Genomic DNA, 52,058 nt, shown 5'->3' on the forward strand with positions numbered 1-52,058 from the left:
CGGCCGTGGCGAGGGCAAACAGGCAAGTGAGCCCGGCCGCCGGCTTCAGGAGACTCCTCATTGCGCATGCACCCGCTCTCGTGATTTCTGTCTCAGGGTGGAAAACAAAGTGCGTTTCCGAAGTGGAAATGTCTCACATGCGGACGGTTCACGCGGGACGGGCGAACGTGCGGGCAGGCGAGGGACGTACGTGCATGAAAGGGGTCAAGTTTGGCCCCAAAGTGGACGATTCTCCCTCTCGCGCGGCAGGGCGAGCCCGCAGGAAGTCCCCGGATCTCTCAGGCAGGCCACAGGTTGGGCCGTTTCTCATGGCCGCTTCACATGAAGCGCAGAGTTTGTGGCACATAAAGGCTGCCTATTGTCTGGGGAATGCATTCCGAGCCTGTCACCGAAAGCCGCGCGGCCGCTCGCGGTCGCCGTCGCAAACGCGGCAACGACTCCGCCGAAGGGCCCGTGTTCGTCGACAACTCCGGCCGCAGGTCCAAGCTGCTGCGCCGGATCGGCCTCCTCCTCGGCGTCGGCTGCCTCGCCTACGCGGCCGTCCTCGGCGCCGCCTTCATGGGCTGGGGCACCTCGCTGACCCCGTCCTCGCTGCTGCCGTTCGGCGCCGACGGCCAGGGCGTCCAGGGCGGACAGGGTCCCGGCGGCGTCCGTCCGGACGGCGGCATGGGCGACCAGGTCGGCCTGCCGGGCGGCACACCGCCCTCCGGCACCGCCTCCCCGACCCCGTCCGCCTCGGCGACCGCCAACTGACGCCCCTCGACCGGAACGCAGCCACCCACATGACGACGACTCCCTCCCGCGGCCGGCGCCGCGCCCCCTCCCGCATCGAGCGGGCGGCGGGCAAGGCCGCGGCGCTGCAGAAACCGCGTGTCATCCTCGCCCTGCTGCTCCTGCTCGCGCTGACCAGCGTGATGCTGCTGGACGGCTACCTGCGCGCCGAGGTCGGCGGCGACCAGCGCGTGCGCACCGGGGCCAGCGCCAGCAAGGTGCCCGACGACGTCCTCGAGGGCGGTCCGATCCTCACCTTCCGGGGCGGGCAGGCCACCACGGTCTCGGTGCCGGACAAGACGATCGCGCTCACCTTCGACGACGGTCCCAACCCGACCTGGACGCCGCAGGTGCTGCAGATCCTCGAGGAGTACGACGTGCCCGCCACGTTCTTCGTGGTCGGCTCGATGGTCTCGCGCTACCCGGGCATCGTGAAGGACATGGTCGAGCAGGGCAACGAGGTGGGCATCCACACCTTCACCCACGTCGACCTCTCCTACCAGAGCGACGCCCGCGTCGACCGCGAGATGCAGCAGACCCAGCTCGCGCTGGCGGGCGCGGCCGGCATCACCACCACGCTGTTCCGCGCGCCGTACTCCTCGGAGACGGACGCCATCGACAACTACAGCTGGCCCGTCTACCAGAGGCTCGGCGAGGACGGCTACACCAGCGTCTTCATCGACACCGACAGCGACGACTGGAAGCGGCCGGGCGTCTCGAAGATCATCAAGTGGGCCACGCCGGAGGACGGCGAGGGCGCGTCGGTGCTCTTCCACGACGCGGGCGGCGAGCGTTCGCAGACCATCAAGGCGCTGCCCACCTACATCGAGAAGATGAAGGCGGCCGGGTACACCTTCACCACCATCAGCGGGGTGATGCAGGAGGAGAACCCGGCTGCCGGCGCCGCGCCGTCCGGCCAGGAGCAGCCGGCGGGCGTCGCCGAGACGGGAGTCGCCGGAACGACCGGCGAACAGCCCGGCACCGCGTCGAACGACCAGGGTGACGCCGCCAGCGGTACCGGCGACCGGCTCCAGGCCGCGCACCGCGAGGCCACCGGGGTGACCCTGTACGAGGGCAAGGCCCTGGTCGCGGCGGTGGCCGTCGCGGAGTGGACGGTCCCGACGCTCTCGGTCGGGCTCATGATCGTGGGCGTGGCCGTCATGGGCCGTTTCGGGATGATGCTGGTCCTCGCCCGCCGCCACTACCGCAAGCGCAACAAACGGCGCTTCAGCTGGGGACCGACCGTCACCCGGCCGGTGAGCGTGATCGTCCCGGCGTACAACGAGAAGGAGTGCATCGCCAACACCCTGGAGTCGCTGTCGAAGAGCACCCACCCGATCGAGGTCATCGTGGTGGACGACGGCTCGACGGACGGGACGTCGGAGATCGCCCGCGCCGCGGCCGACAAGCTCGGCATGAGGCACGTGCGCGTCGTCCGCCAGGAGAACGCCGGCAAACCCGCCGCCCTCAACAACGGCGTGCGCAGCGCCGGTCACGACATCGTCGTGATGATGGACGGCGACACCGTCTTCGAGCCCGAGACGGTACGGCACCTGGTGCAGCCCTTCGCCGATCCGAAGGTCGGCGCGGTCGCCGGCAACGCCAAGGTCGGCAACCGCAACACGATCATCGGTGCCTGGCAGCACATCGAGTACGTGATGGGCTTCAACCTCGACCGCCGTATGTACGACCTGCTGCGCTGCATGCCGACCATCCCGGGGGCCATCGGCGCCTTCCGCAGGGACGCCGTCCTGGAGGTCGGCGGCATGAGCGAGGACACGCTCGCCGAGGACACCGACATCACCATCGCCATGCACCGGGCGGGCTGGCAGGTCGTCTACCAGGAGCACGCCAAGGCCTGGACGGAGGCGCCGGGCTCCCTGAAGCAGCTGTGGTCCCAGCGCTACCGCTGGTCCTACGGCACCATGCAGGCGCTGTGGAAGCACCGAAAGTCCCTCACGGACAAGGGTCCTTCGGGCCGCTTCGGCCGCGTCGGCATGCCGCTGGTCGTCCTCTTCCAGATCGTCACGCCGGTCTTCGCCCCGCTCATCGACGTGTTCACCGCCTACTCGATGATCTTCATCGACTTCACGGCGGCCCTGCTGGCGTGGCTGGCGGTGCTCGGAGTCCAGCTCGTCTGCGCGGCGTACGCCTTCCGCCTCGACCGCGAGAAGTACCGCTACCTGCTGATGATGCCGCTCCAGCAGCTCGCCTACCGGCAGATGATGTACCTCGTCCTCATCCACTCCTGCATCACCGCCCTCACCGGCGGCCGCCTCCGCTGGCAGAAGCTGAAGCGGACCGGCGAGGTGGGCACTCCGGCCGGGGTGGGGTGATGGGGGCGCACAGCAAGGGGGCGGTGCGGCCGCCCGCCCGGGCGGGCCGGGCCGCCGCCCCGGCCGCCCCCTCGGACACGGCCCCGCTGCCGCAGGTGCGACCCGCGGCGCGCGACCGCTACTTCGACACGCTCCGCGCCCTCGCGCTGGTCCGCGTCGTCGCCTACCACACCTTCGGCTGGGCCTGGGCCGGGCTCGTCTTCCCCTCCATGGGGATCATGTTCGGCCTGGCCGGCACCCTGATGGCGAAGTCCCTGGAGCGCCCCGCGCTCGGGGTGGTGAGGAGCAGGCTCCGCCGGCTCCTGCCCCCGTTCTGGTTCTGGGGCGTCTTCGTGGTCGTGGCGATGCTGATCCACGACTGGATGCCGGGCTGGCAGATCGTGTACTGGATCGTCCCGCTGGGCGACCCCCCGGGCAACGCCTGGGGCCAGGAGGCCTGGGAGATCCTCTGGTACCTGCGCACGTACCTCTGGTTCGTCCTGCTCTCCCCGCTCCTGCTGCGGGTGTTCCGCCTCGCCCCCGTCCCCGTGCTCCTCCTCACCCTCGCCCCGATCCTGGTCCTCACCTTCGCGTGGGCCGGCCCGGACAACCGCTTCGGCGTCGCCCTGTGGGACCTGTCGACGTACCTCTTCTGCTGGATGCTCGGCTTCGCCCACCGCGACGGCGTCCTCCAGCGGATGAAGCCGGCCCCGGTGGTCGTCCTCTCGCTCGCCGCGATGGCCTACGGCGGCTGGTACGCCCTCGCCCACCAGGCCGAGTTCGGCACCTACGACCTGGACGAGGACCCCCTCGCGCAGGCCTTCTGGTCGGCCGGCTTCGTGCTGCTGCTGATGTGGGCGAAGGCGTACTTCCGGATCGACTTCGCCTGGCTCACCCGCTTCCGGCGCGCCGACCGGATCGTCACCGTCTTCAACGCGCGCGCGGTGACGATCTACCTCTGGCACGAGATCGCCCTGATCCTGGCGATCCCGCTGATCGACCGCCTCTGGGACGTGCCCGCGTTCGAGAGGTACCTGCCACTGGAGAGCCAGTGGTTCATGTTCGGCGTCGGCTGGCTGCTGATCGCGGTGTTCGTTCTGCTGTGCGGCTGGGTCGAGGACGTGGCGGCACGGAAGAGGCCGAGGCTCCTGCCGTGAGCCGGTGAGGCGCGGGCTGCCACAATGGTCGGGTGACCCGCGCTTCCCTGAACAAGCAGCCGCACGAAGTCGCCTCGATGTTCGACGACGTGGCGGAACGGTACGACCTGACGAACGACGTCCTCTCGCTCGGCCAGGACCGGAGGTGGCGCAAGGAGGTCGCCCGGGCGGTCGACGCCCGTCCCGCGCAGAAGGTCCTGGACCTGGCGGCCGGTACGGCCACCTCCTCGCTGCCCTTCGCGCAGACCGGCGCCTACGTCGTCCCCTGCGACTTCTCGCTCGGCATGCTCCAGGTCGGCAAGCGGAAGCACACCTGGCTGCCGTTCACCGCGGGCGACGCGACGCGGCTGCCGTTCAAGGACGACACCTTCGACGCCGTCACCATCTCCTTCGGCCTGCGCAACGTGCAGGACTTCGACGCGGCCCTGCGCGAGATGCACCGGGTGACGCGGCCCGGCGGACGGGTCGTGATCTGCGAGTTCTCGCACCCGACCTGGGCGCCCTTCCGCACCGTCTACACCGAGTACCTGATGCGTGCCCTGCCGCCGGTCGCGCGCGCGGTGTCCTCGAACCCCGACGCGTACGTCTACCTCGCCGAGTCCATCCGCGCCTGGCCCGACCAGCCCGCCCTGGCCGAGCACCTGCGCAAGGCCGGCTGGTCGAAGGTCGCCTGGCGCAACCTCACCGGCGGTGTCGTGGCCCTGCACCGGGCGTTCAAGGAGAGCTGAGCGGCCGGGCCCTGCACCGGGCTTTTCAAGGAGAGCTGAGCAGCCGGGCCCTGCACCGGGCTTCAAGAGAGCTGAGCGGCCGGCCCTCCGCGCCCGCACGGGGGTGGGCGGCGGCTAGCCGGTCATCGTCTCGAAGGCGTCGCCCGGCCGGTCCAGCTCGCGCTCCAGCCCGCCGCCGCCCGGTCTCGGCACGCGCGGCTCGCGTACGCCCGCGCCTCCGCCGCCCTCGCCCTCGGCGAAGTCGAACCACACGGTGACGACCGCGCCGCGCGGCACCTCGGCACCGGGCGGCGGGTACTGCCGTACGACGTAGTCGACGACGGTGCGGTGGAAGTCGGGCCGGTCGGGTGCGGCCAGCAGCACTCCTTCTGCCGTGGCCGTGTCGCGCGCGTCCATGGCCATGAGGCCGACGAGTTTCGGCACGCGCACTTCGGGTGTTTTTGGCCGTATGAGCACAGATGTCACCCCCAGCGGTACCGGAAGGGTAACCGCCCGGGGGTGGCGTCCGGAAGCGTCCGGTGTCTATCCGTGACAATCGGCCTGCTGCCGACTACGCGGCGTCACCGATCTGGAGGTCGAGGCGGTAACAGTGGCCTTCCCGCCGGGACTCGGGCGTCGTGAAGACCTCGGCCAGCCGCATGCCCAGCCGCCGGGTGACCGCGATGGAGCGGGCGTTGCGCGCGTCGACCATCGCCACCACGCCCGGCACTCCGGCCGCCCGGACCCGCTCCACCGTCATCCGCGCCGCCGCCGTGACGTACCCCTGGCCCCAGTGCTCCCGGCCCAGCCGCCAGCCGATCTCGATCTCGCCGGTCGGACCCCAGTCCCGCTCCCACGGCTGGGCGCCCGTGAACCCGATGACCCGCCCCGACTCGTCGAGCATGGTCCACAGGCAGAAGCCGCGCTCCGCGTCGTGCCGGCGCTGGCGGGCGGTGAGTTCCTCGTAGACGGACAGTCCCGCGGACCTGCCGCCGTGGAACTCCATGACGTCCGGGTGGTCGAACACCCGGTGCCACGCGACCGCGTCCTCGTCCGTGGGGACGCGCAGCCGTACTACGGGGAGTACTCGGTTCACGGGGGCAGCCCTTCAGCCGGGTGATCAATTCTGCTGAATAGACTGCCCATGTCCAGTGCCGGTCGGCACGCAGATGTCGAACTTGGGGAGATCCCGCCGTGACCGTCGTGACTGAGCCCCCCTCCGAGAACACCGCCGATGTGATCGTCGTCGGGGCGGGGCCGGCCGGCTCCACGACGGCGTACCACCTCGCCAAGGCCGGACTCGACGTACTCCTGCTCGAGAAGACCGAGTTCCCGCGCGAGAAGGTCTGCGGCGACGGCCTCACCCCGCGCGCGGTCAAGCAGCTCGTCGCGATGGGCATCGACATCTCCGAGGAGGCCGGCTGGCTGCGCAACAAGGGCCTGCGCATCATCGGCGGCGGCGTCCGCCTCCAGCTGGACTGGCCGGATCTCGCCTCCTTCCCCGACTACGGACTCGTCCGCAAGCGCGACGACTTCGACGAGCAGCTGGCGCGCCAGGCGCAGAAGGCGGGCGCCCGGCTCCACGAGCGCTGCAACGTCGGCGCCCCGATCATCGACGACCGCACCGGCCGCATCACCGGCGTGCACGCCAAACTGGGCGAGGAGAAGCGCGAGGTCACCTTCCACGCCCCGCTCGTGGTCGCCGCCGACGGCAACTCCACCCGGCTGTCCCTGGCGATGGGCCTGCACCGCCGCGAGGACCGCCCGATGGGCGTCGCGGTGCGCACCTACTTCACCTCCCCGCGCCACGAGGACGACTACCTGGAGTCCTGGCTGGAGCTCTGGGACCGGCGTGGCCCCGGCGAGGACCGCCTGCTGCCCGGCTACGGCTGGATCTTCGGCATGGGCGACGGCACCTCCAACGTCGGCCTGGGCGTCCTCAACACCTCCGACTCCTTCAAGGAACTCGACTGGCGCGAGGTCCTGAAGGCCTGGTGCGCCTCCATGCCGGAGGACTGGGGTTACACGCCGGAGAACATGACCGGCCCGATCCGCGGCGCCGCCCTGCCCATGGCCTTCAACCGCAAGCCCCACTACACCAAGGGCCTGCTGCTGGTCGGCGACGCCGGCGGCCTGGTGAACCCCTTCAACGGCGAGGGCATCGCCTACGCCATGGAGTCCGGGCAGATCGCCGCCGACGTCATCGTCCAGGCCCACGCCCGCTCGACGCCCGCGGGACGCGAACTGGCCCTCCAGCGCTACCCGCAGGTCCTCGCGGACACCTACGGCGGCTACTACACGCTGGGCCGCGCCTTCGTGAAGCTCATCGGCAACCCGAAGGTCATGAAGATCGCGACCCAGCGCGGCCTGACGCACCCCCTGCTGATGAAGTTCACCCTGAAACTGCTCGCGAACCTCACGGACCCGACGGGCGGCGACGCGATGGACCGCATCATCAACGGCCTGAGCAAGGTGGCACCGAAGGCGTGACCGCGCCGGGGCGGGCGTGACCGTCGCGGGCAGGCGTGACCCTCCCGGTTGGGCTTGGCCGTCCGGGGTTGGCGTGGCAGTCCGGGGTTGGCGTGGCCGTCCGGGGCTGGCGTGGCCCTCCCGGGTGGGCGTGACCGTCTCGGGGCTGGCGTGGCCGTCTCGGGGCTGGCGTGGCTGTCTCGGGCTGGCGTGGCCGTCCCGGGTGGGCGTGGCCGTCTCGGGGCTGGCGTGGCCGTCTCGGGGCTGGCGTGGCTGTCTCGGGGCTGGCGTGGCTGTCTCGGGGCTGGCGTGGCTGTCTCGGGCTGGCGTGGCCCTCCCGGGTGGGCGTGGCCGTTCCGGACGGGCTTGGTGGAAAAACGGGCGTGACCGTTCCGGGCGGATGTGGCCGTCCTGGGCGGACCTGGTTGTCCCGGGCGGGCTTGGCCGTCTCGGGCGGGCCGGGCCGTACCGGTGGGGCGGACGGCCGCCGCAGGGTGGACGACCGCCCGGTCGGGCGGTGACAGCTCCGGGCGGGGCACTGAGGGCCTTTGCCGGGCGGTGCGGCGCGGGGGCGGGCGGTGAGGGCTCCCTGCGGGCGGTGAGGGCTCCCTGCGGGCGGTGTGGGCCTCTGCCGGGCGGCTTGGTGCGGGCCGGGCGGTGAGGGCTTGCCGCGGGCGGCTTGGCCGCGGGGCACGCGGTGGGGGTCCCTGCCGGGCGGCCCGGCGCGCGAAGACCTCAGGGCGCGTCCGGATGGACGCGCCCGTTGCGGTGGTGGTCCGGCAGCCTCCGGCCGGCCGGAGCGAGTGTTCCCAGCGCTGGACTGACGGTGTGTCCGACATGTCGGATACCGTCGTCGTCCGGGCGCTCGCGAACGAACAGGCTCAGGCCGACGCCGACTCGGTTCGCGCCGAGGCCGGCGCCCCGCCTTCGACGGCGCCCCGCCCTCGGCCGCGTACGGGCCTCGGCGGCGTGCAGGGAGCCGAGGAGTTCCGGCTCGGGCAGCGCGAAGGGCCGCTGCCCCCGAGCGGCTGCGGCCCTTCGACGTCTGGTCTCGCGGCGGCGTCAGAGCACGCGCACCGCACCCGAGGCCGGGTAGCCGGACAGGTCCTGGATGACGACGCCCTTGGAGGGGTTGGCCGCGTCCAGGTACTGGCCGTCGCCGATGTACACGCCCACGTGGTACGCGGATCCCTTGCCGCCCCAGTAGAGGATGTCACCCACCTGGAGGTTGGACAGGGAGACGTCGGTGCCGACCATCGACTGGTCCTGCGAGACGCGCGGCAGGTCGATGTTGACCTGCTTGAACGCGGCCTGGACCAGGCTGGAGCAGTCCCACGCGTTGGGGCCGGTGGCGCCCATGACGTACGCGTCGCCCAGCTGGGCCTTGAGGAAGGAGATGACCGTCGCGACGCTGCCGCTGGCGGGAGCGGAGGCGGTCGTGGTGGTGGAGAGGGTGGTGCGCTCCGCGGCACGGGAGGCAGCGGCTTCGGCGGCCGCCTTGCGCGCCTCCTCGGCCTTCTTCTTCGCCTCGGCCTTCTTGGCGGCGGCGAGGTCCTTCTTGGCCTCCGCGGCCGCCGCGGCGGCGGCCGCGTCGCGCTCGGCCTCCAGCTGGTAGTTCGCCGCGGCCAGCTGCGTGGCCTCGGCGGACTGGGCGACCTGGGCGGCCAGGTCACCCGTGAGCACGGGCAGTTCGAGCGTCTGCGTCACCGGCTCGGCGGCGTTGGCCGTACCCGCCGCGGTGGCGGCGGCCAGCGTGCCGAGGACACCACTGGCGACTCCGGCCCGCATCGCGATCGTCGACGCGCTGCGGCGGGGCTTCCGGTGGCTGCGTATGTGAGCGGTGTGGGACATGGGTACAACCGGTACCAGGGGCTCCTTCATACCTTCAAGAAACGTGTGCTGCGCCACAATTGCTCAACGGAACCCCCGAAAACCTTGCTCAGCGCCCTTCCCTGACGACGTAACGGACATTGCGGACGCACGTGATCAAGCCTGTGATCATGGGCTTTCGTTGTTACGTCCGGATTGCCCCGCGCTTACCACTGGTGAGGACCGTTGGCCAAGCCCGGCTCTTGGGCACCCCGGTCGAATGTGGCGGAGGTCACGGAACGGTCACCGGTGTCCCCGCGTCACGCGCGATCGGAACAACCGGTTCCGCTCGTGAACGCGTGCACGCGTCCACACCCGGCCCGCCGGCTCCTTCTGATGTGTGAACGCGTCCTCTATCAGGGCCCCGCGTCCAGGGCCAATTTGCATGCGTAGGAAGTTTCTTGATATGGAGACGCCCCTCGCGGCCTGCGATGACGAGCGAAAATGTCGCCTCTTGTGATCACTCTGACGCTTCACGTACGAAGATCACTGCTGATATGACTTCATGATCCTTCGTCAGGTGGTGGAGATCACAAAGCTTGTGCAATACCCCGTGTCGCAGATCACAGAGCGGCGGGCATAAGATGCGAGGCAGTTGGGCTTGTGACCTGCTTCACATGTTCGCGATCTTCGCCCGGGACCAGCGGGGCTCGCGAGTCCTGTGAGACGGAAGTGAGTCCACCCATCGCCAGCAGTCAGTGCCGACTGAGAGGAGCGAGGAGCGGTGAACGCGTATGCGCCCATCCTCGTACTGGGAGCCCTCGGGGCAGGCTTTGCGATCTTCTCCGTGGTCATGGCCACGCTGATCGGGCCGAAGCGGTACAACCGCGCCAAGCTCGAGGCCTATGAATGCGGAATCGAGCCGACCCCCACGCCGGCCGGCGGCGGGCGTTTCCCCATCAAGTACTACCTGACGGCGATGCTCTTCATCGTCTTCGACATCGAGATCGTCTTCCTCTACCCCTGGGCCGTCACCTTCGACGCCCTGGGGCTTTTCGGGCTCGTGGAGATGCTGCTCTTCGTGCTCACCGTCTTCGTCGCCTACGCGTACGTGTGGCGGCGCGGCGGCCTGGAATGGGACTGAGGGGCCTTTAGTCATGGGACTCGAAGAAAAGCTGCCGAGCGGCTTCCTGCTGACCACCGTCGAGCAGGCCGCGGGCTGGGTGCGCAAGGCGTCCGTCTTCCCCGCCACGTTCGGCCTCGCCTGCTGCGCCATCGAGATGATGACCACCGGCGCCGGCCGCTACGACCTGGCGCGCTTCGGCATGGAGGTCTTCCGCGGTTCGCCCCGCCAGGCGGACCTGATGATCGTCGCGGGCCGGGTCAGCCAGAAGATGGCGCCGGTGCTCCGGCAGGTCTACGACCAGATGCCGAACCCCAAGTGGGTGATCTCCATGGGCGTCTGCGCGTCCTCGGGCGGCATGTTCAACAACTACGCGATCGTCCAGGGCGTCGACCACATCGTCCCCGTCGACATCTACCTGCCCGGCTGCCCGCCGCGCCCGGAGATGCTGATGGACGCGATCCTCAAGCTCCACCAGAAGATCCAGAGCTCCAAGCTGGGCGTGAACGCCGAGGAGGCGGCCCGCGAGGCGGAGGAAGCGGCGCTGAAGGCCCTGCCCACGATCGAGATGAAGGGGCTGCTGCGGTGAGCGACGCGAACGGCACCGGCGCAGGGGCCGAGGGGACCAACCCCGAGAAGGACCTCTCCGCCTCCAACCTCCCCGGACAGCGCGGCGAGGGCGGGGAGGAGATCCGCGTCCAGCGCGGCATGTTCGGCGCCGACAACGGCGGCGACACCTCCGGCTACGGCGGCCTGGTCCGCTCCGTCCGGCTCCCGGGGCCCGCCGCCCGGCCGTACGGCGGCTGGTTCGACGAGGTCGCCGACGAACTCGAGGGCGCGCTGGAGGAGCAGGGACTCCTCCCCGGCAACGCGATCGAGAAGACGGTCGTCGACCGCGGCGAGATCACCTTCCACATCGAACGCGAGCACCTCCTCCGCGTCGCCCGCACCCTGCGCGACGACCCGGCCCTGCGCTTCGAACTGTGCACCGGCGTCAGCGGCGTCCACTACCCGAACGACAAGGGCCGCGAGCTGCACGCCGTCTACCACCTGCGCTCGATCACCCACAACCGGCTGATCCGCCTCGAGGTCAGCGCCCCGGACACGGACCGCCGCATCCCGTCCCTGGTCTCCGTCTACCCGACCAACGACTGGCACGAGCGCGAGACCTACGACTTCTTCGGGATCGTCTTCGACGGCCACCCGGCCCTGACGCGGATCATGATGCCGGACGACTGGCAGGGCCATCCGCAGCGCAAGGACTACCCCCTCGGCGGCATCCCCGTCGAGTACAAGGGCGCCCAGATCCCGGCTCCGGACCAGCGGAGGTCGTACTCGTGAGCACGCAGTCAGCATCCGCACGTGAGACCACCGAGGGCACCGTCTACACGGTCACCGGTGGCGACTGGGACGAGGTCGTCCAGTCCGCGGCCCGCGCCGACGACGAGCGCATCGTCGTCAACATGGGTCCCCAGCACCCCTCAACCCACGGGGTGCTGCGCCTGATCCTGGAGATCGAGGGCGAGACGGTCACCGAGGCCCGATGCGGCATCGGCTACCTCCACACGGGCATCGAGAAGAACCTCGAGTACCGCACGTGGACGCAGGGCACCACGTTCGTGACGCGCATGGACTACCTGACGTCCTTCTTCAACGAGACCGCCTACTGCCTCGCCGTCGAGAAGCTCCTCGGCATCGAGGACCAGATCACCGAGCGAGCCAAGATCATCCGAGTGCTCCTGATGGAGCTGAACCGGATGTCCTCGCACCTGGTCTGCATCGCCACCGGCGGCATGGAACTGGGCGCCACCACGATCATGATCTACGGATTCCGTGATCGTGAAATGATTCTCGACATCTACGAGCTCATCACGGGCCTGCGGATGAACCACGCGTACATCCGCCCCGGCGGACTCGCCCAGGACCTGCCGCCCGGCGCGGTGGACCAGATCCGCGAGTTCGTGAAGAAGATGAAGAAGAACCTCCCGGAGTACGACAAGCTCGCCACCGGGAACCCCATCTTCAAGGCCCGCATGCAGGACATCGGCTACCTCGACCTGGCCGGCTGCATGGCGCTCGGCGCCACCGGCCCGATCCTGCGCTCCACCGGCCTGCCCCACGACCTGCGCAAGGCGCAGCCGTACTGCGACTACGAGACGTACGACTTCGACGTCCCGACCACGGACTCCTGCGACGCCTACGGCCGCTTCCTGGTCCGGCTCGAGGAGATGCGCCAGTCCCTGCGGATCGTCGAGCAGTGCCTGGACCGGCTGCAGCCCGGCCCGGTCATGGTCGCCGACAGGAAGATCGCCTGGCCCGCCCAGCTCGCCCTGGGCCCGGACGGCCTCGGCAACTCCCTCGACCACATCAAGAAGATCATGGGCACCTCCATGGAGGCCCTGATCCACCACTTCAAGCTGGTCACCGAGGGCTTCCGCGTCCCGCCGGGACAGGCCTACGCGGCCGTCGAGTCGCCCAAGGGCGAGCTCGGGGTGCACGCCGTGTCCGACGGCGGCACCCGTCCCTACCGGGTCCACTTCCGCGACCCGTCCTTCACCAACCTGCAGGCCATGGCGGCGATGTGCGAGGGCGGCCAGGTCGCCGACGTCATCGTCGCCGTCGCGTCCATCGACCCCGTGATGGGAGGCGTCGACCGGTGACCACCTCTTCTTCGGAGCGCGGCGTCAGCCTCGGCATGCCCGAGCTGCCCGCGCCCGCCTACCCGGACGACGTCCGAGCCCGGCTCGAGCGGGACGCGCGCGAGATCATCGCCCGCTACCCCGACTCCCGGTCCGCCCTCCTGCCGTTGCTGCACCTGGTGCAGTCGGAGGAGGGACACGTCACGCGCACCGGGATGCGGTTCTGCGCGGACGTCCTCGGCCTGACCACCGCCGAGGTCACCGCGGTCGCCACCTTCTACACCATGTACCGGCGCCGGCCGAGCGGCGACTACCAGGTGGGCGTCTGCACCAACACGCTCTGCGCGGTGATGGGCGGCGACGCGATCTTCGAGTCGCTCCAGGAGTACCTCGGCGTCGGCAACGGCGAGACCACCGACGACGGCAAGGTCACCCTCGAGCACATCGAGTGCAACGCGGCCTGCGACTTCGCGCCGGTCGTGATGGTCAACTGGGAGTTCTTCGACAACCAGACCGTGGAGAGCGCGAAGCGCCTGGTGGACGACCTGCGATCCGGTCGTACGGTCTCGCCCACGCGCGGGGCGCCGCTGTGCACGTTCAAGGAGACCGCCCGGATCCTGGCGGGCTTCCCCGACGAGCGCGAGGGCGCCGTCGAGGCGAGCGGCAGCGCGGGACCGGCGTCGCTGGTCGGACTCCGCCTGGCGAAGGGGGAGAGCGGACCCGCGCGCGTGGTCCACCCACGCGACGGGGGACCGCACGAGGAAGCGCAGGACAGGGCCGTGCACAAGCCGTCGCCGGCCGACCACCTCAGTTCGCACGACGCGCCTCAGGACACATCGGCCTCCGACCCAGCCCACCCCGCAGGGCCTACCGCCGAGGAGGGGGAGTGATGACCTTGGCAACCGAGCTGAAGGACACCAGCCCCGAGAAGCTGCTCTCGCCCGTGCTGTCGGCCTTCTGGGACGAGGACGAGTCCTGGACGCTCGACGTGTACCGGCGGCACGAGGGGTACGAGGGGCTCCGCAAGGCGCTCGCCATGTCGCCCGACGACCTGATCGCGTACGTCAAGGAATCAGGTCTGCGCGGACGCGGCGGCGCCGGATTCCCGACGGGCATGAAGTGGCAGTTCATCCCGCAGGGTGATGGAAAACCGCACTATCTGGTTGTCAACGCCGACGAGTCGGAGCCGGGAACCTGCAAGGACATCCCGCTCCTCTTCGCGAACCCGCACAGCCTCATCGAGGGCATCGTCATCGCGTGCTACGCCATCAGGTCGTCGCATGCCTTCATCTATCTGCGGGGTGAGGTCGTCCCCGTGTTGCGGCGGCTGCACTCGGCCGTGCGCGAGGCCTACGCGGCGGGCTACCTCGGCGAGAACATCCTGGGCAGCGGCCTCGACCTCGAACTCACCGTGCACGCGGGCGCGGGCGCGTACATCTGCGGTGAGGAGACCGCGCTGCTGGACTCGCTCGAAGGCCGCCGTGGTCAACCGCGGCTGCGTCCCCCCTTCCCTGCTGTCGCGGGCCTCTACGCGTGCCCGACTGTGGTGAACAACGTCGAGTCGATCGCGTCGGTTCCCGCGATCCTGAACAACGGCAAGGAATGGTTCAGGTCGATGGGCAGCGAGAAGTCCCCGGGCTTCACGCTGTACTCGCTCAGCGGCCACGTCGCCAGCCCCGGCCAGTACGAGGCCCCGCTCGGCATCACCCTCCGTCAGCTCCTCGAGATGAGCGGCGGGATGCGACCGGGCCACCGCCTCAAGTTCTGGACGCCGGGCGGGTCCTCCACACCGATGTTCACCGACGAGCACCTCGACGTCCCCCTTGATTACGAAGGAGTGGGGGCCGCGGGTTCCATGCTCGGCACGAAAGCCCTCCAGTGCTTCGACGAGACGACCTGCGTCGTGCGTGCCGTCACCCGCTGGACCGAGTTCTACGCCCACGAGTCCTGCGGCAAGTGCACGCCGTGCCGCGAAGGCACGTACTGGCTCGTGCAGTTGCTGCGCGACATCGAGGCCGGCAAGGGCGTCATGTCCGACCTCGACAAGCTCAACGACATCGCCGACAACATCAACGGCAAGTCCTTCTGCGCCCTCGGCGACGGTGCCGCCTCGCCGATCTTCTCCTCGCTGAAGTACTTCCGCGAGGAGTACGAGCAGCACATCACGGGCCGCGGCTGCCCCTTCGACCCGGCCAAGTCGACGGCCTGGGCCGACCGCACGGAGGTGAACGCATGACCGTGACCACCAACGCTCCCGCCGGTGGGGGAGAGGCGGCGGTCCCGCCGGAGGATCTCGTCACGCTGACCATCGACGGCGCCGAGATCAGCGTGCCCAAGGGCACGCTGGTCATCCGGGCCGCCGAGCAGCTCGGCATCGAGATCCCGCGCTTTTGCGACCATCCCCTCCTCGACCCGGCCGGCGCCTGCCGCCAGTGCATCGTCGAGGTCGAGGGTCAGCGCAAGCCCATGGCGTCCTGCACGATCACGTGCACGGACGGAATGGTGGTGAAGACCCACCTCACCTCGCCGGTCGCCGAGAAGGCCCAGCACGGTGTGATGGAGCTGCTCCTCATCAACCACCCGCTGGACTGCCCGGTCTGCGACAAGGGCGGCGAGTGCCCCCTGCAGAACCAGGCGATGTCGCACGGAAACGCCGAGTCCCGCTTCGAGGGCAGGAAGCGGACGTACGAGAAGCCCGTCCCCATCTCCACGCAGGTGCTGCTCGACCGGGAGCGGTGCGTGCTGTGCGCCCGCTGCACCCGCTTCTCCAACCAGGTCGCGGGCGACCCGATGATCGAGCTGATCGAGCGGGGCGCGCTCCAGCAGGTCGGCACCGGTGAGGGCGACCCCTTCGAGTCGTACTTCTCCGGCAACACCATCCAGATCTGCCCGGTCGGCGCACTGACGTCGGCGGCGTACCGGTTCCGCTCCCGGCCCTTCGACCTGATCTCCTCGCCCTCGGTGTGCGAGCACTGCTCCGGAGGCTGCGCCACGCGCACCGACCACCGGCGGGGCAAGGTCATGCGGCGCCTCGCCGCGGACGACCCCGAGGTCAACGAGGAGTGGATCTGCGACAAGGGGCGGTTCGCGTTCCGGTACGCGCAGCAGCGCGACCGGCTCCAGACACCGCTCGTGCGCGACGCCGAAGGCGCGCTCGTCCCGGCGTCCTGGCCGGAGGCGTTGCAGATCGCGGCCCAGGGGCTGCTCGCCTCACGCGGCAGGACCGGTGTCCTCACGGGCGGCCGCCTCACCATCGAGGACGCCTACGCGTACAGCAAGTTCGCGCGGGTGGCCCTCGACACCAACGACATCGACTTCCGCGCGCGTGTGCACAGCAGTGAGGAGGCCGACTTCCTGGCGGCGAGGGTGGCCGGACACGGCCTTGACCTCGACGGTGCGGGCGTCACCTACACCTCCCTGGAGAAGGCGCCCGCCGTCCTGCTGGCCGGGTTCGAGTCCGAGGAGGAGGCGCCCGGCGTCTTCCTGCGGCTGCGCAAGGCCTGGCGCAAGCACGGGCAGAAGGTGTTCTCGCTGGCCACGCACGCCACCCGAGGTCTGGAGAAGGCGGGCGGCACGCTGCTGCCGGCCGCTCCGGGCACCGAGACCGAGTGGCTGGACGCGCTGTCCTCCGGCGTCGGTCTCGACGAGGCGGGCAGCGTGGCCGCGGAGGCGCTGCGCGCCGAGGGCGCGGTGATCGTCGTGGGCGAGCGGCTGGCCGCCGTGGCCGGCGGGCTCACCTCCGCCGTACGGGCCGCGGCCGCGACCGGCGCCGATCTCGTGTGGATTCCGCGCCGGGCCGGAGAGCGGGGCGCGATCGAGGCCGGTGCGCTGCCGGCGCTGCTGCCGGGCGGACGCCCGTCGACGGACCCCCGCGCGCGGGAGGAGGTCGCGGCCGCCTGGGGTCTCGCGGAACTCCCGCACCGCCACGGCCGTGACACCGGGCAGATCATCGAGGCCGCCGTGGGCGGTGAGCTGCAGGCGCTGCTCGTCGCCGGCGTGGAGGTCGCCGACCTGCCCGACCCGGCACGCGCGCGTGAGGCGCTCGCGGAGGTCGGCTTCGTGGTGTCGCTGGAGCTGCGGCCCACCGAGATCACCGAACACGCCGACGTCGTCCTGCCCGTGGCCGCGGTCGCCGAGAAGGCCGGCGCCTTCCTCAACTGGGAGGGCCGGGTGCGCTTCTTCGAGGCCGCGCTCAAGCCCGACCAGATGACCCGCCGCCTCGCGCCGTCCGACGCGCGCGTGCTGCAGATGCTGGCCGACGCCATGGACGTCCACCTGGGACTGCCGGACCTGCGCACCGCGCGCGCGGAGCTGGACCGGCTCGGCGCCTGGGACGGGCCGCGGGCCACCGACCCGCTGGAGAGCGCCGGCGTCCTGCCGCGGCCCGCCGCCGGGGAGGCCGTGCTCGCCGGGCACCGGCTGCTGCTCGACCAGGGAGTCCTCCAGCAGGGCGACGAGGCGCTCGCCGGAACACGGCACGCCGCCCACGCGCGCGTGTCCGCCGCCACGGCCGCCGAAGCCGGCGTCGAGGACGGCGAGGTCCTCGCCGTGACCGGCACCGCCGGGACGGTCGAACTCCCCCTCCGGATCACCGAGATGCCCGACCGGGTCGTGTGGCTCCCGCTGAACTCCGTGGGCGGGGGCGTCGCCTCCGACACCGGCGCCCGGCCCGGTTCCCTCGTCCGCATCGGCCCGGCGACGCTCGCCGCCGAAGCCCCCCAGGAGGTGGAGGCATGAGCCCGTACCTCGCCGCTGAAGACCTCTCGATGTTCGGCCGCGACCCGTGGTGGCTGGTCCTCGTCAAGGCCGTCTTCTGCTTCGCCTTCCTGATGGTGACCGTGCTCTTCTCCATCGTCTGGGAGCGCAAGGTCGTCGCCTGGATGCAGCTGCGCATCGGCCCCAACCGGCACGGCCCCTGGGGCATGCTCCAGTCGCTCGCCGACGGCGTGAAGCTGATGCTGAAGGAAGACATCATCGTCAAACGCGCGGACAAGGTCGTCTACGTCCTCGCACCGATCGTCGCGGCCATCCCGGCCTTCATGGCGATCGCGGTGATCCCCTTCGGGCCGGCCGGCAACGAGATCTCGATCTTCGGCCAGCGCACCACGATGCAGCTCACCGACCTGCCGATCGCGATGCTGTACATCCTCGCGGTGGCCTCGGTCGGCATCTACGGCATCGTGCTGGCGGGCTGGAGCTCCGGATCCACCTACCCGCTGCTGGGCGGTCTGCGCTCCTGCGCGCAGATGATCTCCTACGAGATCGCGATGGGCGCCGCGTTCGCCTCGGTGTTCCTCTACTCCGGGTCGATGTCGACGTCGACGATCGTCGAGCAGCAGCAGGACCGCTGGTACATCCTCCTGCTGCCGGTCTCCTTCATCCTCTACATCGTCACCATGGTCGGCGAGACCAACCGCGCCCCCTTCGACATGCCGGAGTCCGAGGGCGACCTGGTCGGCGGCTTCAACACCGAGTACTCGTCGATCAAGTTCGCGATGTTCATGCTCGCCGAGTACGTGAACATGGTGACGGTCTCGGCCGTGTCGGTGACGCTGTTCCTCGGCGGCTGGCGGGCTCCCTGGCCGGTCAGCACCTTCTGGGAGGGCGCGAACCACGGCTGGTGGCCGATGCTCTGGTTCACCGTCAAGGTGCAGTTGCTGCTGTTCTTCTTCATCTGGCTGCGCGGCACGCTCCCGCGCGTGCGCTACGACCAGCTGATGAAGCTCGGCTGGAAGGTGCTCATCCCGGTCTCGGTGACGTGGCTGATGCTCGTCGCGACCGTGCGGGCCCTGCGCAACGAGAACTACGACTTCGCCGACATCGCCCTCTACGTCGGCGGGGCGGTCCTGGTCCTGCTGCTGCTCTCCTTCATCGCGGACATGTTCCGCGACCGCGGCAAGCAGGCAGAGGCCCCCGCCGAGCCCGCCGGCTTCGACCCGATGGCGGGCGGGTTCCCCGTGCCGCCGCTGCCGGGTCAGGAGCTGCCGCCGGTCCCGAGGCGCCGCCCGCGCCGGGAGCGGGAGCTCATTGTCAGTGGCGGGCCCGATACTCAGAGTGACGGATCTCTGGATGGAAAGGAGGCGTCCGATGGCTGAGGAGCCCCAGGAGACCAAGCCCGGTTTCCAGAACCCCGTGGCCGGCTTCGGCGTGACCTTCAAGGCCATGTTCAAGAAGCGGCTGACCGAGCAGTACCCGGAGCAGAAGAAGACCACGGCTCCGCGGTTCCACGGACGGCACCAGCTCAACCGCCATCCGGACGGCCTGGAGAAGTGCGTCGGCTGCGAGCTGTGCGCCTGGGCCTGCCCCGCCGACGCCATCTACGTCGAGGGCGCGGACAACACCGACGAGGAGCGCTACTCGCCGGGCGAGCGGTACGGGCGCGTCTACCAGATCAACTACGCCCGCTGCATCCTGTGCGGACTGTGCATCGAGGCGTGCCCCACGCGCGCGTTGACCATGACCAACGAGTTCGAGCTCGCCGACTCCAGCCGCGCCAACCTGATCTACACCAAGGAGCAGCTGCTGGCCGGCCTCGAGGAGGGCATGGTCGACACGCCGCACGCCATCTACCCCGGGACGGACGAGCAGGACTACTACCGGGGACTGGTGACGGAGGCCGCGCCGGGCACCGAGCGGCAGGTCGCCGTCTCCAAGGGCGAGGCCCCGCAGGAGGCCGCCTCCACCTTCGGTGCGGGCGAGCCCGCCTCCGAGGAGGTGATCGGCCGATGAGCGCGCAGCTCGCCGCCTACTCCACCTCCACCGGCGAGGCGTTCCAGTTCTGGGTGCTGGGGACCGTCGCGGTGATCGGCGCCCTGTGCACCGTCTTCATGAAGAGGGCCGTGCACAGCGCGCTCTGCCTCGCCGGCACGATGATCATCCTGGCGGTGTTCTACCTCGCCAACGGCGCCTACTTCCTGGGCATCGTGCAGATCGTCGTCTACACCGGCGCGATCATGATGCTGTTCCTGTTCGTGGTGATGCTCGTCGGTGTCACCGCGGCGGACTCGCTGAAGGAGACCATCAAGGGCCAGCGCTGGCTCGCCCTGCTGTGCGGCCTCGGCTTCGGCGTCCTGCTGGTCGCCGGCATCGGCAACGCCTCCCTGACGGAGTTCAACGGCCTCGCCGAGGCCAACGCGGGCGGGAACGTGGAGGGCCTCGCGGCCCTCATCTTCTCCAAGTACGTCTTCGCCTTCGAGATCACCGGCGCCCTGCTCATCACGGCCGCCGTCGGCGCCATGGTGCTCACCCACCGCGAGCGCACCGAGCGGGCCAGGACCCAGCGGGAGCTGGCCGAGCAGCGCATCCGCGAGGGCAAGCACGTCCCGCCGCTGCCGGCGCCCGGCGTGTACGCGCGGCACAACGCCGTGGACATCGCGGGCCTGCTGCCCGACGGCACCCCGTCGGAGCTCACCGTCAGCAAGACGCTGCGTGAGCGCGGCCAGATCCGTGACGTGTCCGCCGAGGCGCTCAACGACCTCAAGGCGCTGGAGCAGCGCGCGGAGGAGCGCCTGGAGCGGGCCGCGATCGAGCCGCCCCTCTTCAAGCGGAAGTCCCGGCGGACCGAGGAGGCGTCGAAGTGAACCCGGTCAACTACCTGTACCTCGCCGCCCTGTTGTTCACGATCGGCGCGACGGGCGTGCTGATCCGGCGCAACGCGATCGTCGTGTTCATGTGCATCGAGCTGATGCTCAACGCCTGCAACCTCGCGCTCGTCGCCTTCTCCCGGATGCACGGCAATCTCGACGGCCAGATCATCGCCTTCTTCACGATGGTCGTCGCCGCCGCGGAGGTCGTGGTCGGACTCGCGATCATCGTGTCGCTGTTCCGTTCCCGCCACTCGGCCTCGGTCGACGACGCCAGCCTGATGAAGCTGTAAGGGGTCGGAAGAATCGTGGAGAACCTGATTGCGCTGCTGGTCGCGGCGCCCTTGCTCGGAGCGGCCGTCCTTCTGGTCGGCGGCCGCCGGCTCGACGCCGTCGGCCACTGGATCGGCACGCTGCTCGCGGCCGTCTCCTTCGTGCTCGGCCTCGTCCTCTTCGCCGGCCTGCTCGGCAGGGACGCCGCCGACCGCACGCTGACCCAGCACCTGTTCAGCTGGATCCCGGTCGAGGGCTTCCAGGCGGACGTGGCCTTCCGCGTCGACCAGTTGTCGATGACGTTCGTGCTGCTGATCACGGGCGTCGGCTCGCTGATCCACCTGTACTCGGTCGGGTACATGGAGCACGACGAGCGGCGCCGCCGCTTCTTCGGCTACCTGAACCTGTTCCTCGCGGCGATGCTGCTGCTCGTCCTCGCCGACAACTACCTGCTGCTGTACGTCGGCTGGGAGGGCGTCGGCCTCGCCTCCTACCTCCTCATCGGCTTCTGGCAGCACAAGCCCAGCGCCGCCACCGCCGCGAAGAAGGCCTTCCTGGTCAACCGCGTCGGCGACATGGGCCTGTCGATCGCCATCATGCTGATGTTCACCACCTTCGGCACCTTCGCCTTCGGCCCGCTGCTCGGCACGCGCGAGGAGGCCGGGCTCGCGGGTGACGCGACCGAGGGCCAGCTCACGGCGATCGGCCTGATGCTGCTGCTCGCGGCGTGCGGCAAGTCCGCACAGGTGCCGCTGCAGTCCTGGCTCGGGGACGCGATGGAGGGCCCGACCCCGGTCTCGGCCCTCATCCACGCGGCGACGATGGTGACCGCGGGCGTGTACCTGATCGTCCGCTCCGCGGCGATCTTCAACGCCGCACCCGACGCGCAGCTCGTCGTCACGATCGTCGGCGCGGTCACGCTCCTGTTCGGTGCGATCGTCGGTTGCGCGAAGGACGACATCAAGAAGGCGCTGGCCGGCTCGACCATGTCGCAGATCGGCTACATGGTGCTGGCCGCGGGCCTCGGCCCCATCGGCTACGCCTTCGCGATCATGCACCTGGTGACGCACGGCTTCTTCAAGGCCGGGCTGTTCCTCGGCGCCGGCTCGGTCATGCACGGCATGAACGACGAGGTCGACATGCGCAAGTACGGCGGTCTGCGCAAGTACATGCCGATCACCTTCGTCACCTTCGGTCTCGGCTACCTCGCCATCATCGGTTTCCCGGGCCTGTCCGGCTTCTTCTCCAAGGACAAGATCATCGAGGCGGCGTTCGCCAAGGGCGGCACCGAGGGCTGGATCCTCGGCGGCTGCGCGCTGCTGGGCGCGGCCATCACGGCGTACTACATGACACGCGTGATGCTGATGACGTTCTTCGGCGAGGAGCGCTGGCGGAACCAGCCCACCCGCTCCCCGGAGGCGCCGAGCGCCGAGCCCGCGGCCCAGCACCACGGCGAGACGGCGTCTGGTCATGTCGCTGCCGCGACGGGCGAGCCGCACCCGCACGAGTCGCCCAAGGTCATGACGATCCCGATGATCGTGCTGGCCGTCGGGTCGGTCTTCGCCGGCGCCTTCTTCGGCATCGGCGAGCGTTTCGTGCACTGGCTGGAGCCGGTCACCGGGTACGAGCACGGGCACCCGCCGGTCAGCGCCCTGACGGTCACGCTGTCCACGGTCGCCGTGATGGTCCTGGGCGTCGCGCTCGCCTACGCGCAGTACGGCCGTCGCCCCGTCCCGGTCGTCGCCCCGCGCGGGTCGCTCCTCACCCGGGCCGCCCGGCGCGACCTGCTCCAGGACGACTTCAACCACGTCGTCCTGGTCCGCGGCGGCGAGCACCTGACGCGGTCCCTGGTCTACGTCGACCACACCCTGGTCGACGGCGTCGTCAACGGCACGGCGGCCTCGGTCGGCGGCCTCTCCGGCCGCATGCGCAAGTTCCAGAACGGCTTCGCGCGGTCGTACGCGGTCTCGATGTTCGGCGGTGCGGCGGTCCTCATCGCCGCGACCCTGCTGATGAGGGCGGTCTGATACCGATGTCCTTTCCTCTCCTGACAGCGACGGCGGCGCTCCCCGCGATCGGGGCGATCGCCACGGCCGCCGTCCCGGCCGCGCGACGCAACGCCGCCAAATCGCTGGCGCTGTTCTTCTCGCTCGCCACGCTCGCCCTGGCGGTCGTCGTACTGGTCCGCTTCGACCCCGGCGGCGACCGCTACCAGCTCACCGAATCCCACTCCTGGATCAAGGACTTCGGGGTCAGGTACGAGCTGGGCGTCGACGGCATCGCGGTGGCGCTCATCGCGCTCACGGCGCTGCTGATCCCGTTCATCATCCTCGCGGGCTGGCACGACGCCGACCCGCTGGAGACCGGCAGCAAGCGGTGGCGGCCGACACAGGGCTTCTTCGCCCTGATCCTGGCCGTCGAGGCGATGGTGATCCTCTCCTTCGAGGCCACCGACGTCTTCCTCTTCTACATCTTCTTCGAAGCCATGCTCATCCCGATGTACTTCCTCATCGGAGGCTTCGGGGACCGCGCCCACGAGCACGGTGAGGAGACGGCGTCCACGCAGCGGTCCTACGCGGCCGTGAAGTTCCTGCTCTACAACCTGGCCGGCGGTCTGATCATGCTGGCCGCGGTGATCGGGCTGTACGTGGTCGCCGGGAACTTCTCGCTCACGGAGATCGCCGAGGCCCGGGCCAACGGTTCGCTCGACATGGCGACGGACACCGAACGCTGGCTGTTCCTGGGCTTCTTCTTCGCCTTCGCGGTGAAGGCGCCGCTGTGGCCGCTGCACACCTGGCTGCCCAACGCCATGCAGGAGTCCACCGCCCCGGTCGCCGTCCTCATCACGGCGGTCGTCGACAAGGTGGGCACCTTCGCGATGCTCCGCTTCTGCCTGCAGCTCTTCCCGGAGGCGAGCAAGTGGGCCACGCCCGCCATCCTCGTCCTGGCGCTGATCAGCATCATCTACGGGGCGCTGCTCGCCGTCGGACAGCGGGACATCAAGCGGCTGGTGGCGTACGCGTCGATCTCGCACTTCGGCTTCATCATCCTGGGCATCTTCGCGATGACCAGCCAGGGCCAGTCGGGCGCGACGCTCTACATGGTCAACCACGGGATCTCGACGGCGGCGCTGATGCTGGTCGCCGGATTCCTGATCTCGCGGCGCGGCTCGCGGCTCATCGCCGACTACGGCGGTGTGCAGAAGGTCGCGCCCGTGCTCGCCGGCACCTTCCTGATCGGCGGCCTGGCGACGCTGTCGCTGCCCGGTCTCGCGCCGTTCGTGAGCGAGTTCCTGGTCCTGGTCGGCACGTTCGCGCGCTATCCGGTGATCGGCATCATCGCCACCTTCGGCATCGTGCTGGCCGCGCTCTACACCCTCGTCCTCTACCAGAGGACGATGACGGGCCCGGTGAAACCCGAGGTCTCGACGATGCCGGACCTCCGCGTGCGTGAGCTCGTGGTCGTGGCCCCGCTGATCGTGCTGCTGATCTTCCTGGGCGTCTACCCGAAGCCCGTCACGGACATCGTCGACCCGGCGGTCAAGCACACCCTGTCCGACGTACAGAAGAAGGACCCCCAGCCCGAGGTGGAGGCGGCCAAGTGAGCACAGCAGTCGTCCACAGCCTGTGGACAACCGCGGCCGACCCGGTCTCGAAGATCGACGCGCCGAAGATCGAATACGCACAGCTGTCGCCCACCCTGATCGTCGTGGGAGCGGCGATCGTCGGGATCATGGTCGAGGCGTCCGTGCCGCGAAAGCACCGCTACTACGCCCAGCTCTTCGTCTCCGTCGTCGCCTTGGCCGCGGCCTTCGCGGCGGTCGTGGCGCTGGCGGCGGACGGGTACGGCACCACCAAGGCGCGCATCGCGGCGATGGGCGCGATCGCCGTCGACGGTCCGGCCCTGTTCCTCCAGGGCACCATCCTGCTGGCCGCCCTGGTCGGCCTGTTCACCTTCGCCGAACGGCGGCTCGACCCGCAGGCGCACGGCAACCACGTCGACTCCTTCGCCGCTCAGGCCGCCTCCGTGCCGGGCAGCGACAGCGAGAAGGCCGCGGTCAAGGCCGGGTTCACCACCACCGAGGTCTTCCCGCTGCTGCTCTTCGCGGTCGCGGGCATGCTGATCTTCCCGTCGGCCAACGACCTGCTGACCCTCTTCATCGCCCTGGAAGTCTTCTCGCTGCCGCTGTACCTGCTGTGCGCGCTGGCCCGCCGCAAGCGGCTCATGTCGCAGGAGGCCGCGGTCAAGTACTTCCTGCTCGGCGCCTTCGCCTCCGCCTTCACCCTGTTCGGCATCGCCCTGCTCTACGGCTACTCCGGCTCGGTGTCGTACGCGACGATCGCCCAGGTCGTCGACGGCACGGTCACGAACGTGAGCCCGGCGCTCGCCGACACCATGGGCAACGACGCGCTGCTGCTGGTCGGCGCCGCGATGATCGTCATGGGCCTGCTGTTCAAGGTGGGCGCTGTCCCGTTCCACATGTGGACGCCCGACGTCTACCAGGGCGCGCCCACGCCGGTCACCGGCTTCATGGCCGCGGCGACCAAGGTGGCCGCCTTCGGCGCGCTGCTGCGGATCCTGTACGTCGTCCTGCCCGGCCTGCGCTGGGACTGGCGGCCGGTCATGTGGGGCGTCGCGGTCATCACCATGCTGGGCGGCGCCATCATCGCGATCACGCAGACCGACATCAAGCGGCTGCTGGCGTACTCGTCCATCGCGCACGCCGGCTTCATCCTCGCGGGCGTCATCGCGACCACACCGGACGGCGTCTCGTCCGTCCTCTTCTACCTCCTGGCGTACTCCTTCGTGACGATCGGCGCGTTCGCCGTGGTGACGCTGGTGCGGGACGCCGGGGGTGAGGCGACCCACCTGTCCAAGTGGGCCGGGCTGGGCCGTCGCTCACCGCTGGTGGCGGCCGTGTTCGCGGTGTTCCTGCTGGCTTTCGCGGGCATCCCGCTGACCTCCGGGTTCGCCGGGAAGTTCGCCGTGTTCAAGGCGGCGGCCGAGGGCGGTGCGGCACCGCTGGTCGTGGTCGGTGTGATCTCCTCGGCGATCGCGGCGTTCTTCTACGTCCGCGTGATCGTGCTGATGTTCTTCAGCGAGCCGCGGCCCGAGGGCCCGACCGTCGCGGTGCCGTCACCGCTGACGACGACGGCGATCGGCGTGGGCGTGGCGGTCACGCTGGTGCTCGGTGTGGCGCCGCAGTACTTCCTCGACCTGGCGAGCCAGGCAGGGGTCTTCGTGCGCTGACCCGGCGGTGCCGGTGCGCCGGCCTGCGGTGCCCCAGGGCGGGCCCCGGCTCCTCGGAGGGAGCCGGGGCCTTCGCCGTGACGCGGCCGGGTCACGGCGGCCGGTCACCGAGTGTCACCGGATCGAGCCTGTGGACAACTCCGGGCGATGTCGGTCCGGGCCCCTATGGTGGAGGCAGTGGTCGAAGGACGACGTACGGGGGACCGGACAGTGGGTGGGACAGGCGGGATCAGGGAGATGACGGCGATCAGCGCGACTGCGGGGACGACGGAGAGCGAGGCGCTGGCCACGCTGCACCGGGTCTTCGGATACGAGGCCTTCCGCGGCGAGCAGGGAGCGGTCATCGAGCACGTGGTGGCCGGTGGGGACGCCGTCGTCCTGATGCCGACCGGCGGTGGCAAGTCGCTGTGCTACCAGATCCCGGCCCTGGTCAGACCCGGCACGGGTGTGGTCGTCTCCCCGCTGATCGCCCTGATGCAGGACCAGGTGGACGCGCTGCGGGCGCTCGGTGTGCGCGCCGGGTTCGTCAACTCCACCCAGGACTTCGACGAACGCCGCGTGGTCGAGGCCGAGTTCCTGGCCGGAGAGCTGGACCTGCTGTATCTGGCGCCGGAGCGGCTGCGTCTGGACTCCACGCTGGACCTGCTCTCCCGCGGCAAGATCGCGGTCTTCGCGATCGACGAGGCGCACTGCGTGTCCCAGTGGGGCCACGACTTCCGTCCCGACTACCTCGCCCTGTCCCTGCTCGGCGAGCGCTGGCCGGACGTCCCGCGGATCGCGCTCACGGCGACGGCCACGCGCGCCACGCACCAGGAGCTCACCCAGCGACTGAACATGCCGACGGCACGGCACTTCGTGGCGAGCTTCGACCGGCCCAACATCCAGTACCGGATCGTGCCGAAGGCCGACCCGAAGAAGCAGCTGCTGAGCTTCCTGCGGGAGGAGCACGCCGGCGACGCGGGCATCGTGTACTGCCTCTCCCGCAACTCCGTCGAGAAGACGGCCGAGTTCCTCTCCCGCAACGGCATCGAGGCGGTGCCGTACCACGCGGGTCTGGACGCGGGCACGCGCGCGGCGCACCAGTCGCGGTTCCTGCGGGAGGAAGGCCTGGTCGTCGTGGCGACCATCGCCTTCGGCATGGGCATCGACAAGCCGGACGTGCGGTTCGTCGCCCACCTCGACCTGCCCAAGTCGATCGAGGGCTACTACCAGGAGACCGGCCGCGCGGGACGCGACGGGCTGCCGTCGACGGCCTGGATGGCGTACGGCCTCAACGACGTCATCCAGCAGCGCAAGCTGATCCAGTCCGGCGAGGGCGACGAGGCGTTCCGGCGGCGGGCCACCGCGCACCTGGACTCGATGCTCGCGCTGTGCGAGACGGCCCGGTGCCGGCGGGGGCAGCTGCTCGCCTACTTCGGCCAGGAACCCGCCCCGGCGGGCTGCGGCAACTGCGACACCTGCCTGGCACCGCCGGAGACCTGGGACGGCACCATCGCGGCGCAGAAGGTGCTGTCGACGGTGGTGCGGCTGCAGCGGGAGCGCGGACAGAAGTTCGGCGCGGTGCAGATCGTCGACATCCTGCTGGGCAAGCGCACGGCCAAGGTGATCCAGTTCGACCACGACCAGCTGTCCGTGTTCGGCATCGGCGAGGAGCTGACCGAGGGCGAATGGCGCGGCGTCGTCCGGCAGTTGCTGGCGCAGGGGCTGCTCGCGGTCGAGGGGGACTACGGCACGCTCGTGCTGACGGAGGCGAGCGGTGCGGTGCTGCGGCGCGAGCGGGAGGTGCCGCTGCGCAAGGAGCCGAGGAAGCCCGCGACCGCCGGACCGGGCTCGTCGTCCACGTCCGGCCGCGGGGACCGCAAGGCGAAGGCGGCCGCGGCCGAGCTGCCCGAGGAACTGGTCCCCGCCTTCGAGGCCCTGCGCGCCTGGCGCGCCGAACAGGCCCGCGAGCAGGGCGTCCCGGCGTACGTCATCTTCCACGACGCCACCTTGCGGGAGATCGCCACGGTGTGGCCGACCTCGGTGCGGCAGCTCGGCGGTGTCAGCGGGGTCGGCGAGAAGAAGCTGGTGACGTACGGGGAGGGTGTGCTCGAGGTGCTGGCGTCGCTGGGCGGCGCGCCGGGCTCGGCGCCGGAGGCCGGTGCCCCGGAAGCGGCGGGTCCGGGCGGTTCGGGTCTCCCGGACGAGCCCGACGGCCCGGACGACTGGCCCGAGATGGAAGCGGAGCCGGAACCCGACGACTGGACATAGCGGGCCGGGGCCCGGGGCCGGTCGGCGACGGGACACAGGCGGGGCGTGGCACGGGCCGGAGTGGGCACGGGCCGGGCGCGGTCCAGGTCGGGCGCGGCACGGGTCGGGCGCGGCACGGGTCGGGCGCGGCACGGGTCGGGCGCGGTACCGGCCGGGGATGGCACGGGTCGGCCGGTCCGCGGACGTCGGTGGGCCGGCCTGTGACGCGGGGTTCAGGTCAGCGCCGTCAGGCCCGGGGCGAAGGTGATCAGCAGGGGCAGCAGGGGGACCAGTGCCGCCACCGTCGTCGTCAGCGCGCGGTGCCGGCGGAGCAGGCGTGGAGGTGGCTGGAGGAGACGGTCCACGCGTTCCCCCAGCAGGCGGCGGCTGGACGCGCAGGACAGGACGCCCCGGTGCTGGTTGAGCTCGATCAGGGCCAGAGCCGTCGTCAGATGGCCGCAGCGGCGGGACGCCGTGTCGTCGGCGGCGAGTTCGACCAGCCGGTGGGTCTGGTCGCAGAAGTGGGCGAACAGCGGCACGCGCGGAAAGCCGGTCGCCAGGGCCGTCGACAGGTGCAGCAGCCAGTCGTGGTGGGCACGGGCGTGACCGCGTTCGTGGGTGAGGACCGCGTCGAGTTGATGGGAGGTGAGGCGGTGCAGGGCGCCGGTGGTCACGATCAGCTGGGGCGGGTTGCCGGGCATCCACCAGGCGTCCGGGTACTCGTCCTCCAGGACCAGCAGCGGGCCGCGGGCCGCGGGCAGCCCCGCGGGGAGGTCGGGGGCGCGTTCCCGCAGATGGGCGCGGGCCAGGCCGCGGCGCCGACGCGCCTCGACCAGCTCGCGGGCGAGCATCGCGGTGGTCCAGGCGGCCCCGCACGCCAGCAGCACCGTGAGGGCCGTCGCCCACACCGGGGCAGTGGACAGGTCGTACGCCTCGGTCACGACCGGCGGGGCGGGGGCGAAGACCTGGGCGCGGACGGTGTTGAAGACGGCGGCGGCCCCCAGGACCAGGGCCGTCAGACAGGACAGCAGGACCGTGGCGACGAGGCACTGCCACACCCACAGCGCGACCACCGGCTCCCGCTCGGGCCACTCGGCCCGGGTCAGCGCACGCGGCACCGGCACGGCCGCGGTCAGCGCGACGACGCTCAGCAGGAGCAGGATGACGGTCATGCCACGGGCTCCGGATCCTGGTCGGTGAGGACGGGGGTGGAGAACGGGCCGGAGTCGACGGGCCGGCCGGAACGGCCGGATCCGCTGGATCGGCCGGGCCGAACGGCCGAACTCCGGTCGCCCGCGCTCCGGGTGGGTGCGTGCGGCGGGCCCGGTGCGAGGACCGTGCCCGCCGCCAGTATGCCGGTGACGTCCGCCGGAGTCAGCCCGCCAGAACCCGTCCGGTCACCTCGCCGAGGCCCACGCGCCGGCCGTCCGGTCCCGGGGCCCAGGCCGACAGGGTCACCACGTCCCCGTCCTCCAGGTAGGTGCGCTTGCCGTCGGGGAGTTCGAGGGGGTCGCGGCCGTTCCAGGTGAGTTCCAGGAGGGAGCCGCGCTGGCGTTCGGCGGGGCCGCTCACGGTGCCCGAGCCGTACAGGTCGCCGGTGCGCAGGGAGGCGCCGTTGACCGTCAGGTGGGCGAGTTGCTGGGCGGCCGTCCAGTACATGGTGGAGAAGGGGGGTTCGGAGACGACGTGACCGTTGAGGGCGACGGAGATCCGCAGGTCGTAGCCGGCGGGCTCGGTGGACGCGTCGTCCAGGTAGGGCAGCAGGGGGTGGGTGCGCTCGGGGGGTGAGACCCGCGCCGCCTCCAGTGCCTCCAGCGGGGTGATCCACGCGGAGACCGACGTGGCGAAGGACTTGGCGAGGAACGGGCCGAGGGGCACGTACTCCCAGGCCTGGATGTCGCGGGCCGACCAGTCGTTCAGGAGGCACAGGCCGAAGACGTGCTCGCGGAAGTCGGCCAGCGGCACCGGCCGGCCCTGCCGCGAGGGCACCCCCACCACGAAGCCGACCTCGGCCTCGATGTCGAGCCGTGCGGACGGGCCGAAGACGGGTGCGGGGTCGGTGGGCGCCTTGCGCTGGCCCGACGGACGGACGATGTCCGTGCCGGAGACCACCACCGTGCCGGCGCGGCCGTGGTAGCCGATGGGCAGGTGCTTCCAGTTGGGCAGAAGGGTGTCCGTCGCGTCCGGGCGGAAGATCGCGCCCGCGTTCCGGGCGTGGTGCTCGGAGGCGTAGAAGTCGACGTAGTCGGCGACCTCGAAGGGGAGGTGCAGGGTCACCGAGGAGAGGGGGTGCAGGAGCGGGGCGAGGGTCTCGTGGCGGGAGGGATCCGTGACCCACTCCGTCAGGGAGCTTCGTACCTCGGACCAGGTCGTGCGGCCCGCTGCCAGCAGGGGGTTGAGAGTCGGACGGGAGAGCAGGTCGGCGTGCGGTGAGCCGAGAGCCCGGGCCGCCGCGCCCGCGTCCAGGACCTGGTCGCCGAGCCGGACGCCGACGGTCCGCCGCTCGGAGCCGGCCGGGGAGAAGACGCCGTACGGGAGGTTGTGCGGCCCGAAGGGGTCGCCTTCGGGGAGGTCGAAGGGGGCCAAGGGGGGCATCGGGTGCTGCCTCGCTTTCGTGCTCGCCGTGTATGCGCCGCGTGTGCGCCGCGCATGCGCCATATACGCACCTGTGTTCGCCATGGCCGCGTGCTCGCCATGTGCGAGTTGCCCGCGGGGGTCCTGTCGGGGTTCCGCGGTGGCTCCGCCGAGAGGCCGAGCCGTCGCACACGTTACGGCTGACCTCGGAGGAGTGGCACCGCGGCGACACGCGAGGGACCCGGGAGGCGAGGGACGAGCCGGCCGACCGACAGCGCTCCGCTTCCACTTGTGTACGGCGCGTTGTCCACAGGCCGGACCGCAATCTTGACGGAGCGGTGCGAACAGGGAGACTCTGGGCGGGTGCTGGAAGGCCTCGGGGAGGGGGCCTTCCTCCGGCACACCTGGGGGGCGGATGGCCAAAGGGGAGGCCGGCCTCGGGTCGGCGCGGCGTGGTTCACGGCCGAAGCGGCTGGAAGAGACCATGCGCGGCAGACTCGGCCGGGAATGCGTGTACGTGCCGTCGTGCCGGTTCGGGCTGTTCGTGGCCTTGCGCCACTGGTGCCCGCCCGGCGGACGGGTGTTGATGTCGCCGGTCAACGACGACGTGATCTTCTTCGTGGTGCTCGCGGCCGGTCTCCGGCCGGTGCAGGCGCCGTTGAACCCGCTGGACGCGTCGATCGACGTGGACGCGGTGCCCGACGAGGTGTGGGGCTCGCTGTCCGCGGTGCTCACCACGAACCTGTACGGCAATCCGGACGACGCGCCGCGCCTGCGCGAGAAGTGCGACGCGCTGGGGATCCCGCTGTTCGAGGACGGGGCACACGCCATCGGCAGCGAGGTCGGCGGCCGGCCGGTCGGGGCCTGGGGGGACGCCTCCGTGTTCAGCCTGTCCAAGCATGTCGGAGCCAAGGCCGGGGGCTTCCTCGCCTGTGCCGACCCGGGCCTGCGCGAGGCCCTGGAGAAAACCTGCGAGGACCTGCTGCTGCCCGGGCGCCTCACCGCCGAACTCGCCTTCACCGCGAGGCCGTACGCGGAGGCCGCCGTGCGGGGACTGCGGCTGCGGCGTGCCGCGTGGGCCACGATGCGGCTGCTCGGGCTGACGGAGCGCGAGGAGATCAGGATGCCGTTGCGGGCGGAGGAACTGGCGCGGGCGGTCGACGCGGCCCCGGACCTCACCGCCCACGACTCGTGGATCCGCGTCGACATGCACGACTACCGGCTGCGTTCGGGCCCGCTGCGCCTCGGCCGCATCGGACGCGGACTCGACCGGCTGGACGAGGTGCTGGCCGCCTGCCGGGCGGGCACGGAGCTGCTGCTGTCGACACCGTGGGCCAGACCCGCCGGGCCGGGTGGGGCGAGCGAACTGCCGGCGGGGGCGGGCCCGGGCTCCGTCCAACCCCTCTTCCGTGTCCCCCTGTTCGTCGCCGACCGGGACGCCGCGATCGCGGCGCTCGCGCGGCGGGGGATCGTCGTCGGGTACCTCTACGACCCGCCGCTGGACGACTACGCGGGGGCGGCGTTCACGGACCCCTCGCCCGATCCCGCTGGCGCGCGCTGGTTCGCGCGGCATGCGCTGCCCGTGGATCCGCTGCGGGCGCGGCGGGTCGTCGAGGTGCTTCAGGAGTCCGGCGTGCGGCCGGCCGAGGCGCCGGGAGGGCTGGAACCGACGCGTGGCTGACACAGGAGCCGGGACGCAGGCCGAGACACACACCGGGGCGGAGGCCGGCAGCCGGAACGGACCGGCGGCCTGCAGACGGGCGGGAGTTCAGGTGCACGAGCCCGTCGCGGCGCCCGCCGGCCCGGCCGGCCCCACGGGAAGCGGCGGGAGCGGGGCCGGAGGGGGTGCGGCCGAGGCCGGACCAGGTGTGAACCGATCAGGTGTGGCCGGATCCGGATCAGATGGGGCAGCGGCCGGAAAAGGCGTGGCCGAGCCCCAGCCGGACGGCCAAGCACAGCCGGACGGTCAAGCCCAGCCGGACGGCCACGGCCACAGTCACGGCTCCGACTCCCTGTTCAGGAACGCCTACTTCCTCATGCTCAGCACCGGCGTCTCCGCCGTGCTCGGCCTGGGTTTCTGGCTGGTGGCCGCCCGCTACTACTCGGAGGAGGCCGTCGGCCAGGGCTCCGCCGCGATCGCCGCGATGCGTCTGCTCGCGAGCATCACGGCGACGACGATGATCGGCGCCGTCGTCCGCTTCGTCCCGCGCGCGGGACGGGCCACGGGCTCGCTGGTGTGGCGGGCCTACGCGGCGAGTTCGGTGGTCGTGGCCATCGCCGCGTTCGTCTTCCTGCTGACCCTCGACCTGTGGGGGGCGTCGTACGCGCCGCTCGGCACACCGGTCGCCGGGGCGGCCTTCGTCGTGGCGTGCGTGGCGTGGGCGCTGCTCACGCTCCAGGACGGGGTGCTGACCGGGCTGCGCAGATCGGGATGGGTGCCGGTCGGCAACGCGGTGTTCTCGGTCGGCAAGCTGATTCTGCTGGTCGTGTGCGCCGGCGCGCTGCCGGTGCTCGGCATCTTCGTGTCCTGGGCCGTCGCCATCGCCTTCTCGACGCTGCCGCTCGGCTGGCTGATCTTCCGCAGGCTGATCCCGCGCCAGGCCGCCGCCGACCGCGACCTGGAGCCGCCCCGGCTGCGGGAGATGGGCCGCTTCCTGGCGGGCGACTCGCTGGGCGCGCTGTTCAGCCTCGCGATGATCAACCTCCTGCCCGTGATGGTCGCGGTCCGCTTCAGCGCCGCCGAGAACGGCTACTTCTACGTGGCGTACACGGTCGGCGGCACGATGGAGTTCATGGCCATCAACATGGCCTCCTCCCTCACCGCGCACGCCTCGCACGACCCGCGCCACCTGGCCGACGGCGTCCGCGGGGCACTGCGCCGCATGACCCTGCTGCTGGTGCCGGTGGTGCTGGTACTGGTGGTGTTCGCCCCGCAGATCCTGATGCCGTTCAGCCCGGACTACGCCGAGCACGGCACCACCGTGCTGCGGCTGCTGGCCGCCGGCGCGCTGCCGCGGGTCGTGGTGGAGCTGTACATCGGGGTCCTTCGGGTGCAGGGCCGCACCGGGGTGCTCGCCGCGCTCCAGGGCGCGATGTGCACGCTGGTGCTGGGCAGCGCGGCCGTCCTGTTCACCCCCGCCGGTATCGCGGGCGCGGGCTGGGCGGTGCTGCTGAGCATGTCGCTGATCGCCGTCGTCTCGGTGGTCGGCTTGCGGGCGGCGTTGCGGGAGCCCGCCACGGCGCCCGTCACGCCGCCCGCGCCCCCCGCCGACCGGGCGGCCCCCGCGCAGGCGCCCGCCGACGCGACTCCCGGGGACGGCGCCCGCTGGTCCCGGCTGAACGCCACGGCCGGGTACGGCACGAGCTGGGCGCGCCGGGCGGAGTACGAGCGGGGCACCTCCGACGAGGACACCGTCGCGCTGTTCATAGGGCGTCCCGGTTACGAGCGGGAGGCCCTGGAAGCGGACACCCTCGCCGTGATCGTCCGGCCCCAGAAGGACACCGCGCCCTCGGAAGGCACCGGAGGCGGCCGGCCCGAGCCGGAGCCCGACTACGAGGGGAACGGCCTGTGGTCCGAGCGCGGTCAGCGGTGGCTGCGCGCCGGGCTGTGGAGCCTGCTCGGCGCCACCGCCGTCGTCTTCTCGACGGCGCTGCGGGACCTGCCGTGGCTCGGCGGGCCGGTCGACGACACGCTCGCCGCGTCTTTGAGCGGGCCCGGGATGCTCGGCAGGCTGCCCGGCGCGGCGATCGTCGCGGGGCTCCTGCTGCTCGTGCTGTTCGTCGCCACCGTGACCCTGGGCGTGCGGCGCGACGTCCGGCTACCGGGGGTCGCGCTGGGGCTCGTCGCGCTCGCCCTGTACTCCGTGCCCATCGCCCTCGGCCGGGAACCACGGGCGCTGGGGGGGACGTTCTACCGGGAAACGGCCGCATTCTTCGCGGAGACCCTGGGCCTGCCCGGGGCCGAGCCGCTGCTGCGCTGGGTGCCGCCCGTCTGTCAGTTGCTGTGCCTGATGGCGCTGTGGCTGCTGCTCGACCGGGTGGGCGACCGCTTCGGCGACCGTCTCGGCGGGAGGCTGCCGTGGGCGGCGCGCTGGGGGGTCGTCTACCTCGCCGCCGTGGGGGGCTGGGCGGGGAGAGAAGCGCTCGCGCCCCTCGCGCTGCCCCTGCTCGTCCTGCTGTTCCTGCTCGTCCTGCTCCTGTCGCTCCGCCGCGCCGAACCGCCGACGGAGCCCGCGGACCGTCTGCCGCTCACGGAGCCCGCGGACCGTCTGCCGCTCACGGAGGCCGCGGACCGGCCGCCGTCCACGGAGGCCGCGGACCGCCTGCCGTCGGCGGAGGCCGCGCGCCGTCCGCCGTCGACAGTGTCCGCGCGCCCTCCGTCCGCCGCGGAGCCGGCCCACCGTCCGCCGTCGACGGAGCCCGCGGGCCCTCCGTCCTCGGCGGAGTCGCCCCACCGTCCGTCCGCCGCGGAATCGAACCTTCGTCCGTCCGCCGAGTCCGCGCGCGCTCCGAGGTCCTCGTACGTGAACACCCGTCCCACCGATCGAAACCGAGACCCGTCCAGCGACTGATCACGCTCAGAGCCAAACGCCAGGGGGGAACCGTCGTGCGTCCGCCAACCACTTCACGGGAGAGATCCGAGCCGGAGCCCGCACCGGGCCCGGGAGCCGACGTCGCCACCGCGTCGCAGCCGAAACCCGCTGCCGCAACCGCGACCGCACCGGAGGCGCCCGCTCCGACAGGTGGTGAGCCCGTGGGCGACCTCTCCGACCTCCCACCCGCACGCCCCTGGCGGAACGCCGCGCTCCACCCTGCTCCCGCGCTGCTCACCGCCCTCGCCCTGTGGGGCTGGGCGGTGACCCACACCGACGTCTCCGACCTCGACGACTTCGGTCTGGTCACCGCGGTGCACCCCACGTTCTGGGCGGGCCTCGCGCTGCTCACCGCCGGCTTCTGGCTCACCCTGCGCGGCCCGCGCCGCCACCCCGGCTGGGCGCCGGCGTACGTGCTCGGCCTGCTGGTGATGGAGCGCGCCACCCAGGCCGTGCTCTACCCGACGCCGCTGTACGCGTGGGCGTGGAAGCACGACGCGGTCATCGACCACCTGCTGACGGCGGGCCGGTTGCAGGGCGAGGACGTGCTCGGCGACCTGGCCGTCTACGACCAGTGGCCGGGGTTCTTCGCCGCCCAGGCCACCCTGGTCAAGCTGCTCGGCGTGGACTCCGCCGCACAGTTCATGGCCTGGTGGCCCCTGGTCTCCAGCCTGATGCTGCTGCTCCCGCTGGTGCTGATCTACCGCACCTTCACCGACGACCGGCGCCTGATCTGGACCGCGGTCTGGCTCTTCTGCATCGCCAACTGGGTGGGCCAGGACTACTTCTCCCCCCAGTCCGTGGCCTTCGCCCTGCACCTCGGCGTACTGGCCGTCGTCCTGCGGCGCTACGGCCGCCCCGGCCAGACGGCGGCGCAGCAGCGCCAGGTGGTGTGGACGGTGCTGCTCACCCTGCTGGTCGTCGCCGTCGTCATCTCGCACCAGCTCACCCCGGGCATGCTGATCGTCACGCTGGCAGCCCTGTTCCTCGTCCGCCGCTACCGCGACAAGGTGCCGCTGCTCACGACCGCGGTGATCTTCCTGGCGTGGTGCCTGACGGCCGCGCTGCCCTTCCTCTCCGCGACGATGCCGGAGATGATCCGCTCGATCGGCGACATCGGCGGCAACGTCTCCACCGGATACGGCGCGACCCCGACCGGCACGGGCGCGGTGACGACGTCCTGGGTGGCCCGGCTGCTGTCGGCCTCGGTGCTGCTGCTGGCCGTCGTGGGCGTAGTGCGCCAGCCGGTGCTGCGCCACCGCGCGATGCCGCTGCTGCTGATCGCGGCCGCTCCGCTGCCGATGCTAGGCGCGAGCAGCTACGGCAGCGAGATGATCTTCCGGGTGCTGATGTTCATGCTGCCCGGCGCGGCCTTCTTCGCTGCCGCGGCCCTGCTGCCGCAGGTACGCACCCTGACGGCCTGGGAGAACAGCCGGCAGTACGGCCCCCACGGCGGCGGACGGCGCGAGCCGCGCCGCTACGCCTGGCTGCCGCTGCTCGCGCTCCTCGCCGGCACCCTCGCCTTCGTGCCGAGCTACTCCGGCAAGGACCGCATCAGCTACTTCCCGCCCGCCGAAGTGGACCTGGTCCAGCAGGTGTTCGACCAGGCCCCCGACAACTCCCTCGTCGTCGCCGCCGACCGCAACTACCCGCTGGCGTTCGACCAGTACTGGAGAGTGGACCACTACTGGTTCCTCGACGACGCCCGCGAGCACGTCGACCGGATCGTCAGCGATCCGGCGGCCACCCTCGCGCGTGACATGTCCGCCGTGGAAGCGCCCGGCCGGGCCTATCTGCTGTTCACCCGCGGCCAGTTCGCCGACGCCGAGATGAACGGCCTGCTCACCGGGGGCCGACTGGAGCGCATCGAACAGTCCGTCGCCGGGTCCCCCCTGTTCGAGCGGGTGGCCGCCAACGACGCCGGCTCGGCCTACGTACTGAAGGAGGCGGGCCGGTGACCCCGCAGGAACTCGTCGTCCGGATGCTGCCCCCGTTCGGCGGCTGGCTCGCCCTGTCCGCCCTGGCGCTGCCCGGCGGCTCCCCGCTGCGGGGCGCGGCGATGATCCTCTTCCTCGCCGCCGGGCCAGGCGCCGCCCTGCTCAGAATCTGCGGGCCCGCGCTGGCCACGGCCCCCGCCGCGGGGCCGGTCGAGCTTCGGGACCCGGCCTTCGAACGCCACTCCGACCTGCTGGAACGACTGATGCTGACCGTTTTCGTGAGCGTGGCCGTCGTGCTGGTCGCCGCGACGGTCTTCATCGCCACACACGCCTACAGCGCGCAGCGCGTCCTGCTCACGCTCACGCTGCTGACCACGTTCGCCGCGTTCTGCCCGCGGCTGCGCGCCTCCCCGCCGAGGACTGGGAAGGGTTCTGCTCTGTGAGGTTGCTCCACCCTTTCGGCGACGATCGCCCGCCCGGCGACGACCGCCCCACCCACCGCAACAGCGACAGCAACAGCGACAGCAACAGCGACAGCAGAAGCGACACAGACCGATATGGCCACGGCCGCAGCCACCGTCACCGGCGCCCGCGCGAACCCCGTGTGCTCCACCGGCCCCGTCACCGCTTACTGGCGGTCGCCACGGCCCTGTGCGCCGTCCTGACCGCCGTCCTGCTCCTGCGCGACGCCTCCGGACCGGGGGTGGCCGGCCCCGGGGCCCGGCCCTCCGCCACGGGCGGTGAGTGCGCCCCGACGGCGCTCCTCGAACCGCCCTGCGGAGCCTGGTTCGGCGCCTTCGTCCCGCACACCAAGAAGAATCTCTCCCAGAAGGTCCGCGACTACGAGAAGCGCGTCGGCCGCAAGCTCGACATCGTGTACACCTACCACGACATGTCCCTCGTCGAAGGCGACCGCCTGGAGGGGCAGTTGCTCACCGAGGAGGAGCGGCGGGTCGCGGCCGACGACCGTCTGCTGCTGCTCTCCTGGGAGAGCAAGTGGTGGGGCGGCACGAAGGCCCAGCAGCCCACCTGGAAGCAGATAGCCGACGGCGACCTCGACGCGTCCGTCATCGACGTCCAGGCCCGGCGCGTCAAGGAGTACGGGAAGAAGGTCTTCCTCTCCTTCGACCTGGAGATGGACACCCGCACCCCGGCCAACGGCACCCCGGAGGACTACGTCCGCGCCTACCGGCACATCCACGACCGGTTCCGGCAGCTGGGCGTGACCAACGTGGTGTGGACCTGGATCACCACCGGTTACCTGGAGCACGCCGACCTGATCAAGCGGATGTATCCCGGCGACGAGTACGTCGACTGGGTCGCCTACAACCAGTACAACTACTACCGGTGTCACGGGGCGGGCTGGCTGACCTTCGCCCAGACGCAGCGGGCCACGCACGACTGGATCCGCGAGAACATCTCCGACGACAAGCCGCTGATGCTCTCGGAGTTCGGCACCGCGAACGACCCGGCACGGCCCGGCCGCCAGGCCGAGTGGTACGCGCAGGTGCCGAAGGTCCTCAAGAGCCTGACGGGCGTCAAGGCCGCGCTCCAGTGGAACTACCGCGACCCCGGCCCCCACTGCGATCTCGCGGTGGCCGGCGACCGGGCGTGGGACAGCCTGCGCGAGGCGGTCTCCGACCCCTACCTCAACCAGCCGTTCGGATGAGGCGCCGCGACGAGCCGCCGGGGCAGCCGGCACGGCACGGGGAGCACGGAGCCGGGCGGCCGGAGACCGCGGTCCGCAGCCGCAGCCGGCAGCCCCTGGTCCGTAGCCGGCAGCCCCTGGTCCGTAGCCGGCAGCCCCTGGTCCATAGCCGGCAGCCCCCGGTCCGTAGCCCGTAGCCAGCGCGTAGCCCGTACTCCGCAGCCCGCACACCGAGTCGGGGAACAGCGCCGGGGACCGCCCGCCCGCCGGCCCTCAGCCCGCGAACACGGGTCCGCGCACCACCGCGCGGGCCCGCCGGTACCACCGCCACGCGACCGTCTTCGCGCCGTCCCGGTACGGCGCGACCCGTGCCCCCTCGCCCGCCAGCCAGCCCTCCACGTCGGCGAGGGTGTGGCCGCGCCGCACGATGAGCCGGGCGATGCGGTACCGCTCGTCCCGGTCCGAGCTGAGCGCGTGCCGTACGGCGGTGGCCGTCTCGTAGCCTGCGGCGGCCGCCATGCGCCGCACCCGCCCGCTGTTGTAGCCGTGCGGGTAGGCGAGATGGCGGATGCCGTGGCCGAGGGCGTCCTCCAGCACCGCGCGGGAGTCGCGCAGCTCACGCGCGAGGTCCCGGGGGGCCAGGGTGTCGAGCTGGGCGTGCGTGACGGTGTGGCTGCCGACCTCCATGCCGTACTGCTCCAGTCCCGCCGCCTGGTCCAGGGTCATCATCGGGGCGGGTGGCAGCAGGCTGCGCCCGCCCGGGGCGATGGCGCCGGTGGTGAGGTAGGCGGTGGCGGACAGCCCGCGCCCGGCCAGGGCCTCGGCGGTCGGTCCCGGAAGGTCGGCGAAGCCGTCGTCGAAGGTCAGCACCACCGGCCGGGCGGGCAGCGGCGCCCGCCCGGCGAGGTGGTCGGCGAGCGCGCTGACCGTGACGGGCGTACGGCCGCTGCCGACGACGGCGTCGAGATGCGCCGCGAACTGCTTCGGAGTGACGGTGAACTCCGCGATCCAGTCGGGCGGGTCCTCCATCACGGCGTGATAGAGGAACACGGGGATGCTCGCCCCGGCGGCCACGGTGCCGCCCGCCCTGGCCGTCATGCCGTCGGCTCCGGTCACGGCGCCGCCCGCCCCGGCCATCACGCCGTCGGCTCCGGTCACGGCGCCGCCCGCCCCGGCGATCACGCCGTCGGCCCCGGCCACGGTGCCGCCTGCCCCGACCACGGCACCGCCCGCCCCGGACATCGCGTCGCCCGCCCCGCCTGTCCCGGACATCCCGTCGCCCGCCCCGCCTGTTCCGTCTCTGCCGCCCTCGGCCCCCTTCATCGCGACCCCCTGGAGACCACGGCCGCCCGCAACGCCCGCCGGGCCCGCAGGTAGCCGACGGGCCCGTACGCCATCCCCCGGCGCTGCAACCGGGACAGACGCCGTGGCCACGGATGGCTCCGGTCGTCGTGGCCGCCCGGTGCGCCCCCGGCGTCCGCCTCCCGGGTCGCGGTCAGTGCGCGCGCGTGGGCCAGGCCCCGGGGCAGGCGGGCGAGGAACGCGGGCAGCAGGCCGGGCCGGTTGACGAGGATCGCGGTGAGATAGGCGGTGAGGCCGGCGCCGTAGCCGTACGCCTGGGTCTCCAGGTCACGCCAGGTCTCGCGGTGGTGGTGCCAGACCAGGGCCTGGGGCGTGTAGTGCAGGCGGTGGCCCTGGGCCAGGACGCGGACGAAGCCGTAGAGGTCGTCGCCGCCGCGGGCGGGCGTGCCGGCGCCGGTCGCCGGGTCGAAGCCGCCGACCGCGCGCAGCACGTCGGCGCGGAAGGCCATGTTGGCCCCGGACCCGAACCGGCCCGCCGTGAACGGGAACAGCGGCTCGTCGGCCGGCGGGTCAGCGGGGTCGTACGTGCGGGCCGTGAAGCCCTTCGCGAAGCCGCCGTGGCTCTCCAGCAGCACCTGGGCCGGTGTCCGCAGCCTGGCCGGCAGGATCAGGCCGGTGGCGCAGCCGAGGCCGGGGTCGGCGGCGAAGGGCGCGGTGAGTTCGGTGAGCCAGCGCGGGTCGGCGACGACGTCGTCGTCGGTGAAGGCGATCACCTCGCCGCGCGCGGCCTCGACGCCCTTGTTGTGCGCGGCGGCCAGACCGGGCACCGGCTCGGTCACGTACCGGACGCGCTCGGCGTACTTGGACTCGACCAGGTCCCGGGTGGCGTCCGTGACGGGCGCGTTGTCGACGACGACGATCTCGAAGTCCGCGTGGTCCTGGGCGAGCATCGAGTCGAGCGCGTGGGCGAGCCGGTCGGCCCGTTCGCGCGTGGCGATGACGACGCTGGTGTGCGGCACACCGGTGTGCGGCGTCGGAGGAGCTTCGGCGGCGGCGGCCTCCGCGGCGAACCGCTCCCGGGCCGGCCCGGCGAGGGCGGCCTTGGGGTCGGCGCCCTCCGGGACCAGCCCGAGCAGGGTGCCGATCGGCCGCCCGTCCCTCCTGACCAGGAGGAACACCTGGCCGTGCGTGACGGGCGGGCTGCCGGGGCCGGGTCTGAGGGTGGCCTCGGCCCCCTGCAGGTCCAGTTCGGCGACCTGGACCGGCCCGATGTCGAGGAACCTCCGGATCTCCTGCTCCACACGTGCGCGGGACATGAACCACGACCCCCCTGCTCTCATTGATCCTCTCCCTGGCATGAGCCCCCTGCCCTCACGACCGGCGCAACCGGCCCGCGCTCCGCAGCACCCGTGCGGCCGCCGACGCGAGCCTCGGCCGGCGGCGCACGAAGTGGTGTGCGCGGCGCGCGGGCTCACGGCTGAGCCAGTGCAGCGCGGCGCCCGCCCCCGGACGCGTCCACGCTCCCTCGTAGACGGGAAGCTCTCCCGTCTTCAGCGAGTCCTTGTACTCGGCCGCGCCCCGCCCCAGGTCGAGCAGGCCGATGCCCTCGGACGCCGACGCCTCGGCCATCCGCAGATGGAGCACCAGGCCGGGCGAGTACTTCGCGAAGTCCGGGTCGTACGCGGGGAACCAGCAGGCCAGAACGGTCGCCGAGCGCAGCCCGAAGTGCGCGGCGACCGGCTGCTCACCGGCGTAGAGGACGGACAGCGTGCCGGAGCACTCCGGGGCGCGCGTCTCGGCGAGCGTGGCCACGAGCCGGGTGATCCACTCCTGCGCGAACCGGTCCCGGCGGCCGGTCCTGCGGTACTGCGCCGACTTCCACGCGACGAGCGTGCGCAGCGCGGCCGGGTCGCGCTCGTCGAACACGAACCGCAGCGGCCCGGCCTGGCGGCCCAGCCGGCGTTCCTTGGCGAGCGTCGTCTTCAGGAACTTCGGCGACTGCGCCCGCAGTACGGACTCGTAGGTCTCGTACCCCTTCTCCACGTCGATGACGTAGGACGCGTACTCGGCGGCCGCGTGCGGGACGAACAGCCCCTGCTCCGCCTCCAGGTTGTCGAAGGCGAAACTGGACAGGGAGCACGCCCGCCCCAGTTCGTCCGCGTCCAGCCCGATGCCCGGGCTCAGCACGGCTCCCTGGGCGTCCGAGACGCCGTACGCGAGGGCCTGGCCCCGGCCGAGACGGCCCCGCTCGTGGGGCAGGAAGCCGACCGGCTCCCGCCCCTCGTACACCACCGCCACCCGCGCGCGGGGCCGTACGTGGCCCACGGCGGCGGCGAACTCCGGCTCCATGAACGGGTTGCGCGGGACGGTGGACGCGGCGCGCAGCGCCCGCCACCGCTCTCGCTCCCCCTCGCCGAGATCCTCCGGCCTCAGCACGCGAATACGTCCACTGCTCAACCTGACCCCCCGATCAAGTCCCCCCTGGACACCTGGACGGTACCGCTCCTGGCAGTTCGGGCGGTAGGTAGCGGACCATCTTGTTGCCAACCGGTGCAGAGGCCTTTAACCGGTCCGTACCCGGCGTTGCGTCAGAAAGCTGTTGCTTCCGCAGGGCCCCGGTCCGTGCGCCGGCGGCCGATCGGGCTGAACGGCCGGTGAGTTGGGAGCGGCCGGAATCCGTATTCTCTGATCATGGCCGCACCCTTCGCAGATGCCGCGCGCTGCGCGTACCCCCTCGTCGCCACCGACCTGGACGGAACGCTGCTCCGCGGCGACGACACCTTCTCCGACCGGTCGCTCGACGCGCTCGCGCGGGTGGCGGCCGCCGGCGCCCGCCACCTGGTGGTGACGGGCCGCCCGGCACCCCGGGTGCGGCCGCTGCTGGAGAACCTGCACAGCAGGGGGCTCGCGGTGTGCGGACAGGGCGCGCAGTTGTACGACGCCGGCGCGGACCGTCTGCTGTGGTCGGTCACCCTGGACCGGGAGCTGGCCGAGACCGCGCTCGGCAAGATCGAGGCGGAGGTCGGGCTGGTGTACGCGGCCGTCGACCAGGACGGGGTGGACGGGCTGACGCTGATCGAGCCGGGCTACCGGATGCCCCACCCGACCCTGCCGGCCCTGCGCGTCGGCTCGCGCGACGACCTGTGGTGCGCGCCGATCAGCAAGGTGCTGCTGCGCCATCCCGCCCTGTCCGACGACGAGTTGGCGGCGACGGCCCGCTCGGTGGTCGGCTCGCTCGCGACCGTCACCATGTCGGGGCCGGGCACGGTGGAGCTCCAGCCGTGCGGCATCACCAAGGCGACGGGCCTGGCGCTGGCCGCCGAACACCTGGGTCTGCGGCCCCAGGACACGATCGCCTTCGGTGACATGCCCAACGACATCCCGATGTTCGACTGGGCGGCGCGCGGCGTGGCGATGGCCAACGCCCACCCCGAACTGAAGGCGGTGGCCGACGAGGTGACGACGTCGAACGAGGACGACGGCGTGGCCGTCGTCCTCGAGCGCCTCTTCCCCTAGAGGGGACGGAAGGTCCGGTCAGTACGCGCCGAACACGTTGTCGATCGAACCGTAGCGGTCCGCCGCGTAGTTGCAGGCCGCGGTGATGTTGGCGACCGGGTCGTACGGGTCGTAGGCGGTGCCGGGCACGTGGTACGCGGCGAAGGTCGGGTCGATGACCTGGAGCAGGCCCTTGGACGGGGTGCCCTTGGCCGCGTTGGAGTCCCAGAGGTTGATGGCCTTCGGGTTGCCGGAGGACTCGCGCATGATGTTGCGGTGGATGCCGTTGTACGTGCCCGGAATGCCCCGCTCCGCCATGATGGCGAGGGACTGGCGGATCCAGCCGTCGAGGTTGTTGGGGTAGCCGGCGAGGGTGGTGCCCGACGGCGTGGTGGCGGCGGAGGCGCTGGTGGCGCCGACCAGCGGGAGGGCGAGCACGGCGGCGCCGGTGCAGACGGCGGCGACGGTGCGGGCGAGGCGGGGGCGGCGGTTGCGGCGGGGCTGAGCGGCAGCGGGCATGGCGAAGTTCCTCTCCGTCGCCTGCGAGGTGAGCTGTCGGGTTCGGGCTGGGAGGTGCCCGGCCGGCCGCCGTAGGGGTACGGCGACGCGACTTCACCCCGAGCCGGTCCGGTACGTGCGTGACGTACGGCCCGGCGTTCTACCTGGGTCCCCCGCTCCTGCCGTGCGAGTGGTTCGTCGATGGGTGGTGAAGGGCGGCGGCAGGATTCGGCGGTCCGCCCGACTGGGCGGGAACGTATGCGAGAGCACATGTCCGGAACAAGTGGCTGATTCGTGGAACAGGCGTAATGACCTTGATCAGGTGTGTATGGGGTGCTTGATCCTTTGCTGCTGGAAACCGTCAACTGCCCCAGCACAGAAGTGGAATTGCGGGATCCGGTTCCAGGGATGGCTCGATGTGCGAAGTGAGCCAAGTCACCAGCGTCGACAAGAGGGGTGAATCGGACAATAAATCCCAAGTCCGTTTTAAGGGGCGGAGCTAGAGCGGTGTGCGAGGGACGCGTTTCTCCCACGTCCGGTGGAACACCACTTCGTCGCCCGCCGTGCACACCACTTCGTCGGAGGTGAAGAAGTCGACGCCGTCACAGATGATCTCCGAGCGGGTCCGCACGACCGCCTCACACGCCGGCTCCGGGCGGCGCAGCCGGATCGACCAGTCGGAGCGGGCACGGGCCGTGAGGGGGTCGTGCTCGGCGATGGTGTACGTCTCCAGCGCGTCCTCGGTGAACTCCAGTCCGTCGGGGTACACGCGCGTGCCGCCGTGGCCGGGATCGAACTCCAGCCGCCACGCGCCCTCGGCGACGTCCCGCACCACCCGCCGTTCCGGACGCGGTTCGTCCAGGGTGTCCGGGCTCCATCCGTCGGCCGCCACCCCGTGGGTCACCCCCAGGGGCGGGGACTGCCCGGCCTCCTCGAAGGCGACCGCGGGGCCGGTGTCCCGGGTCCGCACCGGCAACTCCAGGGCGCTGCCCGCCGGGTCCAGGGTGAAGCCCGCCGCCGACCCGGGCTCGGGCCAGACCCACGGCCAGTACGCCGAGGAGACGGCGAGACGGATGCGGTGGCCGGACGGGACGGCGTACCCGATGCCGTTCAGCGCGAAGGCCACGTCCTCCGTCGCGCCCGGCGTCCAGGGCACGGACCGGTCCCGGCCGTGACGGGCGGAGAGGTTCAGCACCCCGCGCGTGACCAGGGTCGAGGAGCCGTCGGGCGCCACGTCGCACACCCGCGCGACGACCTGCCCGCGCGGCACCTCGCACGTCAGCCGCAGCCGCACCCGGGGCCGCCCCAGCACCCAGGTCTCCTCGGCCACCGGGAAATCGAAGCAGGCCGACCGCGCGTCCTCCGCCCGCTGGTCCGGCGGCAGGTCGGCCTCGTGGCCGATGGGGAGCAGACGGCCGGCGTCCACCCCGGTGTGCATCGGCGAGCGCACCAGGACGGGGGCGCCGCGGAGGGTGTACGTGACGCTGCTCACGCCGGGGGAGGGCCAGGCGGGCTCGCCGACCCAGCGGCCGGGCAGGGCGGCGTGGGCCGTGGCCTGGGCGTGGGAGCCGATGACGTAGGCCCGGAGGAGCGGCTCGGCCAGGACGCCTGCGGGGGAGGCGCCGTCGGATGCGGTCCGGCCCTTCAGCCAGTGGTCCCACCAGCGGAGGGTCTCCCGGAGGAAGCCGATCGCGGGGCCGGGCGGCAGTCCGCGGTCCGGGTACTGGTGCGACCACGGGCCGATCAGGCCGCGCACCCGGTCGGACGGGAGGTGCTCGACGAGCCCGAGCACCGTGTCGCGGTACGGGTCGTGCCAGCCCCCGACCGCCAGGACGGCCGCTTCGATCGCGCCGTAGTTCTCGCGGACGCTGCCCTGCCGCCAGTACGCGTCGCGGGTCGGGTGGGCCAGCCAGGTGTGACCGGCAGGCTCCACGGCCTCCAGGCGGGCCGGCCACATCTCCCGCCAGGCGTCGCCGACGTACCGCGGGTCGGGCGGGCGGGAGGAGAAGGCGAGCAGGGCCGCGGCCCGGGCGTGCAGACCGGCGGCGAGGACGGAACCTCCCGCATAGTGCACGTCGTTGTCATAGCGGTCGTCCGTGGCGCAGACCGTGACGACCGCCTTGAGCGGCTCGGGCGCGAGGGCCGCGACCCGGAGGGGGTCGACGCCGCCCCACGAGATGCCGAACATGCCCACCTTGCCGTCGCACCAGGGCTGGGAGGCCAGCCACTCGACCACGGCCGCCCCGTCCGCCGCTTCCGTGACCGCGGACGCGTCGCCCGGCACGCCCTCGCTGTTGCCGTGCCCGCGCGCGTCCACCCGCACGGAGGCGTAGCCGTGGCCCGCGTACCAGGGATGGCGCTGCCAGTCGCGGGGCGCGGTCCAGTCGGTCAGGCGGTACGGCAGGTATTCGAGCAGCGCGGGTACCGGTTCGTTCGTCAGCGGTCGCCACACGCGCGCGTACAGGCGCGTTCCGTCGGGAAGCGGGATGCGCAGGTCCTCGTGGGCCGTCTCGTAGGGGAAGGACGGACGGTTGTGCATGAGCGGAGCCCCCGGGAGGTCGGTGGACGGGGTGCGGAGTGCGTGGAAGGGGCTGCCGGTCGTCGGAATCGACGTCTTCCTCCGCGCGGGACATGAATCCCTACTTCCTGGTCAGTCGATAAATGTCCTTTCATGTCGAATGATCAGAAACATACCGGTCGTGATCCGAAGCCGCCCGTGCTCATCCGGGCGCCTCCCGTCGCCTTCTGGTCGGGCGACCTGGGGGCCGGGGGACGTGGGGGCTTTATCAGTGATCGAAACGTGACCGGATACGCTGACTCGAGTGATGGCAGCGACCTATCGACAAACCGTGTAATCGCCGGTAGACGCCAGCAGACAGGAGACTCCTCGTGACCGTCGTCGGGCCGTTCGGGCTGAGCGTGCGGGACCAGGCTCTGGAAGCCGATGTCCAGGCAGGTTTGGCGGCTGTCGAGGAAGGCTTGCTCGAGGCCACCAAGAGTGAGGTGCCGTTCATCACGGAAGCCGCCCAGCACCTGGTGCGGGCGGGCGGTAAGCGGTTCCGGCCGCTGCTGGTGATGCTCGCGGCGCAGTTCGGTGATCGCTACGCACCCGGTGTGGTGCCGTCGGCCGTGGTGGTGGAGCTCACCCACCTGGCCACGCTGTACCACGACGACGTGATGGACGAGGCGTCCGTACGGCGCGGGGTGCCCAGCGCCAACACCCGGTGGGGGAACTCGGTCGCGGTCCTCACGGGGGACTTCCTGTTCGCCCGGGCCTCGCACATCCTCGCCGACCTCGGACCCGAGGCGGTGCGGGTGCAGGCGGAGGCGTTCGAACGGCTGGTCACCGGGCAGATCCTGGAGACCGCGGGACCCCAGGACGGGCGGGATCCGGTCGAGCACTACCTCGACGTGCTCGGCGGGAAGACCGGATCGCTGGTGGCGGTGTCGTGCCGGTTCGGGGCGATGATGTCCGGCGCCGACGACACGGTCGTGGACGTGCTGACCCAGTACGGGGAGCGGCTCGGGGTCGCCTTCCAGCTCGCGGACGACGTGCTCGACATCGCGTCGGACTCGCACGAGTCGGGGAAGACGCCGGGGACGGATCTCCGGGAGGGCATCCCCACGCTGCCGGTGCTGCGGCTGCGGGAGCGGGCGGCCCGGCTGTCCCTGCCGGAGGACATCGCGCTCTGCGAGCTGCTGGACTCCGACCTGAGCGATGACGCACGGCTCACCGAGGCGCTCGCCGCGCTGCGGGCCCACCCCGCGCTGGAACAGGCTCGGGCGGACACCGTGCGGTACGCGAAGGAGGCGCGGGCGGCGCTGGCGCCGTTGCGGGACTGCGGGGCGAAGGGGGCGTTGATGGAGCTGTGCGACGCGGTGGTGCACCGGGCTGGGTGAGGGTTCTCCGCCCTGTCGCCCGGCGGGGTCGGCCTCCTGAGACGCCGGCCTCCCACAGGCGGGGACAGCCGTGGGACCCAGGGGGCCGCATGCCCAGCCGCGGAACCCCGGCGCCCTCGCACGGCCGACGCCAAGTGGACCCACTCAGGGGCGTGGGGAACTGCGCGACCGGCCCCGACGGACCCGCACCCGGCGGACCACACCCGTGGGCGGGGCGCGTACCGGGGCCGGGGCGAAGCTCCGGGGTTGTCCGGGGCCGGGGCCGTGCGAGGCCCGGGGTTCCGGGGCTGGGACCATGCCACGCCCCCTACGGGTAACCCCCGGCCACCCCTTTCCGTGTCATACCGCAGGTGTAGGCGGAGTTGAGTCCTCGGGTTGACGAATCTCCCTGGCCGATTTGGTCAGATGGAGACCACGGAAAACACCACTCCTCACCGATTCGGGTGAGAATGGCGGCTTGGGGTGGACGTTCGCGAGATGACCAGCCGCCGCCGACGACGGAGGTAAGGCACACATGGCACCGTACGCATCCGACGACAGCACGCACGCCGGGGAGGCCGACGACCTGCGCGTCGGACGGCGCAAGGCCGCACGGTACGTCGTTCCGGTCACCGTGGCGGGTGTCGCGGCGGCGACGATCGGGCTCGTCCCGGCGATCGCCGACTCGGGCGACCCCGACCTGCCGAAGATCACCGCACAGCAGCTCATCGAGAAGATCGCCGCATCGGACGTACAGCAGCTCTCGGGCACCGTGAAGATCACCACCGATCTGGGTCTGCCCGACCTGGGCGGCCTGGAGAGCGGGCTGCTCTCCGGCGCCACGGGAGAGACGGACGGCTCCTCCGCCGACCCCTCGGCCAAGCTCACCGAACTGGCCTCCGGCACGCACACCCTGCGCGTCGCCGCCGACGGCCCCGACAGGCAGAAGCTCTCCCTGCTGGAGAACGCCGCCGAGTACAGCCTCATCCACAACGGCAAGAACGTCTGGGGTTACGACAGCTCCTCCAACGAGGTCTACCACTCCACCGTCGAGGAGGGGGCCAAGGAGGAGACGCTCGTTCCGGCCACGCCCAAGGCGCTCGCCGAGGAAGCCCTGAAGGCCGTGGATGACACCACCTCGGTCACCGTCGACGGCACCGTGCAGGTCGCCGGCCGGGACGCCTACAAGCTGCTGGTGAAGCCGAAGCAGTCCGGTTCGACCGTCGGCGCGGTCAGCGTGGCCGTGGACGCGAAGACGGGCCTGCCGCTGAAGTTCACCCTGACCCCGGCGAGCGGCGGCGCCGCCGTCGTGGACGCCGGCTTCACCCAGGTCAGCTTCACCAAGCCGGCCGCCTCCACCTTCGACTTCACCCCGCCCAAGGGCGCGAAGGTGACCGAGGAGGACGCGGCCGAGGCGCCGGAGCACTCCGGCGAGCTCGCCGAGGAGGACTTCGGCAGGGACCTGGCCGGTCTGAACGTCCTCGGTGAGGGCTGGACCTCCGTCGCCACCTTCGACACCGGCGGCGAGGGCGTCCCCTCCTCCGACGACCTTCCCGCGGAAGCGGGCGGTCTCGGCGGCTTCCTGGACTCCTTCGGCGACAAGGTCACCGGCGAGTTCGGCTCCGGCACCGTCTTCTCCACCCGCCTGATCAACGCCCTGGTCACGGACGACGGCAAGGTCTACGTCGGCGCGGTCACCAAGGACGCGCTCGTCAAGGCCGCCGAATCCGAGCGGTGACCGAGCGGGCCTGAGCGGGGAGGAGCAAGCGGGCGGGAGCGGGCAGGGGCGGTCAGTACCCTGACGAGTACGACGATCGGGGGAGCCGATGGACGACGGCGCGGCGCAGGCGCCCGGGAGCGTGGCGCACGGTGCGGACGACAGCGTGGACACCGTCATCCACACCCGCGCCCTCACCAAGCGCTACCGCGGCGGACAGCTCGCCGTCGACGGCCTCGACCTGGCCGTCCCGGCGGGCAGCGTCTTCGGCTTCCTCGGTCCGAACGGCTCCGGCAAGACCACCACGATCCGCATGCTGATGGGCCTCATCGAGCCCACCTCCGGCACGGCGCGGGTGCTGGGCCGGCCCATGCCACGGGCCTCCCGCGCCGTGCTGCCGCAGGTCGGGGCCCTGATCGAGGGCCCCGCCCTCTACGGTTTCCTCTCCGGCCGGGACAACCTCCTGCGCTACGACGCCGCCGACCCGACCGCCGACCCGCGCACCCGGCGTGCGCGCGTCGAAGCGGCGCTGGAGCGGGTGGGGCTCACGGCCGCCGCCGGCAAGAAGGCGAAGGCCTACTCGCTCGGCATGAAGCAACGGCTCGGCCTGGCCGCCGCCCTGCTCCAGCCCCGTCGCCTGCTCGTCCTCGACGAGCCGACCAACGGGCTGGACCCGCAGGGGATGCGCGAGATCCGCGTCCTCGTCCGCGAGCTGGCCGCCGACGGCACCACCGTCTTCCTCTCCTCCCACCTCCTCGACGAGATCGAGCAGGTCTGCACGCACGCGGCCGTGATGGCACGCGGACGTCTCCTCACGCAGGGCCCGGTGGCCGACCTGGCGGCGCGGGCACGCGGCCGGCTCGTCGTGACCACCCCGGACACCGCGGACGCGGCCCGCGTGCTGAAGGAGCAGGGCGTCGGCGACGTCGTCGTCGGCGAGGACCGGGTCACCGGCGACCCGCCCGCCGACCCGGGCCGCGAACTGGGGGACGTCACCGCCGCGTTGGTGGCGGCGGGCGTCCGCGTGCGGGGCTTCGGCATGGAACGGGCCTCGCTGGAGGACGCGTTCGTGGCACTCACGGGGGAGGGGTTCGATGTCGCGGGCTGACGTCGGTGACCGGACGGCAGGGACGGAGAGGCTCTCCGCCGCGCCGTCCCCGCTGTGGACCCTCGGCCTCTTCCGCAGCGAGTTCGTCACCACCCTCCGGCGCTGGCGCACCCTCGCCCTGCTGGGCGTGCTGGCCGCCGTACCGGTCCTGGTCGGGATCGCCGTGAAGATCGAGACCGGTGACGGCTCGACCGCCGGGCCGCAGGGTGGCGGCGGCGAGGGGCCGGCGTTCATGGCGCAGATCACCAACAACGGCCTGTTCCTGGTGTTCACGGCCCTGGCGGCGACGCTGCCCTTCTTCCTGCCGATGGCCGTCGGGGTCGTCGCGGGCGACGCGATCGCCGGGGAGGCGAACGCCGGCACCCTGCGCTACCTGCTGGTCGCCCCCGCCGGCCGCACCCGGCTCCTGCTCGCCAAGTACGCGACCACGACGGCCTTCTGCCTGCTGGCCACCCTCGTCGTCGCCGTCTCGGCGCTCGCGGTCGGGGCACTGCTGTTCCCCCTCGGCGACCTCACCACGATCTCCGGCACCCGCATCACCTTCGCCGAGGGCCTGGCCAGAGCCCTGCTGATCGCGCTGGTCGTCGCCGCGTCCCTGCTCGGTGTGGCGGCGCTGGGCCTCTTCGTCTCCACGCTCACCGACAGCGGCATCGCGGCGATGGCGACGACCGTGGGACTGCTGATCACCGTCCAGATCCTCGACCAGATCCCGCAGCTGCACGCGATCCAGCCGTACCTGTTCTCCCACTACTGGCTGTCCTTCGCCGACCTGATGCGCGAACCGGTCTACTGGGAGGAACTGCGCAGGAACCTCGGTCTGCAGGCCCTGTACGCGGCCGTCTTCGGCTCGGCGGCCTGGGCGCGCTTCACGGCGAAGGACGTCACCGCCTAGATGATCTATTCCAAGGGGTGCCCGTACAGACGTGAACGAGGGTGTCCAAGATCGTTGTGTGACGAACAACCTGGACACCCTCGCGACCGCA

General features: G+C 71.6%; 41 protein-coding genes and 1 riboswitch (1 of these 42 only partly in view). Of the genes, 30 read left to right on the top strand and 11 right to left on the bottom strand.

Going from position 1 to position 52,058, the window contains the following annotated elements; genetic code table 11:
• Positions 1–61, bottom strand: the beginning of a protein-coding gene (locus tag ACIHAR_RS28700) for a chitinase (protein ID WP_400022513.1). It extends 977 nt beyond the left edge of the window; 61 of the gene's 1,038 nt are visible here — the first part of the coding sequence; it begins with the start codon at positions 59–61; the stop codon falls past the left edge of the window.
• A 308-nt stretch (positions 62–369) separates the two neighbouring features.
• Between ACIHAR_RS28700 and ACIHAR_RS28705 the strand changes: the two genes are divergently transcribed.
• From ACIHAR_RS28705 to ACIHAR_RS28720, 4 genes are read left to right on the top strand one after another with little or no spacing between them, the layout of a single operon-like run.
• Positions 370–753, top strand: a complete 384-nt coding sequence (locus ACIHAR_RS28705; protein WP_365460739.1) for a hypothetical protein — start codon at positions 370–372, stop codon at positions 751–753.
• A 29-nt stretch (positions 754–782) separates the two neighbouring features.
• Entirely contained in the window at positions 783–3,107 is a 2,325-nt protein-coding gene (locus tag ACIHAR_RS28710; RefSeq protein WP_400022514.1) for a bifunctional polysaccharide deacetylase/glycosyltransferase family 2 protein, read from the top strand.
• Positions 3,107–4,243 carry an acyltransferase gene (locus ACIHAR_RS28715; RefSeq protein ID WP_400022515.1) on the top strand — a complete coding sequence of 379 codons (1,137 nt, stop codon included), beginning with the start codon at positions 3,107–3,109 and terminating at the stop codon, positions 4,241–4,243. Before ACIHAR_RS28710 ends, ACIHAR_RS28715 begins: the two co-directional genes overlap by 1 nt.
• 32 nt (positions 4,244–4,275) lie before the next feature.
• On the top strand, positions 4,276–4,971 hold the full coding sequence (locus ACIHAR_RS28720; protein WP_365460745.1) for a demethylmenaquinone methyltransferase: 696 nt from the start codon (positions 4,276–4,278) through the stop codon (positions 4,969–4,971).
• Positions 4,972–5,085: 114 nt separating this feature from the next.
• Here the strand turns inward: ACIHAR_RS28720 and ACIHAR_RS28725 are convergent, their stop codons facing one another.
• Together ACIHAR_RS28725 and ACIHAR_RS28730 are read right to left on the bottom strand one after the other, a co-directional pair.
• Complete coding sequence (locus ACIHAR_RS28725; RefSeq protein ID WP_365460747.1) at positions 5,086–5,400, bottom strand: PASTA domain-containing protein; 315 nt, start codon at positions 5,398–5,400, stop codon at positions 5,086–5,088.
• A gap of 121 nt (positions 5,401–5,521) precedes the next feature.
• Positions 5,522–6,046 (bottom strand): GNAT family N-acetyltransferase, encoded by a 525-nt coding sequence (locus ACIHAR_RS28730; RefSeq protein WP_400022516.1) that lies wholly within the window; start codon positions 6,044–6,046, stop codon positions 5,522–5,524.
• Positions 6,047–6,144: 98 nt separating this feature from the next.
• On the opposite strand from ACIHAR_RS28730, the gene ACIHAR_RS28735 reads away from it, so the two are divergent.
• Positions 6,145–7,440 carry a geranylgeranyl reductase family protein gene (locus tag ACIHAR_RS28735; protein ID WP_400022517.1) on the top strand — a complete coding sequence of 432 codons (1,296 nt, stop codon included), beginning with the start codon at positions 6,145–6,147 and terminating at the stop codon, positions 7,438–7,440.
• Between the two features lie 1,041 nt (positions 7,441–8,481).
• On the opposite strand, the gene ACIHAR_RS28740 is transcribed toward ACIHAR_RS28735, so the two are convergent.
• Positions 8,482–9,300: a C40 family peptidase gene (locus ACIHAR_RS28740; RefSeq protein WP_400022518.1), complete on the bottom strand. Its 819-nt coding sequence runs from the start codon at positions 9,298–9,300 to the stop codon at positions 8,482–8,484.
• A gap of 712 nt (positions 9,301–10,012) precedes the next feature.
• On the opposite strand from ACIHAR_RS28740, the gene ACIHAR_RS28745 reads away from it, so the two are divergent.
• From ACIHAR_RS28745 to recQ, 15 genes are all read left to right on the top strand, one after another.
• Positions 10,013–10,372 (top strand): NADH-quinone oxidoreductase subunit A, encoded by a 360-nt coding sequence (locus tag ACIHAR_RS28745; RefSeq protein WP_030494815.1) that lies wholly within the window; start codon positions 10,013–10,015, stop codon positions 10,370–10,372.
• A 13-nt stretch (positions 10,373–10,385) separates the two neighbouring features.
• Positions 10,386–10,940, top strand: coding sequence for an NADH-quinone oxidoreductase subunit B family protein (locus tag ACIHAR_RS28750; protein WP_007383964.1), 555 nt, complete (start codon positions 10,386–10,388; stop codon positions 10,938–10,940).
• Entirely contained in the window at positions 10,937–11,692 is a 756-nt protein-coding gene (locus tag ACIHAR_RS28755) for an NADH-quinone oxidoreductase subunit C (RefSeq protein ID WP_365460753.1), read from the top strand. Before ACIHAR_RS28750 ends, ACIHAR_RS28755 begins: the two co-directional genes overlap by 4 nt.
• Positions 11,689–13,011 (top strand): NADH-quinone oxidoreductase subunit D, encoded by a 1,323-nt coding sequence (locus ACIHAR_RS28760; protein ID WP_365460755.1) that lies wholly within the window; start codon positions 11,689–11,691, stop codon positions 13,009–13,011. The genes ACIHAR_RS28755 and ACIHAR_RS28760 overlap by 4 nt, the downstream gene beginning before the upstream one ends.
• Entirely contained in the window at positions 13,008–13,880 is an 873-nt protein-coding gene (nuoE, locus tag ACIHAR_RS28765) for an NADH-quinone oxidoreductase subunit NuoE (protein WP_365460757.1), read from the top strand. The genes ACIHAR_RS28760 and nuoE overlap by 4 nt, the downstream gene beginning before the upstream one ends.
• Entirely contained in the window at positions 13,880–15,226 is a 1,347-nt protein-coding gene (gene nuoF / locus ACIHAR_RS28770) for an NADH-quinone oxidoreductase subunit NuoF (protein WP_400022519.1), read from the top strand. The genes nuoE and nuoF overlap by 1 nt, the downstream gene beginning before the upstream one ends.
• Entirely contained in the window at positions 15,223–17,727 is a 2,505-nt protein-coding gene (locus ACIHAR_RS28775) for an NADH-quinone oxidoreductase subunit G (protein ID WP_400022520.1), read from the top strand. Before nuoF ends, ACIHAR_RS28775 begins: the two co-directional genes overlap by 4 nt.
• The gene (gene nuoH / locus ACIHAR_RS28780) at positions 17,724–19,085 is read left to right on the top strand and encodes an NADH-quinone oxidoreductase subunit NuoH (protein ID WP_365460763.1); all 1,362 of its coding nucleotides are present in this window, start codon (positions 17,724–17,726) and stop codon (positions 19,083–19,085) included. The genes ACIHAR_RS28775 and nuoH overlap by 4 nt, the downstream gene beginning before the upstream one ends.
• Entirely contained in the window at positions 19,078–19,719 is a 642-nt protein-coding gene (gene nuoI / locus ACIHAR_RS28785) for an NADH-quinone oxidoreductase subunit NuoI (protein WP_365460765.1), read from the top strand. Before nuoH ends, nuoI begins: the two co-directional genes overlap by 8 nt.
• Positions 19,716–20,570: an NADH-quinone oxidoreductase subunit J gene (locus ACIHAR_RS28790; protein WP_365460767.1), complete on the top strand. Its 855-nt coding sequence runs from the start codon at positions 19,716–19,718 to the stop codon at positions 20,568–20,570. The genes nuoI and ACIHAR_RS28790 overlap by 4 nt, the downstream gene beginning before the upstream one ends.
• Positions 20,567–20,866, top strand: coding sequence for an NADH-quinone oxidoreductase subunit NuoK (nuoK, locus tag ACIHAR_RS28795; RefSeq protein WP_019756142.1), 300 nt, complete (start codon positions 20,567–20,569; stop codon positions 20,864–20,866). The genes ACIHAR_RS28790 and nuoK overlap by 4 nt, the downstream gene beginning before the upstream one ends.
• A 15-nt stretch (positions 20,867–20,881) precedes the next feature.
• Positions 20,882–22,873, top strand: coding sequence for an NADH-quinone oxidoreductase subunit L (nuoL, locus tag ACIHAR_RS28800; RefSeq protein ID WP_400022521.1), 1,992 nt, complete (start codon positions 20,882–20,884; stop codon positions 22,871–22,873).
• A gap of 5 nt (positions 22,874–22,878) precedes the next feature.
• Entirely contained in the window at positions 22,879–24,450 is a 1,572-nt protein-coding gene (locus ACIHAR_RS28805; RefSeq protein ID WP_365460771.1) for an NADH-quinone oxidoreductase subunit M, read from the top strand.
• On the top strand, positions 24,447–26,096 hold the full coding sequence (gene nuoN, locus ACIHAR_RS28810; protein WP_365460773.1) for an NADH-quinone oxidoreductase subunit NuoN: 1,650 nt from the start codon (positions 24,447–24,449) through the stop codon (positions 26,094–26,096). Before ACIHAR_RS28805 ends, nuoN begins: the two co-directional genes overlap by 4 nt.
• A gap of 237 nt (positions 26,097–26,333) precedes the next feature.
• Positions 26,334–28,346, top strand: coding sequence for a DNA helicase RecQ (gene recQ / locus ACIHAR_RS28815; protein ID WP_400022522.1), 2,013 nt, complete (start codon positions 26,334–26,336; stop codon positions 28,344–28,346).
• A 212-nt stretch (positions 28,347–28,558) separates the two neighbouring features.
• On the opposite strand, the gene ACIHAR_RS28820 is transcribed toward recQ, so the two are convergent.
• Positions 28,559–29,497 carry a M56 family metallopeptidase gene (locus ACIHAR_RS28820; RefSeq protein WP_365460777.1) on the bottom strand — a complete coding sequence of 313 codons (939 nt, stop codon included), beginning with the start codon at positions 29,495–29,497 and terminating at the stop codon, positions 28,559–28,561.
• A 202-nt stretch (positions 29,498–29,699) separates the two neighbouring features.
• Positions 29,700–30,911, bottom strand: a complete 1,212-nt coding sequence (gene fahA / locus ACIHAR_RS28825) for a fumarylacetoacetase (RefSeq protein WP_365460923.1) — start codon at positions 30,909–30,911, stop codon at positions 29,700–29,702.
• A 403-nt stretch (positions 30,912–31,314) separates the two neighbouring features.
• Here fahA and ACIHAR_RS28830 point away from each other — a divergent pair, with 403 nt between their 5' ends.
• The 5 genes from ACIHAR_RS28830 (at position 31,315) to ACIHAR_RS28850 (ending at position 39,097) form a co-directional block, all read left to right on the top strand.
• Complete coding sequence (locus ACIHAR_RS28830; protein ID WP_400022523.1) at positions 31,315–32,580, top strand: DegT/DnrJ/EryC1/StrS family aminotransferase; 1,266 nt, start codon at positions 31,315–31,317, stop codon at positions 32,578–32,580.
• 244 nt (positions 32,581–32,824) lie between these two features.
• Positions 32,825–35,470, top strand: coding sequence for a lipopolysaccharide biosynthesis protein (locus tag ACIHAR_RS28835; protein WP_400022524.1), 2,646 nt, complete (start codon positions 32,825–32,827; stop codon positions 35,468–35,470).
• A gap of 182 nt (positions 35,471–35,652) precedes the next feature.
• A complete protein-coding gene (locus ACIHAR_RS28840; RefSeq protein ID WP_365460781.1) occupies positions 35,653–37,449 on the top strand; it encodes a glycosyltransferase in 1,797 nt (598 codons plus the stop codon).
• On the top strand, positions 37,446–37,871 hold the full coding sequence (locus ACIHAR_RS28845) for a hypothetical protein (RefSeq protein WP_365460783.1): 426 nt from the start codon (positions 37,446–37,448) through the stop codon (positions 37,869–37,871). Before ACIHAR_RS28840 ends, ACIHAR_RS28845 begins: the two co-directional genes overlap by 4 nt.
• Before the next feature lie 161 nt (positions 37,872–38,032).
• Positions 38,033–39,097: a glycoside hydrolase family 26 protein gene (locus ACIHAR_RS28850; RefSeq protein ID WP_400022532.1), complete on the top strand. Its 1,065-nt coding sequence runs from the start codon at positions 38,033–38,035 to the stop codon at positions 39,095–39,097.
• A 252-nt stretch (positions 39,098–39,349) separates the two neighbouring features.
• Here ACIHAR_RS28850 and ACIHAR_RS28855 read toward each other — a convergent pair whose 3' ends face one another.
• The 3 genes from ACIHAR_RS28855 to ACIHAR_RS28865 all read right to left on the bottom strand — a co-directional run bounded on the left by ACIHAR_RS28855 (position 39,350) and on the right by ACIHAR_RS28865 (position 42,814).
• Entirely contained in the window at positions 39,350–40,174 is an 825-nt protein-coding gene (locus ACIHAR_RS28855; RefSeq protein WP_400022533.1) for a polysaccharide deacetylase family protein, read from the bottom strand.
• A gap of 221 nt (positions 40,175–40,395) precedes the next feature.
• Positions 40,396–41,694: a glycosyltransferase gene (locus ACIHAR_RS28860; RefSeq protein WP_400022525.1), complete on the bottom strand. Its 1,299-nt coding sequence runs from the start codon at positions 41,692–41,694 to the stop codon at positions 40,396–40,398.
• Between the two features lie 55 nt (positions 41,695–41,749).
• On the bottom strand, positions 41,750–42,814 hold the full coding sequence (locus ACIHAR_RS28865; protein WP_400022526.1) for a GNAT family N-acetyltransferase: 1,065 nt from the start codon (positions 42,812–42,814) through the stop codon (positions 41,750–41,752).
• A 255-nt stretch (positions 42,815–43,069) separates the two neighbouring features.
• Between ACIHAR_RS28865 and ACIHAR_RS28870 the strand changes: the two genes are divergently transcribed.
• Positions 43,070–43,894: an HAD family hydrolase gene (locus ACIHAR_RS28870; protein ID WP_365460791.1), complete on the top strand. Its 825-nt coding sequence runs from the start codon at positions 43,070–43,072 to the stop codon at positions 43,892–43,894.
• An 18-nt stretch (positions 43,895–43,912) separates the two neighbouring features.
• On the opposite strand, the gene ACIHAR_RS28875 is transcribed toward ACIHAR_RS28870, so the two are convergent.
• A complete protein-coding gene (locus ACIHAR_RS28875) occupies positions 43,913–44,392 on the bottom strand; it encodes a transglycosylase SLT domain-containing protein (protein WP_365460793.1) in 480 nt (159 codons plus the stop codon).
• 3 nt (positions 44,393–44,395) lie between these two features.
• A riboswitch (cyclic di-AMP (ydaO/yuaA leader) is annotated at positions 44,396–44,582 on the bottom strand.
• Between the two features lie 288 nt (positions 44,583–44,870).
• The gene (locus ACIHAR_RS28880; protein WP_400022527.1) at positions 44,871–46,910 is read right to left on the bottom strand and encodes a CocE/NonD family hydrolase; all 2,040 of its coding nucleotides are present in this window, start codon (positions 46,908–46,910) and stop codon (positions 44,871–44,873) included.
• Positions 46,911–47,260: 350 nt separating this feature from the next.
• Between ACIHAR_RS28880 and ACIHAR_RS28885 the strand changes: the two genes are divergently transcribed.
• From ACIHAR_RS28885 to ACIHAR_RS28900, 4 genes are all read left to right on the top strand, one after another.
• Entirely contained in the window at positions 47,261–48,271 is a 1,011-nt protein-coding gene (locus ACIHAR_RS28885; protein WP_365460797.1) for a polyprenyl synthetase family protein, read from the top strand.
• 514 nt (positions 48,272–48,785) lie between these two features.
• Entirely contained in the window at positions 48,786–49,988 is a 1,203-nt protein-coding gene (locus tag ACIHAR_RS28890) for an outer membrane lipoprotein carrier protein LolA (RefSeq protein ID WP_400022528.1), read from the top strand.
• 88 nt (positions 49,989–50,076) lie between these two features.
• Complete coding sequence (locus ACIHAR_RS28895) at positions 50,077–51,075, top strand: ABC transporter ATP-binding protein (protein WP_365460801.1); 999 nt, start codon at positions 50,077–50,079, stop codon at positions 51,073–51,075.
• Positions 51,062–51,967, top strand: coding sequence for an ABC transporter permease (locus tag ACIHAR_RS28900; RefSeq protein WP_365460803.1), 906 nt, complete (start codon positions 51,062–51,064; stop codon positions 51,965–51,967). Before ACIHAR_RS28895 ends, ACIHAR_RS28900 begins: the two co-directional genes overlap by 14 nt.
• Positions 51,968–52,058 lie beyond the last annotated feature (91 nt).

Source organism: Streptomyces sp. NPDC052016, from assembly GCF_044548445.1.
In the GTDB taxonomy this organism is placed as follows: domain Bacteria; phylum Actinomycetota; class Actinomycetes; order Streptomycetales; family Streptomycetaceae; genus Streptomyces.

What these genes read in the sequence shown, in the direction of transcription:
- nuoF (WP_400022519.1), top strand. Translation starts at nt 13,880, where the DNA reads ATGACCTTGGCAACCGAGCTGAAGGACACCAGCCCCGAGAAGCTGCTC.
- nuoI (WP_365460765.1), top strand. Translation starts at nt 19,078, where the DNA reads ATGGCTGAGGAGCCCCAGGAGACCAAGCCCGGTTTCCAGAACCCCGTG.
- ACIHAR_RS28820 (WP_365460777.1), bottom strand. Translation starts at nt 29,497, where the DNA reads ATGACCGTCATCCTGCTCCTGCTGAGCGTCGTCGCGCTGACCGCGGCC.
- ACIHAR_RS28805 (WP_365460771.1), top strand. Translation starts at nt 22,879, where the DNA reads ATGTCCTTTCCTCTCCTGACAGCGACGGCGGCGCTCCCCGCGATCGGG.
- ACIHAR_RS28750 (WP_007383964.1), top strand. Translation starts at nt 10,386, where the DNA reads ATGGGACTCGAAGAAAAGCTGCCGAGCGGCTTCCTGCTGACCACCGTC.
- ACIHAR_RS28860 (WP_400022525.1), bottom strand. Translation starts at nt 41,694, where the DNA reads ATGTCCCGCGCACGTGTGGAGCAGGAGATCCGGAGGTTCCTCGACATC.
- ACIHAR_RS28710 (WP_400022514.1), top strand. Translation starts at nt 783, where the DNA reads ATGACGACGACTCCCTCCCGCGGCCGGCGCCGCGCCCCCTCCCGCATC.
- nuoH (WP_365460763.1), top strand. Translation starts at nt 17,724, where the DNA reads ATGAGCCCGTACCTCGCCGCTGAAGACCTCTCGATGTTCGGCCGCGAC.
- ACIHAR_RS28880 (WP_400022527.1), bottom strand. Translation starts at nt 46,910, where the DNA reads ATGCACAACCGTCCGTCCTTCCCCTACGAGACGGCCCACGAGGACCTG.
- recQ (WP_400022522.1), top strand. Translation starts at nt 26,334, where the DNA reads ATGACGGCGATCAGCGCGACTGCGGGGACGACGGAGAGCGAGGCGCTG.
- ACIHAR_RS28705 (WP_365460739.1), top strand. Translation starts at nt 370, where the DNA reads ATGCATTCCGAGCCTGTCACCGAAAGCCGCGCGGCCGCTCGCGGTCGC.
- ACIHAR_RS28875 (WP_365460793.1), bottom strand. Translation starts at nt 44,392, where the DNA reads ATGCCCGCTGCCGCTCAGCCCCGCCGCAACCGCCGCCCCCGCCTCGCC.
- ACIHAR_RS28790 (WP_365460767.1), top strand. Translation starts at nt 19,716, where the DNA reads ATGAGCGCGCAGCTCGCCGCCTACTCCACCTCCACCGGCGAGGCGTTC.
- ACIHAR_RS28775 (WP_400022520.1), top strand. Translation starts at nt 15,223, where the DNA reads ATGACCGTGACCACCAACGCTCCCGCCGGTGGGGGAGAGGCGGCGGTC.
- ACIHAR_RS28740 (WP_400022518.1), bottom strand. Translation starts at nt 9,300, where the DNA reads ATGAAGGAGCCCCTGGTACCGGTTGTACCCATGTCCCACACCGCTCAC.
- ACIHAR_RS28830 (WP_400022523.1), top strand. Translation starts at nt 31,315, where the DNA reads ATGGCCAAAGGGGAGGCCGGCCTCGGGTCGGCGCGGCGTGGTTCACGG.
- ACIHAR_RS28855 (WP_400022533.1), bottom strand. Translation starts at nt 40,174, where the DNA reads ATGACGGCCAGGGCGGGCGGCACCGTGGCCGCCGGGGCGAGCATCCCC.
- ACIHAR_RS28895 (WP_365460801.1), top strand. Translation starts at nt 50,077, where the DNA reads ATGGACGACGGCGCGGCGCAGGCGCCCGGGAGCGTGGCGCACGGTGCG.
- ACIHAR_RS28715 (WP_400022515.1), top strand. Translation starts at nt 3,107, where the DNA reads ATGGGGGCGCACAGCAAGGGGGCGGTGCGGCCGCCCGCCCGGGCGGGC.
- ACIHAR_RS28900 (WP_365460803.1), top strand. Translation starts at nt 51,062, where the DNA reads ATGTCGCGGGCTGACGTCGGTGACCGGACGGCAGGGACGGAGAGGCTC.
- ACIHAR_RS28890 (WP_400022528.1), top strand. Translation starts at nt 48,786, where the DNA reads ATGGCACCGTACGCATCCGACGACAGCACGCACGCCGGGGAGGCCGAC.
- ACIHAR_RS28870 (WP_365460791.1), top strand. Translation starts at nt 43,070, where the DNA reads ATGGCCGCACCCTTCGCAGATGCCGCGCGCTGCGCGTACCCCCTCGTC.